Origin of the sequence: Ruegeria hyattellae, assembly GCF_041537925.1 — a bacterium.
Lineage (GTDB): Bacteria > Pseudomonadota > Alphaproteobacteria > Rhodobacterales > Rhodobacteraceae > Ruegeria_C.
On sequence record NZ_JBGOSH010000009.1, the window covers coordinates 57672 to 112505 of the forward strand.

The 54834-nt window shown below is 57.8% G+C and carries 60 protein-coding genes and 2 pseudogenes (2 of these 62 running past the window's edge); 25 read left to right on the plus strand and 37 right to left on the minus strand.

Going from position 1 to position 54834, the window contains the following annotated elements; all coding sequences use genetic code 11:
* The 8 genes from AB1E33_RS19400 to AB1E33_RS19435 all read right to left on the minus strand — a co-directional run.
* A protein-coding gene (locus AB1E33_RS19400) for a YjiK family protein (protein ID WP_372578916.1) crosses the window boundary here: on the minus strand, positions 1 to 128 show its 5' end (the start). It extends 640 nt beyond the left edge of the window; the window shows 128 of its 768 coding nt (coding positions 1-128); its start codon is at positions 126 to 128; its stop codon lies beyond the left edge, outside the window.
* A gap of 794 nt (positions 129 to 922) precedes the next feature.
* Positions 923 to 1423 carry a CIA30 family protein gene (locus AB1E33_RS19405; RefSeq protein WP_372578917.1) on the minus strand — a complete coding sequence of 167 codons (501 nt, stop codon included), beginning with the start codon at positions 1421 to 1423 and terminating at the stop codon, positions 923 to 925.
* Between the two features lie 65 nt (positions 1424 to 1488).
* Entirely contained in the window at positions 1489 to 1941 is a 453-nt protein-coding gene (locus tag AB1E33_RS19410; RefSeq protein WP_085823615.1) for a TspO/MBR family protein, read from the minus strand.
* Between the two features lie 13 nt (positions 1942 to 1954).
* On the minus strand, positions 1955 to 2458 hold the full coding sequence (locus AB1E33_RS19415) for an aggregation factor core (RefSeq protein WP_372578918.1): 504 nt from the start codon (positions 2456 to 2458) through the stop codon (positions 1955 to 1957).
* A 136-nt stretch (positions 2459 to 2594) separates the two neighbouring features.
* Positions 2595 to 2978, minus strand: coding sequence for a nuclear transport factor 2 family protein (locus AB1E33_RS19420; RefSeq protein WP_372578919.1), 384 nt, complete (start codon positions 2976 to 2978; stop codon positions 2595 to 2597).
* 144 nt (positions 2979 to 3122) lie between these two features.
* Complete coding sequence (locus tag AB1E33_RS19425) at positions 3123 to 3503, minus strand: VOC family protein (RefSeq protein WP_085823612.1); 381 nt, start codon at positions 3501 to 3503, stop codon at positions 3123 to 3125.
* The gene (locus tag AB1E33_RS19430; protein WP_085823611.1) at positions 3504 to 4517 is read right to left on the minus strand and encodes a zinc-binding alcohol dehydrogenase family protein; all 1014 of its coding nucleotides are present in this window, start codon (positions 4515 to 4517) and stop codon (positions 3504 to 3506) included.
* Positions 4518 to 4543: 26 nt separating this feature from the next.
* The gene (locus AB1E33_RS19435; protein WP_085823610.1) at positions 4544 to 4834 is read right to left on the minus strand and encodes a putative quinol monooxygenase; all 291 of its coding nucleotides are present in this window, start codon (positions 4832 to 4834) and stop codon (positions 4544 to 4546) included.
* Between the two features lie 104 nt (positions 4835 to 4938).
* Here AB1E33_RS19435 and AB1E33_RS19440 point away from each other — a divergent pair, with 104 nt between their 5' ends.
* Positions 4939 to 5826, plus strand: a complete 888-nt coding sequence (locus AB1E33_RS19440; protein WP_085823609.1) for a LysR family transcriptional regulator — start codon at positions 4939 to 4941, stop codon at positions 5824 to 5826.
* Between the two features lie 46 nt (positions 5827 to 5872).
* Here AB1E33_RS19440 and AB1E33_RS19445 read toward each other — a convergent pair whose 3' ends face one another.
* Complete coding sequence (locus AB1E33_RS19445) at positions 5873 to 6385, minus strand: DUF6653 family protein (RefSeq protein ID WP_372578920.1); 513 nt, start codon at positions 6383 to 6385, stop codon at positions 5873 to 5875.
* Between the two features lie 139 nt (positions 6386 to 6524).
* Positions 6525 to 7421 carry a LysR family transcriptional regulator gene (locus tag AB1E33_RS19450; RefSeq protein ID WP_372578921.1) on the minus strand — a complete coding sequence of 299 codons (897 nt, stop codon included), beginning with the start codon at positions 7419 to 7421 and terminating at the stop codon, positions 6525 to 6527.
* Between the two features lie 93 nt (positions 7422 to 7514).
* On the opposite strand from AB1E33_RS19450, the gene AB1E33_RS19455 reads away from it, so the two are divergent.
* Positions 7515 to 8252, plus strand: coding sequence for an SDR family oxidoreductase (locus AB1E33_RS19455; protein WP_372578922.1), 738 nt, complete (start codon positions 7515 to 7517; stop codon positions 8250 to 8252).
* 63 nt (positions 8253 to 8315) lie between these two features.
* Positions 8316 to 8489, plus strand: a pseudogene (locus AB1E33_RS19460) (tautomerase family protein); the annotation flags it as partial.
* Between the two features lie 61 nt (positions 8490 to 8550).
* Here AB1E33_RS19460 and AB1E33_RS19465 read toward each other — a convergent pair.
* Complete coding sequence (locus AB1E33_RS19465) at positions 8551 to 9456, minus strand: AraC family transcriptional regulator (RefSeq protein ID WP_372578923.1); 906 nt, start codon at positions 9454 to 9456, stop codon at positions 8551 to 8553.
* A gap of 95 nt (positions 9457 to 9551) precedes the next feature.
* Here AB1E33_RS19465 and AB1E33_RS19470 point away from each other — a divergent pair, with 95 nt between their 5' ends.
* Complete coding sequence (locus AB1E33_RS19470; RefSeq protein WP_372578924.1) at positions 9552 to 10301, plus strand: SDR family oxidoreductase; 750 nt, start codon at positions 9552 to 9554, stop codon at positions 10299 to 10301.
* A 70-nt stretch (positions 10302 to 10371) separates the two neighbouring features.
* Here the strand turns inward: AB1E33_RS19470 and AB1E33_RS19475 are convergent, their stop codons facing one another.
* Positions 10372 to 11214 carry a methylenetetrahydrofolate reductase gene (locus AB1E33_RS19475; RefSeq protein WP_372578925.1) on the minus strand — a complete coding sequence of 281 codons (843 nt, stop codon included), beginning with the start codon at positions 11212 to 11214 and terminating at the stop codon, positions 10372 to 10374.
* A 51-nt stretch (positions 11215 to 11265) separates the two neighbouring features.
* Positions 11266 to 11655: a DUF983 domain-containing protein gene (locus tag AB1E33_RS19480; RefSeq protein ID WP_372578926.1), complete on the minus strand. Its 390-nt coding sequence runs from the start codon at positions 11653 to 11655 to the stop codon at positions 11266 to 11268.
* 120 nt (positions 11656 to 11775) lie between these two features.
* Between AB1E33_RS19480 and AB1E33_RS19485 the strand changes: the two genes are divergently transcribed.
* The 3 genes and pseudogenes from AB1E33_RS19485 to AB1E33_RS19495 form a co-directional block, all read left to right on the plus strand.
* Positions 11776 to 13185: an aminotransferase-like domain-containing protein gene (locus AB1E33_RS19485; protein ID WP_372578927.1), complete on the plus strand. Its 1410-nt coding sequence runs from the start codon at positions 11776 to 11778 to the stop codon at positions 13183 to 13185.
* Between the two features lie 88 nt (positions 13186 to 13273).
* Complete coding sequence (gene map / locus AB1E33_RS19490) at positions 13274 to 14053, plus strand: type I methionyl aminopeptidase (RefSeq protein ID WP_372578928.1); 780 nt, start codon at positions 13274 to 13276, stop codon at positions 14051 to 14053.
* A gap of 75 nt (positions 14054 to 14128) precedes the next feature.
* A pseudogene (locus AB1E33_RS19495) lies at positions 14129 to 14467 on the plus strand (YybH family protein); the annotation flags it as partial.
* 215 nt (positions 14468 to 14682) lie between these two features.
* Here AB1E33_RS19495 and AB1E33_RS19500 read toward each other — a convergent pair.
* Together AB1E33_RS19500 and AB1E33_RS19505 are read right to left on the minus strand one after the other, a co-directional pair.
* On the minus strand, positions 14683 to 15210 hold the full coding sequence (locus tag AB1E33_RS19500; protein WP_372578929.1) for a helix-turn-helix domain-containing protein: 528 nt from the start codon (positions 15208 to 15210) through the stop codon (positions 14683 to 14685).
* Positions 15211 to 15677: 467 nt separating this feature from the next.
* Positions 15678 to 16298: a TetR/AcrR family transcriptional regulator gene (locus AB1E33_RS19505; protein WP_372578930.1), complete on the minus strand. Its 621-nt coding sequence runs from the start codon at positions 16296 to 16298 to the stop codon at positions 15678 to 15680.
* 106 nt (positions 16299 to 16404) lie between these two features.
* On the opposite strand from AB1E33_RS19505, the gene AB1E33_RS19510 reads away from it, so the two are divergent.
* The 3 genes from AB1E33_RS19510 (at position 16405) to AB1E33_RS19520 (ending at position 18253) form a co-directional block, all read left to right on the plus strand.
* Complete coding sequence (locus AB1E33_RS19510) at positions 16405 to 16866, plus strand: DMT family transporter (protein WP_372578931.1); 462 nt, start codon at positions 16405 to 16407, stop codon at positions 16864 to 16866.
* 63 nt (positions 16867 to 16929) lie between these two features.
* A complete protein-coding gene (locus AB1E33_RS19515) occupies positions 16930 to 17385 on the plus strand; it encodes a nuclear transport factor 2 family protein (RefSeq protein ID WP_372578932.1) in 456 nt (151 codons plus the stop codon).
* Positions 17378 to 18253 carry an ergot alkaloid biosynthesis protein gene (locus AB1E33_RS19520; RefSeq protein WP_372578933.1) on the plus strand — a complete coding sequence of 292 codons (876 nt, stop codon included), beginning with the start codon at positions 17378 to 17380 and terminating at the stop codon, positions 18251 to 18253. Before AB1E33_RS19515 ends, AB1E33_RS19520 begins: the two co-directional genes overlap by 8 nt.
* A 35-nt stretch (positions 18254 to 18288) precedes the next feature.
* Here AB1E33_RS19520 and AB1E33_RS19525 read toward each other — a convergent pair whose 3' ends face one another.
* From AB1E33_RS19525 to AB1E33_RS19535, 3 genes are read right to left on the minus strand one after another with little or no spacing between them, the layout of a single operon-like run.
* Complete coding sequence (locus AB1E33_RS19525) at positions 18289 to 18897, minus strand: dihydrofolate reductase family protein (RefSeq protein ID WP_372578934.1); 609 nt, start codon at positions 18895 to 18897, stop codon at positions 18289 to 18291.
* 12 nt (positions 18898 to 18909) lie between these two features.
* Entirely contained in the window at positions 18910 to 19401 is a 492-nt protein-coding gene (locus tag AB1E33_RS19530) for an SRPBCC family protein (protein WP_372578935.1), read from the minus strand.
* Positions 19394 to 19732 (minus strand): ArsR/SmtB family transcription factor, encoded by a 339-nt coding sequence (locus AB1E33_RS19535; protein WP_372578936.1) that lies wholly within the window; start codon positions 19730 to 19732, stop codon positions 19394 to 19396. Before AB1E33_RS19535 ends, AB1E33_RS19530 begins: the two co-directional genes overlap by 8 nt.
* A gap of 339 nt (positions 19733 to 20071) precedes the next feature.
* On the opposite strand from AB1E33_RS19535, the gene AB1E33_RS19540 reads away from it, so the two are divergent.
* Positions 20072 to 20845: a prephenate dehydrogenase/arogenate dehydrogenase family protein gene (locus AB1E33_RS19540; protein WP_372578937.1), complete on the plus strand. Its 774-nt coding sequence runs from the start codon at positions 20072 to 20074 to the stop codon at positions 20843 to 20845.
* Between the two features lie 434 nt (positions 20846 to 21279).
* On the opposite strand, the gene gyrB is transcribed toward AB1E33_RS19540, so the two are convergent.
* The 7 genes from gyrB to mutM form a co-directional block, all read right to left on the minus strand.
* A complete protein-coding gene (gene gyrB, locus AB1E33_RS19545) occupies positions 21280 to 23697 on the minus strand; it encodes a DNA topoisomerase (ATP-hydrolyzing) subunit B (RefSeq protein WP_372578938.1) in 2418 nt (805 codons plus the stop codon).
* An 82-nt stretch (positions 23698 to 23779) separates the two neighbouring features.
* Positions 23780 to 24877: a DNA replication/repair protein RecF gene (recF, locus tag AB1E33_RS19550; RefSeq protein ID WP_372578939.1), complete on the minus strand. Its 1098-nt coding sequence runs from the start codon at positions 24875 to 24877 to the stop codon at positions 23780 to 23782.
* A 64-nt stretch (positions 24878 to 24941) separates the two neighbouring features.
* Positions 24942 to 26063 (minus strand): DNA polymerase III subunit beta, encoded by a 1122-nt coding sequence (gene dnaN, locus AB1E33_RS19555; protein ID WP_372578940.1) that lies wholly within the window; start codon positions 26061 to 26063, stop codon positions 24942 to 24944.
* Positions 26064 to 26245: 182 nt separating this feature from the next.
* Positions 26246 to 27640 carry a chromosomal replication initiator protein DnaA gene (gene dnaA / locus AB1E33_RS19560; RefSeq protein ID WP_372578941.1) on the minus strand — a complete coding sequence of 465 codons (1395 nt, stop codon included), beginning with the start codon at positions 27638 to 27640 and terminating at the stop codon, positions 26246 to 26248.
* Positions 27641 to 28198: 558 nt separating this feature from the next.
* Positions 28199 to 28462, minus strand: a complete 264-nt coding sequence (rpsT, locus tag AB1E33_RS19565) for a 30S ribosomal protein S20 (RefSeq protein WP_372578942.1) — start codon at positions 28460 to 28462, stop codon at positions 28199 to 28201.
* 194 nt (positions 28463 to 28656) lie between these two features.
* Complete coding sequence (gene acuK / locus AB1E33_RS19570) at positions 28657 to 29433, minus strand: acryloyl-CoA hydratase (protein WP_372578943.1); 777 nt, start codon at positions 29431 to 29433, stop codon at positions 28657 to 28659.
* A gap of 65 nt (positions 29434 to 29498) precedes the next feature.
* Entirely contained in the window at positions 29499 to 30350 is an 852-nt protein-coding gene (gene mutM, locus AB1E33_RS19575) for a bifunctional DNA-formamidopyrimidine glycosylase/DNA-(apurinic or apyrimidinic site) lyase (protein WP_372578944.1), read from the minus strand.
* Between the two features lie 84 nt (positions 30351 to 30434).
* Here mutM and ubiE point away from each other — a divergent pair, with 84 nt between their 5' ends.
* The gene (gene ubiE, locus AB1E33_RS19580) at positions 30435 to 31187 is read left to right on the plus strand and encodes a bifunctional demethylmenaquinone methyltransferase/2-methoxy-6-polyprenyl-1,4-benzoquinol methylase UbiE (protein WP_372578945.1); all 753 of its coding nucleotides are present in this window, start codon (positions 30435 to 30437) and stop codon (positions 31185 to 31187) included.
* A gap of 3 nt (positions 31188 to 31190) precedes the next feature.
* Positions 31191 to 32717 carry a 2-polyprenylphenol 6-hydroxylase gene (ubiB, locus tag AB1E33_RS19585; RefSeq protein ID WP_372578946.1) on the plus strand — a complete coding sequence of 509 codons (1527 nt, stop codon included), beginning with the start codon at positions 31191 to 31193 and terminating at the stop codon, positions 32715 to 32717.
* Between the two features lie 95 nt (positions 32718 to 32812).
* Here the strand turns inward: ubiB and AB1E33_RS19590 are convergent, their stop codons facing one another.
* Positions 32813 to 33988 (minus strand): acetyl-CoA C-acyltransferase family protein, encoded by a 1176-nt coding sequence (locus AB1E33_RS19590; protein WP_372578947.1) that lies wholly within the window; start codon positions 33986 to 33988, stop codon positions 32813 to 32815.
* Positions 33989 to 34104: 116 nt separating this feature from the next.
* On the opposite strand from AB1E33_RS19590, the gene AB1E33_RS19595 reads away from it, so the two are divergent.
* From AB1E33_RS19595 to tdh, 3 genes are all read left to right on the plus strand, one after another.
* Complete coding sequence (locus tag AB1E33_RS19595) at positions 34105 to 34671, plus strand: helix-turn-helix domain-containing protein (protein ID WP_372578948.1); 567 nt, start codon at positions 34105 to 34107, stop codon at positions 34669 to 34671.
* Between the two features lie 103 nt (positions 34672 to 34774).
* On the plus strand, positions 34775 to 35959 hold the full coding sequence (locus AB1E33_RS19600; RefSeq protein ID WP_372578949.1) for a glycine C-acetyltransferase: 1185 nt from the start codon (positions 34775 to 34777) through the stop codon (positions 35957 to 35959).
* Between the two features lie 14 nt (positions 35960 to 35973).
* Complete coding sequence (gene tdh / locus AB1E33_RS19605; RefSeq protein ID WP_372579054.1) at positions 35974 to 37008, plus strand: L-threonine 3-dehydrogenase; 1035 nt, start codon at positions 35974 to 35976, stop codon at positions 37006 to 37008.
* A gap of 67 nt (positions 37009 to 37075) precedes the next feature.
* Here tdh and AB1E33_RS19610 read toward each other — a convergent pair whose 3' ends face one another.
* From AB1E33_RS19610 to AB1E33_RS19620, 3 genes are all read right to left on the minus strand, one after another.
* Positions 37076 to 37804 (minus strand): metallophosphoesterase family protein, encoded by a 729-nt coding sequence (locus tag AB1E33_RS19610; RefSeq protein WP_372578950.1) that lies wholly within the window; start codon positions 37802 to 37804, stop codon positions 37076 to 37078.
* A 129-nt stretch (positions 37805 to 37933) separates the two neighbouring features.
* Positions 37934 to 39529: a phosphoglycerate dehydrogenase gene (gene serA, locus AB1E33_RS19615; RefSeq protein WP_372578951.1), complete on the minus strand. Its 1596-nt coding sequence runs from the start codon at positions 39527 to 39529 to the stop codon at positions 37934 to 37936.
* 69 nt (positions 39530 to 39598) lie between these two features.
* Entirely contained in the window at positions 39599 to 40753 is a 1155-nt protein-coding gene (locus AB1E33_RS19620; protein WP_372578952.1) for a phosphoserine transaminase, read from the minus strand.
* A 159-nt stretch (positions 40754 to 40912) separates the two neighbouring features.
* Here AB1E33_RS19620 and serB point away from each other — a divergent pair, with 159 nt between their 5' ends.
* The gene (gene serB, locus AB1E33_RS19625) at positions 40913 to 41788 is read left to right on the plus strand and encodes a phosphoserine phosphatase SerB (protein ID WP_372578953.1); all 876 of its coding nucleotides are present in this window, start codon (positions 40913 to 40915) and stop codon (positions 41786 to 41788) included.
* On the opposite strand, the gene AB1E33_RS19630 is transcribed toward serB, so the two are convergent.
* Both AB1E33_RS19630 and AB1E33_RS19635 read right to left on the minus strand, forming a co-directional pair.
* On the minus strand, positions 41789 to 44119 hold the full coding sequence (locus AB1E33_RS19630; protein WP_372578954.1) for a caspase family protein: 2331 nt from the start codon (positions 44117 to 44119) through the stop codon (positions 41789 to 41791).
* 15 nt (positions 44120 to 44134) lie between these two features.
* The gene (locus AB1E33_RS19635; RefSeq protein ID WP_372578955.1) at positions 44135 to 44449 is read right to left on the minus strand and encodes a hypothetical protein; all 315 of its coding nucleotides are present in this window, start codon (positions 44447 to 44449) and stop codon (positions 44135 to 44137) included.
* A 169-nt stretch (positions 44450 to 44618) separates the two neighbouring features.
* Between AB1E33_RS19635 and AB1E33_RS19640 the strand changes: the two genes are divergently transcribed.
* From AB1E33_RS19640 to AB1E33_RS19650, 3 genes are read left to right on the plus strand one after another with little or no spacing between them, the layout of a single operon-like run.
* On the plus strand, positions 44619 to 44942 hold the full coding sequence (locus tag AB1E33_RS19640; RefSeq protein WP_372578956.1) for an ArsR/SmtB family transcription factor: 324 nt from the start codon (positions 44619 to 44621) through the stop codon (positions 44940 to 44942).
* The gene (locus AB1E33_RS19645; RefSeq protein ID WP_372578957.1) at positions 44939 to 45367 is read left to right on the plus strand and encodes an SRPBCC family protein; all 429 of its coding nucleotides are present in this window, start codon (positions 44939 to 44941) and stop codon (positions 45365 to 45367) included. The genes AB1E33_RS19640 and AB1E33_RS19645 overlap by 4 nt, the downstream gene beginning before the upstream one ends.
* A 22-nt stretch (positions 45368 to 45389) precedes the next feature.
* Positions 45390 to 45704: a YciI family protein gene (locus tag AB1E33_RS19650; protein ID WP_372578958.1), complete on the plus strand. Its 315-nt coding sequence runs from the start codon at positions 45390 to 45392 to the stop codon at positions 45702 to 45704.
* Between the two features lie 24 nt (positions 45705 to 45728).
* Here the strand turns inward: AB1E33_RS19650 and AB1E33_RS19655 are convergent, their stop codons facing one another.
* Entirely contained in the window at positions 45729 to 46724 is a 996-nt protein-coding gene (locus AB1E33_RS19655) for an asparaginase (protein WP_372578959.1), read from the minus strand.
* Between the two features lie 175 nt (positions 46725 to 46899).
* Between AB1E33_RS19655 and AB1E33_RS19660 the strand changes: the two genes are divergently transcribed.
* From AB1E33_RS19660 to AB1E33_RS19680, 5 genes are all read left to right on the plus strand, one after another.
* The gene (locus tag AB1E33_RS19660) at positions 46900 to 47433 is read left to right on the plus strand and encodes an invasion associated locus B family protein (RefSeq protein ID WP_372578960.1); all 534 of its coding nucleotides are present in this window, start codon (positions 46900 to 46902) and stop codon (positions 47431 to 47433) included.
* A 49-nt stretch (positions 47434 to 47482) separates the two neighbouring features.
* A complete protein-coding gene (locus AB1E33_RS19665) occupies positions 47483 to 47866 on the plus strand; it encodes a lysozyme inhibitor LprI family protein (RefSeq protein ID WP_372578961.1) in 384 nt (127 codons plus the stop codon).
* Between the two features lie 73 nt (positions 47867 to 47939).
* Entirely contained in the window at positions 47940 to 49127 is a 1188-nt protein-coding gene (gene rlmN / locus AB1E33_RS19670) for a dual-specificity RNA methyltransferase RlmN (protein WP_372578962.1), read from the plus strand.
* 193 nt (positions 49128 to 49320) lie between these two features.
* Positions 49321 to 49710 carry a hypothetical protein gene (locus AB1E33_RS19675; RefSeq protein ID WP_372578963.1) on the plus strand — a complete coding sequence of 130 codons (390 nt, stop codon included), beginning with the start codon at positions 49321 to 49323 and terminating at the stop codon, positions 49708 to 49710.
* A gap of 126 nt (positions 49711 to 49836) precedes the next feature.
* Positions 49837 to 50046 carry a hypothetical protein gene (locus tag AB1E33_RS19680; RefSeq protein WP_372578964.1) on the plus strand — a complete coding sequence of 70 codons (210 nt, stop codon included), beginning with the start codon at positions 49837 to 49839 and terminating at the stop codon, positions 50044 to 50046.
* A gap of 1 nt (position 50047) precedes the next feature.
* Here the strand turns inward: AB1E33_RS19680 and AB1E33_RS19685 are convergent, their stop codons facing one another.
* The 5 genes from AB1E33_RS19685 to hutI all read right to left on the minus strand — a co-directional run.
* Entirely contained in the window at positions 50048 to 50335 is a 288-nt protein-coding gene (locus AB1E33_RS19685; protein ID WP_372578965.1) for a hypothetical protein, read from the minus strand.
* Between the two features lie 96 nt (positions 50336 to 50431).
* Positions 50432 to 52111, minus strand: coding sequence for a urocanate hydratase (gene hutU, locus AB1E33_RS19690; protein WP_372578966.1), 1680 nt, complete (start codon positions 52109 to 52111; stop codon positions 50432 to 50434).
* On the minus strand, positions 52108 to 52890 hold the full coding sequence (gene hutG / locus AB1E33_RS19695) for an N-formylglutamate deformylase (RefSeq protein ID WP_372578967.1): 783 nt from the start codon (positions 52888 to 52890) through the stop codon (positions 52108 to 52110). The genes hutU and hutG overlap by 4 nt, the downstream gene beginning before the upstream one ends.
* Positions 52887 to 54410, minus strand: a complete 1524-nt coding sequence (hutH, locus tag AB1E33_RS19700) for a histidine ammonia-lyase (protein ID WP_372578968.1) — start codon at positions 54408 to 54410, stop codon at positions 52887 to 52889. The genes hutG and hutH overlap by 4 nt, the downstream gene beginning before the upstream one ends.
* Positions 54407 to 54834, minus strand: the 3' portion of a protein-coding gene (hutI, locus tag AB1E33_RS19705; RefSeq protein WP_372579055.1) for an imidazolonepropionase. 739 nt of this gene lie beyond the right edge of the window; only the last 428 of its 1167 coding nucleotides appear in the window; its start codon lies off the right edge, out of view; its stop codon occupies positions 54407 to 54409. The genes hutH and hutI overlap by 4 nt, the downstream gene beginning before the upstream one ends.

Genomic DNA, 54834 nt, shown 5'->3' on the forward strand with positions numbered 1-54834 from the left:
CAAAAGGTCGGATCGTAGTCAAGACTTGCGGGTTGATTGAGTTCATAACGCCCTGTTTCGCGAAGCTGCAAAGCCGTGGCCGGGGTCGACACAGCAAAAATCAATAAGGCGGTGGTCCTCACAAACACTCAGGATGCTCCCAAAACTGAGTTAGAAAGGTGGGGCAGTGACGTGACGGGTCAATACAAAGAACGATTGATCTCCTAACAACAGAGGCCATCACATTGCCTGGTCAGAGAGACGGAGAACGCCAAGAATCGGCGCAATGTTGCGTGAGTTGAAACTTCCAGCGATGCAAACCAAGGTGAAGAATTGGCGCAGCTTCTTGAATCGCAGCGAAACCCGAGGTTCCGCGTCGCGCAACAACTATCAAAGAGTCTGTCGCGTCACCACTCCCGGCGCTGAGTGTTCCTCGGCTTTGGTGTTACCAATTGCAGAGTTCGATCTGATTTACACAAACTCACAGAAAGTTTGGTGTTGTGCCCGAAACGCTCAAGCTTCAGCGATCATCGTGCCCCAGCTAGAAAAGCCACTCTCTGTCTCACAGATAATCGTCTCTGCCCCGGTTACCGCATCGTTCCCAAAGTAGCACTCCGCAAACGCACCAGTGCCAACAAATGATAGGGTCAGGGCAACAAGGCCCAAAGCTGCAATCCTCTTCATGATACTCACTCCCTTTGATAAGCGTCATGTGGGAGTTGTTTTTTGCCGAAAGTACTTTGCTTTGATTAAGTATTTTTAACTTAAGACTGCCAGACGAGTTGTCTCTTCAGAAAGCAGCCTACTCTGAATGTTCGCTCAGAAAAGACAGGTTCAGCATCTAAAAAGAAGAAACTGCACATCCGCATTCAGGAACTGACGGAAGAAGAAATACCGGCGTTGCAGACCTATATGAAGAACACAGCCCTCTCTTGGTAGACTTTCAGTAGAAACCAATCTCGCTGACATCTACACGGGCCTCGTGATCGCGCCCGTAGGCTACAACTCCAACTGAGGTGATTTCGTCAGCAACGGGAATAGCGCGCAACATGGCACCTGAAGCCTTGAAGCCTGACAAAGGTAAAGAGACTTCGGTCCATTTGTCAGAAGTTGCGAACTCGGCCTGATAGTATTGCCACGGAAGCACCGTGCCACGCGTCCTGAGGTGAACAAAGTACTGTTCGCCGTTGCCCCGCACCAATAGCTTGATGCCCGATACACTTGCATCTGGCCTGTCCGGCAACTTGCGTCGGAACTGGATGAAGCCGCCGTTGTTTTCTGTGCTGACGGTTCCGGTCAACCGCGCGAATGCATCATTACCTTCCGAACTAAACTGCACCTGCCCTGAGGAAACTCCTCCCATGACGGTGTCGGCAACGTAGTCCCAACGCGTCTCCGGAGACTCGGAGAAGTCTTCTGCAAGATTTTCACTAGCCAGTGCCATTGTAGATCCGATGATAAAAAGACTTGAAACAAGCCCAGCGAAGTTTCCACGCATATCGTTCTTTCTCAGTTCAGTATCGCGATAGAAAAGTTCAAGGCCGTGGCAAATGCGACCCACGCAAAGTACGGCAGGAAAGCTAGTGCGGAAACCCGATCTGAATTCCTGACCCGAGCGATGAACATGACGATTACAGCCAACAACGCGACAATGATCACAAGAGCAAACCACGGCAGTTGCAGTACGAAAAAGGTTGGGGACCACAAAAAGTTCAGACCCATCTGCGCCCACCACAGCTTCATGGCAGTCGAGCTTCGGTCTGCTTCGAACTGGCGCCAACCCGCAATGGCGATCAACACATAAAGAACCGTCCAGACCGGACCAAATATCCAATTTGGTGGATTGAAAGCCGGTTTAGAAAGCTGAGCATACCAATCGCCAGGTGCGGTCAGTGTCCCGATCAGGATGCCGCCTCCCAACATGAGCGCAAGAAATGCTACGCGGATCAACAAATTCGACATTGCGGGACTGCTTTCAGCAACCCGTGGTCGTCACGTTGACAAGCGCTTCGGATGAGAAGGTTGCAATACTGGTCTTATCCGCATCGGAATATGACACCGTGGCGCCTTCGATCTCCGACCCTGTTACGGTGATTTCGCGTTGCCCGATGGTGTCGTCTACATCGATGGTAAAGGCGAGTTTGTCCCCGGCTGGAAGGGAGGCGATCTCAAGTTCAATTGAATCTTGCCCGTCCACGACCGCTGGAATTTGCCGCAGAGCATCCGCACCCTCTACGAATTCGAGAGGTTGGAATACCTCTACGCCCGCACCTTTTTCGGTAACGTCGAAAACCAATCGTCCGGCAGATTGCGACAAGTCGATTTTGAGGGTCGAGGCATCTACTTCGCACGCTCCGACATTTGTCAGAACAAAACGGTCCTTGGGTGCGCCTTCTATGAAGCGAATTTGTACACCAGCTTGAAGCGAAGTAGCTGCAAGCAATCCAAGGGTCGCGGCAAGAATACTCTTCGAGAGCATATTTATCTCCTTTCTAAAAGGTTCTTGATAGATACGCTTCGGCGGGATTCTTGGATCAGACTTACGCCCTTTGACTATCGTGGCTCAGCCGAAAGGAGTCTTCAAAGTTCCATGCACCGTAGTCAGAACGGTTAAGTTAAAACATGCCATTGTCATTCGCGCTGTTTGCTGGAATTTCCTGAAGAACATCCCAGTGCTCGACAACCTTACCATCAGCATCCAGGCGAAAAATATCGATCCCTGCGTACTCGAGACCATCGGGCCAGATTTGGTGGCAATGCAGAATAACGTGATCGTCTTCAGCAAAGGCACGTTTGATGTCCACACGCTTTCCCGGGTATTCGGCGGCCATGCGCTCGAAGTACTCGACAAAGGCTTGCTTGCCATCGCCAACATGCGGGTTGTGCTGCGTATAGGATTCACCAACAAAGGTCGCTATGGCCTCGGCAGGTCGACACTCGTTGAACATCATTTCGTAGAAAGCGATGACGTTTTTCTTGTTTGTTTCGAGGTCCGGCATGCTGATCTCCAAGTCGACGTTTGCACCTCCCTAAAATGTTGACCCGCGTAGTTCTAGGAAGCAACCCGGCAAGGATCTCAATCCCTAATCGACAAGAAGTTGCGAGCTTGATTTTGCGTTCCATCTATTTCGTTGGTTAGCAACTCACTCGCCTTCCTCGAAGTCAATATGAATATGATTTCCATCAGGATCGGCCACATGGATTTGGACCATTCGAGCCCCTGGGACGTCAGTTTTGCGGTACTGGATTTGACTCGAGATCAGTTTTTCTTCGAATGCGCTCAGCCCCGTGGCTGAGAGCGCAAAATGCTCGAGCTTAAGCCTCACTTCGGAGCCGACATTTGGCGTGCCTTCGTGACCCACAAGGTGAACCACGGCGTGATCACCCGCATACAACCAAGCCCCGGGAAACGGAAAATCAGGGCGGGCCCCAGGTTTCAAACCCAAGACCTCTTCATACCAAGTAGCCATTTCAGACAACTTAGTTGTTACGATGTTCACATGATCTAGCCGCTCAATTCTCATCTAAAAACCCTCAAGCACAAGCTTACCTTTGGCCTTGCCGCTTTCGAGGATAGCATGCGCTTTCATTAAGTTTGCAGCATTGATTGTACCAAGTGTATCGGTTGCTGTGGATCTGATCTTTCCATCGTCTATCAACCCGGCAACCTGATTCAGGATTTCGCTTTGACGGTTCATATCTCCAGTCCCAAAAAGCGACCGAGTGTACATGAACTCCCAATGCAATGAGATCGATTTGGGTTTGAATGGCGCGATGTCAAAGGTCTCAGGATCATCGATCAACCCAAACCGACCTTGAGGTGTCATCACCTCTCCGGCTTGAGACGCATAAAGCTGGGAATGGCTCGTTGAATAGATGAAATCCACGCTTTCGATACCGAGAGCCCCGAGTTGTGCGCCAAAAGGTTCCGCATGGTTTATGACATGGTGTGCGCCAAGCTCTTGAACCCAGTCTTGTGTCTCGGGTCGGGACGCCGTCGCTATCACTGTCAATTCAGTGAGAGCCCGGGCCAATTGAATGGTGATTGACCCGACACCGCCTGCGCCACCTATAACCAGCAACGTATTTGTCCCGCCGGGAACGGCATCATGGACTCGCAAGCGGTCGAACAGCATCTCAAAGGCAGTAAGCGTCGTTAGCGGCATCGCCGCAGCTGCTTTTGCAGGTATGGATTTTGGCGCGGCTCCGACAATACGTTCATCAACCAGATGAAACTCAGCATTGGTTCCCGGTCTGTTTATCGCCCCGGCATACCAAACTGTATCTCCCGGACTGAAAGTCTCAACCGTTTCGCCAACTGCTTCGACGATCCCTACTGCGTCCCACCCCAGAATATCTGGTGCTGCACCTGCAGGAGCTCGTTTTTGACGAATTTTCGTATCGACTGGGTTCACTGACACGGCCTGCACCTTGATCAACAAGTCGTGCCCCTTCGGCGTCGGTCTGTCGGTATCGAAGTCGATTAAGGCATCCGCCCGATCAATCGACCCTGTCTCACGGTATCCCACGGCTTTCATAACGTGCTCCTTTGTCCGGTTCTGTATCAACCGATGACTGTCATCTCATTCAACGTGAACTCTGCAACGGCGCCCTCTGTTGCTTCCAGGTAAGCCGCAAGGTGCTGAGCACCCATGTGGCTTTGCCAAAGCTCTCGGCTTTCCCAATTTTCGTAGAACACAAAATGAGCCGGGTTGTCGTTGTCCTGGTGCAGGTCATAGTTAATGCAACCCTCTTCGGCACGGGTTATGTCGATGAGCTTGATGAGCTCGGCCTTTACGAGGTCAATCTTGTCGGGGTTGGCTTTGATGTTGGCGACGATTGTCAGCTTGGCCATTGAAATAGGTCCCTTGTGTATTTCAGCGATGTGCTGGATTTACGCCGCAATCTTTTCGGGATAAACGGGGTAGGATCGGACATATAATCCGGAATTTCCGTTTAATGCTTCTTGACAACCTTCGCCTCTTCCTGACCATCGCCGAGAAAGGCAGCCTTGTAGCAGCAGCCCGAGAGACAGGGATGTCGAGCACAACTGTCTCCGAACGGCTCGCTGCGCTGGAAACACACTACGGTGTGGTATTGTTCAACCGAACGACACGCTCAATCAGCCTGACCGAAGAGGGTCGGGTTCTGGTCGATGGCGCCAAGAGCGTTCTCAGTGAAGTCACAGACCTCGACACCCGCATTCGCCACGGTGCCGAAACCCTTTCTGGCCTGATCCGCGTCAGTGCGCCAATCGATTTAGGTCGTGGAGTCGTTTCTGATGTAATCGCCGAATTCACCGAAGAGAACCCGGCTGTGTCCATAGAACTGTCGCTATCCGATGGCTATGTCGACCTCGTAGGTCAGGGTTTTGACCTGGCTGTTCGGTTTGGGGACATCACCGACAGCGCGCTCCGAATACGTAACCTCGGGAGCTACCAGCGGTTCGTCTGCGCAGCACCCATCTATCTGGCGTCGTACGGAGCACCGGAACGGCCCGAAGATCTCGCAAATCATAACTGCCTGGTAATGCGTTTTGGTGGTTCGCTCGATAACGTTTGGGAGTTCGGCGCAGGCGCTGAGCGTCAGCTTATCCCAGTCAAGGGAAACCGAATTGTAAATGATGGCTCGCTTATCCGCAGTTGGGCTCTGGCAGGCCATGGCATTGTGCTGAAATCGGAACTGGATGTTGGCGAAGATGTCAGAACCGGAAAGCTGGTAGCCCTGTTAGGTGACTTCCTCCCACCGCCCAAGCCGCTACAAATGATGTTCCCACCCAGCCGAGCCCAACCTCGACGCGTGGCAGCGTTCGCACAGCATCTACGCCGCAAGATGGGTGCGATATAACCCAGACCGGAACAGGCAGCTACAGATTATTCCGGGGGTCAATTCTTCAGCGCGCAGTTTCAAGATCACTCAACGACCCACCGCCCCGTTGGAAATCGCGCCAGACCCAGACCATTCGATCCACAAACCACATTTTGCCGCCTGAGATCATAACAATGCCAAGACACGTGAACCCGATATCAAACTTCCACAGCCCATAAGCGAAGGGTACGAGACCCAACCCGCTTCCTACAGCCAGTGCTTTGGCAATTCTCTTGTGATGCACTGAAACCGTGTCGCGGTGCCGCAGCCACACGCGTTCACCTAGCACGCCTTGCGCCGACCAGCTGTCAAAGTTTTTGGGTTGTGGAAACACGCGCGGGTTCAACCAGATCCAGACGAGAACGAAAGCCATGGCTCCCCATGCCCAGCCGCCCACCCAGGGGCGGCTCCAGATTGCCACAGCCAAGAGCGGCAGTGGCGTCAACACACGAGTCCAGACCGACCATGGATTGGCATGACGCAGCCAAACCTCGTCTTTCATCCCCATAAGACGCTCGGAAAACCGAACTATATCCATACGTTCAACTCCGAAGATCAGCACGCGTGTCGGCGTGTTTGCATATTCAAAACGTCTCTCGAACTGTTTTCGCTACCGCCGACGAGTTGTGTCGGTTCCATTCTAGACAATGCGACCCGAGACACCGATACAGACGTTATCAAGGCGCGGCCTTCTCGAATATTTCTATTACCCAATCGAGAAAGACTCGTACACGAGGTGAAAGCTGTCTGCTTTGGGGATAATATGCGGCCAGCGCTATTGGCGGTGGTGGCGCATTTGGCAAGACTTCGACCAGTCGCCCAGCATCAAGGTCTGTGAGAAACCGGTACTTAGGCGCCTGGGCGATGCCAAACCCTTCTCTGACCAAATGGTGTACAGTGTCGGCGTCATTTGCGGTGACCAATGCCGGCAACATTACTTCCTCAAACTGTTCTCCTACCTTAAACTCCAGTGGCATGGCGGTGCCGGTGCGCGAGGATAGAAAGCCAACCATTCGGTGATCTTTCAGATCGTTCACCGACATGGGAGTGCCAAACTTGGCCAGATACTCCGGGCTTGCACAGGTGATCTCCGGAAGGTCTGCCAGGTGTCTTGTGATCATTCCGCTATCATCAGGAATTCCGGCACGGATGACGCAATCAACGCCCTCGCGCACCAGATCCACCAGGCGCTCTGTCTGACCGAGTTGAAGGGTGATCTTGGGGTATTTCGCAAGGAAATCAGCCAGGTGAGGTAGCAGGAATACCCTTGTCAGAGTGCCAGGGGCATCAATGCGCAGCAAACCTGAGGGCTCGTGCCCGCGCAGTGCACCTTCAGCCTCCTCTAGATCAGCCAAAATGGACGCGCATCTTTGGTAATAGGCCTGCCCATCTGGCGTTGGAGCCACGTGGCGTGTCGTGCGATCCAGTAGCCGACTACCAAGGTCACGCTCTAGTCTCTGAATGGCTTCGCTTGCAGTGGACCGGGGAATGTTCAGGTCAGCAGCTGCCTGTGTGAAGCTACCGCGTTCCAGCACCCGAACAAACAGTCGCATGGTTTCAAGTCTATCGATCATTGTTCGCTTTTACCGAATTGTCATTCCAAAACAAGCTAGATTATCTGGCCCATCTCCCCGTCTATCTTCGCTTCAAACAGAAAGGAGATTGACATGTTACACGAACAACGAACGGCTATTGTAACCGGCGCCAGCAAAGGGATTGGTGCAGCTATCGCACTCCGCCTGGCTCAGGATGGCCATGCAATCATTGCCAATTACGCGAGTGATGAGGTTGGAGCGAACGAGATTGTAGACGCTATCAAAAAAGCTGGCGGCCAAGCAATCGCAGTTCAGGGTGACATCTCCGACGCATCTTGCATGCCACGATTGTTCGATGCGGCTGATCAGGAATTTGGCTCCGTCGATGTTCTGGTCAACAACGCGGGTATTATGCGCCTGAGTGCAGTTGCATCTACATCTGATGCTGACTTTGAGGCTCACTGCGCCATCAACATTGGCGGTGTCTTTCGCGGCATGCGCGAGGCTGCCAACCGCATGAATGAAGGCGGTGCGATCATTAGCCTGTCCTCCAGTGTAGTTGGACTCTATCAGCCGACATACGGGGTCTATGCGGCGACAAAAGCTGCGGTGGAAGCGATGACCCATGTGCTGGCCAAAGAACTGGGCTCACGTGACATCACCGTGAATGCCGTAGCGCCTGGGCCGGTTGGGACCGACCTTTTTATCACAGGAAAGCCCGAAGGGGTGATTGAGAGTATCAAAGAAATGAACCCATTTGGTCGACTCGGAACGCCCGAAGACATTGCAGCCGCGGTTTCGCTTCTGGTCGGACCTGATGGCCGCTGGATCAGTGGTCAAACACTGCGTGCCAATGGCGGAATCGTCTAAATCTTCTCACGAAAGGAAATCGCAATGCCATTTGCCTACTACTAACTTCCGCAGGCCTCGCTAACAACAGATCAAAAAGAGGACCTGATCCATAAAACGACAGAACTGATGGTCGGCTTCTTTGGAGAGGTGGTGCGCCCGACCACGATGGTCCTGATCGAAGAGGTTGAAGACGGTGGATACGGCCGTGCAGACGAGGTGTTTGTGATGCCGGAAGAGTATCGCGCTAAGGAGTAAGCCAATTCAATCGCAGGGTAGTGTCCCAAAACGCTGTCCTCCACTATGGAACCACGAAAGACTATTGTGTTGCGATTGTCTTCGAATAACGCGCTGGAGGGCATCCTACATAGCGGGAAAATGCGGTGCTGAATGCACTGGAGGACCCATATCCGGTCTGAGCAGAGATTTCGGCAATGCTGAGATCGCCCGCGCGAAGCATGTGCTTTGCCAATGTCATTCGCCAGTTCTGCAAATAGCTCATTGGGGGCATTCCCATGACGCCTTCGAACCGTGTGAAGAATGCAGATCGGGATAGCCCGGCTTCGGTTGCAAGAGCTTGAACAGTCCAGCTGTGAGCCGGAGCCGCGTGCATGGCTCGCAAACTGGGTCCAACCCGCACGTCTGCCAATCCATGCAAAAGGCCAGCAGCCGGGGCCGGGTCCGCGCTAGAGCGGAAGGCCTCGATCAGTAGGACTTGCAACAGATTCTCGACGATCACATCTCGCGCCGGCCTGTTTGCGCGTGCTTCATCGCGAACAAGCCCCGTCAGTGCAGCCAGCCGACCCTCACCGCGAACAAAGATCAGGTCTGGTAGCAATGAGACCAAGAGATCGGCATCCGGGCTGGCAAAGGTGCAGTGTCCTACGAGTTGTTGAACCTCTGGATCCGCATCAGCCGCCCCGAGCCGGAAAATACCGTCTTCGCCCTCCACTGGGTGGTTGACCAAATCAGCAGGTGGTGGAGGATCCATGCTTGAAAAGGTGAAGGACTTAACCGCAGGGATAAGCACAAAGTCACCCGCATTCAAAACCAGTGGTTCTTTCCCTTCGACCTCCAGGCACGCACGTCCGGTAAGAAGTGAGCAGTAGAAGGCCTCGTTTACATCCTCACGATGCACCCGAAATGGTCCCGATGCATGCACCAGTTTGGAATAGGACGCTTTGGGTTGTAGCAGGGTGATGATTTCAGAGAAAGGATCTGCCATTTCGGACCATTGATAAAAAGAAGCGGACTACTGATTATATATAATACTGCCGACGTCGTCTATTTTCAAGGCATCAACAAGTAGGAGACAACGTCATGAAGACCGTATTGATCACAGGATGTTCTTCGGGATTTGGGCTGGAGACTGCGCGCTTCTTTCTCGAACAGGGCTGGTCGGTAATCGCGACAATGCGCAGGCCAGATGAGACCCTTTTGCCGTCCTCGGATCGTTTGACGATCCTGCCATTGGATATCGCGGACAGCGAGAGCATCACAAAGGCAGTGGAAGCTGCTGGCCCCATCGACGCCTTGGTGAACAATGCAGGCGTGGGCTGGCTTTCCCCTTTTGAGGGCACATCAGAAGATAACCTGCGACGGATTTTTGAGACCAACACGTTCGGCACCATGGAAATGGTCCGTGCCGTGCTGCCACAATTGCGCGCTACGGGATCAGGGGTGATCGTGAATGTCTCTTCCAGCGTCACACTCAAACCGCTGCCACTGGCTTCGGTCTACACGGCCAGCAAAGCTGCGGTGAACGCCTTCACCGAATGCCTTTCCTTTGAACTGGCCCCTGTGGGTATTCGGACCCATATCGTTCTACCAGGTCAGGCCCCGACAACGAATTTTGGCAAGAACGCAATGGCAATGATGTCAGAATCCAATGACGCGCCTGAAGACTACAAGCCGTTCGTCGAGCAGACTATGGCCGCCTTCATGAACGCTGAAGGGAAAGAATTCACCTTCTCAGAGGATGTCGTGCAGGCAATCTGGAGAGCCGTCACCGACAGCACATGCCCACTTCGGATCCCTGCCGGAAAGGACTCTGTCGCACTGGCGGCGTGATACCCTCAACAATAAGAAGAAACCCTCTCGAAAAACTAGCATGGCCGACCTCAATGGTCGGCCTTTTGCCTCAGGCCAGCATTTTGCTCGAAGCGCCCCGAACTTGCCGCGCCTTAATCGCAGTAAGCCACTCAACGGCAGCCTTCGTGCCACCAAAGGGATAAAGGTGAACCGCAACATCAGCTAAATTGCGTCGTTGCAGCCCTTGTTCGATCAAGCAGACCAGACGGGAGAAATCGACAATCCCGTCCACGGTGTCACTCACGTTGATCAACCCGCCAGCCGAAACCCCAAATGAGCGTGCAAACCTGAGCAGGAGATCCCTTTTAGTCGGCCCTGGTATCCCAATTTGGATGGTCTGGCTAACACCAACGTTTCGAAGCTGGCTTATCCAGTTGAGAATTCTGATTGGATCATAGGCAAGTTGAGTTGTTATGCTCACGCTGCATCCGTAGGACTCCAAAAGTCTTACCTTCTGCTCCAGTAGGGCCACGTCCGAACGATAACCTATGGCAGCGTTCCCCTCAGGAAAACCCGGCAAGGTGACCCTCTTGATCGCATACTTTTCAATCCACTCCGTTCGAAGGAGATCCATCATGTTGTTGAATGGACCCGACGCATCAGATGGGTCACCGCCAACGACCATGACTTGTCCTTGTGCACCGGCAAACCGGAGTTTTTCGGTCAGGTCAAACAAGTGCTTCTTTGATTGAAGGCGACGAGCAGCAAATATTGGCACCGGCAATAGTCCGACATCGTCGATCCGGCGCACCGTTCGCAACCGGTCGTAATCATCCTCATCGTTCAGCCAGGCCACATTGACAGGGGTTCTCGCAGGAATAAGTGACGCGGCTGATGTGAGATCCGCAATTGTTTTTCCTGTCGCCTCAAGTGAATAGAAATCCAAATCCATCAAGGAAACCATCCTTTGAAAGGGCTGAGAACTCATTGGGAGGGCGGCTGGCTAGAACCCGTGCATGCGTTTGGCCCATTGGTATCCGACAATCAGGCCCTTCATGACCGGCAGCAGTGCCAAGGCACCTACAACTGCAATCACAGACATGCTGAGTGCCAAGACCCAGGGTTCTGGCCTCCATGTCACCCATGCGATGTGCAACGCGAACCCCATAAGGTGGCCTACGATCAGGATCGTAAGATAAGCCGGACCATCATCAGCCCGCTGATGGCTCAGATCCAAACCGCAATTCGAGCACTCATCGTTCACTTTGATGTAGCTATGCAGCAGTTTTCCTTCTCCGCACTTGGGGCACTTGAGGCGCATCCCATTTATGATCGCGGGTTTGATGGGGCGCTCTTCGCTGTCGTCGTGGGCGTCAATTGCAAGGTCGGACATCTTTGATCTCCTTCGGTTGCGCCTCAGATAGTTTATCTTCAAACAAAATGCAATCAATAGCCAATCAATATTCCGGCAAGTGCGACAATATGTTGAAATACGCCTGTAATATGGGTAAAGGTGACAGACACAATCTTCTATATTGAATGGAATGATGCCTTGAAGCCATGGACACCGAACCTGCAAGACGACGGGAAACCACTCTATGTCCAGATCGCGGAAGCGATCAGACATGATGTAGAGACAGGTGTGCTTGATGCAGGTGACAGGCTTCCGCCTCAACGCAGCGTCGCCAAGCTTGTTGGATTAGACTTCACAACTGTGTCTCGCGGGTATTCTGAGGCCGCAAAGCGAGGGTATATCGACACCTTTGTCGGGCGGGGCTCGTTTATCCGAAAGCATGAAGAAACATCAGAAAAAGCAGACCCACGTCGCGCGCTGGAAGAAGACCCGAACATGAACATGCCCCCGGAGCCAGATGATCCGGTTCTGGTGGCCCGCATGGAGCAAGGCCTTACCCACGTCGCTGCGAACCTTGTTCCATTGCTTCGCTACCAATCCATTATTGGCAGCCGGCAGGATCGAGAAACAGCGGCGCGTTGGATGAACATCAATGGTATCGATGTTACAGCGGACCAATTGGCAATAACGCCCGGCGCACATGCCAGTCTTCTGTCGATCCTGTTTTTGCTCTCCAAGCCAGGAGACACCGTGCTCTGTGAGTGTGTGACCTATCCAGGTATTCGTGCCATCGCGGCCCAACTTGGTATTCGGCTTGTCGGCGTGAGCTCAGATAACTGCGGTATTCTCCCTTATGAACTGGATGCTGCCATCCAAGAGCACGCACCTTCTGCGCTTTATCTGAACCCGACGCTGCAAAACCCTCTGACGCTTACAATTCCAAAGGATCGGCGTGAGCAGATCGCGTCCGTTTTGGTTAGGTACGGTTTGCCTTTGATTGAAGATGACGCTTGCCGTTTTGTGTCGTCAGATGCGCCACCGCCTATCTCACAGCAGATTCCCGAATTGGGGTGGTACATCGCGGGTCTTTCCAAATGTTTGGGCGCTGGTTTGAGGCTTGCGCTTACGGTGGTTCCGTCTGGGCTGTCGAAAACCCACTTCACGCGGGCTTTGCAGGCATCGAATGTCATGGCGTCACCAATCACAACAGCTTTGATGGCGCGATGGGCCGAGGATGGTACAGCCGCGGCGGTGCAGAAGTTCGTCCGTAAGGAGGCGAACCGCAGACAGAATCTTGCGGCCAAGATCATGCAGGACCAAGACTTCGTGGGTAACAACGAAGCATTCAATATCTGGCTCAAGCTGCCCGAAGGGGCCAGCCGAGCTGACGTGATGAGTCACATGGCCAATCGCCAAATCGGAGTTATGCCCAGTAACGCCTTTACCGTAACCGGTACACCCGACGAAGCGGTCAGGGTGTGCCTGGGAGGCCCAGTCTCATACAGCCAGCTGACTGAAGATCTCGAAGCACTAAACTATGCGATCACCCATCAAAATTGGGTTCCCTAAACAGTCTTTTGACTCCGAAACAAAAACGAGACGCAATGTGGTTACCATCAGAGCCGAAAGCCTGGTGGTGAGCTGAAAGGTGAAAGAAATGGTCAAGACACCAGAAGAGATTGAGCTGATGCGGGTGTCCGGTAAGCTTCTGGCCTCCGTTTTTGAGATGCTGGATCAGCAGGACTTTCTGGGTATGTCCACCTTGCAGGTCAATGATCTGGTCGAGGACTTCATCACCAATGATCTTGAGGCCCGTCCAGCAAGCAAAGGTCAGTACGGGTTCGAGTATGTTCTGAATTCCTCGATCAACGAGGTCGTATGTCACGGAGTGCCGTCAGATGATGATGTCATTCAGGACGGTGACATTGTGAACTTTGACATCACGCTGGAAAAGAACGGGTTCATTGCGGATTCAAGCAAAACATATCTGGTTGGAAATACTGCCCCCGCAACCAAGCGGCTTGTGCTGATTGCCCAACAGGCCATGTGGCAAGGTATCAAGGCAGTAAAGCCTGGAGCCTATGTCGGCGATATTGGGTTCGCCATCGAGAAATACGCCAAGAAGAACCGGTGCTCAGTTGTGCGTGAGTACTGCGGGCATGGCATCGGGCGAAAGATGCACGAGGAGCCCCAGGTCACGAACTTCGGAAAACCAGGAACAGGCGTGAGGCTTCGGGAAGGAATGGTCTTCACGATTGAGCCTATGATCAACAGGGGCACTGGCAAGACTGTGACTAAGGATGATGGATGGACGGTCATCACAAAAGACAGGAAGCTCTCAGCTCAGTTCGAACACACAGTTGCTGTGACCAAGTCGGGCGTCGAGGTACTGACGCTGCGTGGGAACGAGAGCGCAGCCGCGAGAGTCATCGAGTAGATGTGTTAGCATGCAATCATGAGCGATCACGACGTCCTTAATCTGATCAAGCAAGCTGATTAGGCCGTAAGTGCTGAAGACTTTGAAGCTCTGATGGAGTTTTACGCTGATGATGCCGTTCTGGTCGTTCAGCCTGGTCAAATCGCAAGAGGTAAGGCTCAAATTAGGAAAGCGTTTGAAGCAATCGCGAAGCACTTCAAAAACGCACTGACCGTCTCGCAGGGCGAAGCGCAGGTGATCGAGGGTGGCGACACGGCACTGGTCGTCATGGAAACGCACCTTCACATTGGTGACGAGGCCGAGCCAATCACTCGCCGTGCAACTTATGTTTTCAGGAGAGATCCGGCTTACGGATGGCTTTGCACAGTCGACAACTCCTATGGAACCGAACTGCTCGACGCACCTTCACATTGATGACGAGATCAAGCCAGTCACTCGCCGTGCAACCTGTGTTTTCAGGAGAGATAGGTAGAAATCAACAAGACTAAAAAGCTGCACCTTTGAAGCAGCTAGAAGTATGCTCATTTGCCGGAAGTTGCATCTCGAAACGCCCACTTGAGTGGACACATTAAGGCCCAACGCAGGCTGGGCATCTTGCTTCGAGAGTCTGAAAGTCACGGGACTCAAATTTAAGAGCTTGGCTCAGGCAGCAATGGCTCCTCATTCAAGCCTCTCTTTGTAATCTCAGGATCCCTTTCGATCATTTCGAAGTATGCAACTGTTGAACCATCTGGTCTACGCGATCCATTCTCGTAGTTTTGAAGGGTTCGCATCTCAACACCATAGAGCACGGAGAACTGCTCCTGAGTGAAGCCTAGACGTCTCCTGAGCTGTTTTACCGAATACTCTTTCTTTGGCGTCACCAGATGGGCTCGTATGCCATAACCAGTAAGCTCCCTCATAAGTTCATTGGGGTTCTCTACCTTCGGAACAATAATCGCGACAGGCTTCCCTGCGAGGGCAGAATCAACTGATCTCTTGGCCTTGGTCAGCGAGAGGCCGTTTCGACGCAAGGTCATCACTGCGAGATACGTGTTAGCGCCGCGGTCCACTTCACTTAGGATCAGGTGCTCTTTTGAACCGCATTGGTTTTGGGGTTCGCCCTGGGTTTGCCCCAGTCGTCCTTTTAGCTCCTTCAATGACAATTGCTTCGACATCGCGAAACACCTCTAGCTCCAATACGCCCCTGGCGATCTTACGTAACTCAATGCCGCCGATACTGTTGAGATCTAAGCCATCCTCTCCATGAGTGTGCGTTCTTCGAGCGATGACTACATCTCCATCAATCTCATTTTCCCCCAGCATAACCAAGGCTCCGACATTAAGTCGTACTGAGACCAGCAAAATATCACCTTCGCTCTCGGAGCCTACCTCAACAGCCAGGACACTTATTTAATTTAAATACGTCAATGAGTGATATGTTTCAAGCTGCCCACAGAGAGAAGTTCAACGTCCCACTCTTAGTAACGTGCTAAAAAACAAGCAATAATGGCATTCCTGCCCATAGCGGGAAGCACACAAAGTATGCTCAATTTCGTGTAATGCCTGCTATGAGGAATAAACGGCATCAATGAAGACGCCCGAGACGACTTATTGCTGATAGATATTGTTTTCGGTTAGGAGGTTACGAACCGGTAGAGTTGAGCGCCAACTGCGTAAATCTTCTGATGTCGGCTGACCTGACTGGTCTGTGTTGAACGATAACGTGCCAGTAGAGTGGCGCGATGAACAGGTCGAGCATCATCTGCCGATCCGTGTCTTGGGAAAGCTCACCACGCTCAATAGCTCTGTCCAACATGATCATTGCCTGGGCCCGGCGATCCCGCGTCACACTCTCCAGCAATTCGGCAAGCTCATCAGAACGAGCGTGCTCAGCATGCAGGTCCGGTAGAATCCGTCTCACAAGCGGATGACGCAGAGTTGCAGCCATTCTCCTCATAAGCCTGGCAACGTCCTTCTCAAACGATCCTGTGTCCGGAATAGGGGTGATATTTGTCGCCGTTGATTTCACCGCTTCGGTCACCAGCTCAAACTTGGATTTACTCCGTCGATAGAGCGCCGCCTTTCCGACACCAGCCCGCGCCGAAATGCGCTCCATGCGTAGCGCAGAATACCCTGTTTCCGCCCATTCTTCGAACAAGGCACGTTGGATTGCATCCGTCACCGTGTCTTGCAAAACGGCAGCCCCGGCAGGCTTCCGACGTGGCTGAATGAAATTTTTTTCGTCGGAACCCTTGCGTTCCATCGTGATTCTCCCTTATGTAGGACGAAACAGTATCGTTCCGACGTAGTTTGAAGCAAACTTATCGATACTGCAACCTGTTTTTGGCGACTTGTGAAAGGACGCGAAGATGGACCTGAAAATCGCACTTCTGTGGTTTGCGCCTCTGCTTTGCGGCGCTTTGATACCCATCCATGCCGGAATGAACGCCGAGCTCAGCCGCGCGGCTGGTCACCCACTCTGGGCGACCCTGTTGTCCTTTGGAATTTCATTTGTTTGCCTGGTGGGCGGGATCGCTTGGCTCCGTCCAACATTGCCAAGCTTATCATCGCTATATGTGGCTCCTCCCTGGGCGTGGGTAGGAGGTGTGATCGGTGTCATTTACGTGATGGCGACCATGGTTCTGATCCCACGCTTTGGGGCCGCCGCCTTTATTGCTGCTGTTGTCGCCGGTCAAATGACAATGGCACTCATCCTGGACCAGAACGGGCTACTTGGGAACGCTCCTCGACCAGCAGACTTCTATCGCATCGCTGGTGCTGTGTTGTCGATTGCAGGTGTCCTCATCATGCAGATTGGAAAAACAACATAAACCAAGCCACCACTCACACAAAAATCTTCCCGAATAGGGATCAACACGAAGTTAGGAGAGATCATGTCTGATACGAACACGATACCAAGCTTTGGCGCGATGCTACGCCGCGCCCTCGGCGATGTAATCATCGCAGATGCGGGTGAGAACTTCCTGGACATGTGTGATGAAGGCATTGTGTTCGAGTTCCCGTTTTCGCCAGAAGGCTCCGTGCGAGAACTGCGCGGGCGGGATGCAATGGCGGCCTATCTTCCCAAGGCTGGTGGCCTCATCAGCTTTGAATCCATGAGCCCCGCGATCACCCATGTTGCCAAAGACGGCGAGACCTTTGTTTTGGAATTCTCCTGTAAAGGCAAAGGCGAAGCTGGACGCTATGACCAGAACTACATCTCGGTTATCGAGGTCAAAAACGGACGTATCACCAACTACCGTGACTACTGGAATCCTCTGGTTCTGCTGAATGCGGTCGGAGGCGTCGAAGTTCTGAAATCTAAGCTGGGAGACTTTATCGATGACTAATACCATTCTTGTCACTGGCGGCACCGGGAAAACCGGCAGCCGCGTTGTCGAGCAGCTGAAAGCGAATGGTGTCGTTCCGCGCGTCGGCACACGTAGCCCAAAGCGTGCGAACGATGTGCGCTTCGACTGGAAAGACCCATCGACTTTCGCGGATGCCTTCGATGGCGTCAGGGCTGTTTATCTCGTAGCACCCACAGACACCGTAGATTCACTGGGAGCAATGCAGCCCGGCCTTGAGGCAGCACTTGCCACTGGTGTCTCGCGCTTTGTGCTACTGAGTGCTTCCTCGCTTGAGGAGAGCGGCCCCATGATGGGCGCGGTTCACGCCTGGCTTCGTACCAATGCTCTGGAATGGGGAGTGTTGCGGCCAACCTGGTTCATGCAGAACTTTTCGGAACAGCAGCATCATGATCCTATCCGTGATGAAGGGGCCATCTACACAGCGACTGATGACGGCCGTATAGGCTTTATCGATGCGAACGATATTGCTGCTTGCGCCGCAGCTCTGCTGGTGGCTCCGTCAGTCGAGAATAAGAACTACATCCTCACCGGCCCCGAAGCGATTTCCTATGATGTGGTTGCCGAGACGCTGAGCAATCAATTGGGACGGCAAATCACCCACCATCGCCTGACAGTTGACGGTCTCGCTGCGCGGCATCGTGATCATGGATTGCCTGACGAGTATGCGACCACGTTGGCTGCGATGGATGGTGCAATTGCGTCCGGATCTGAGGATCGCGTCACCGATCATGTTCTGCATCTGAGCGGACGGGCTCCCACGTCCTTCGCAGATTTCGTTCGGCAAAACCTTGGGGCCTGGTCAACCCGGTCAATAGAGATGCCTCGTGGGACAACAACAGTCAGTTGAGCTGAGTGCACGGCGCGGTGACGGCGAGCTCACGATCACGATTGCGGTGCGGGTACAAAGCCGTCACTTTCGGGCTGGTAGAACTGCATCGTTGCACCATTTCCACAGTGCTCAAATCTGGTAAGCTTTAGTCGGCATGGCGGGCTGCCGTTCTCGAAAAGGCGCTTTCCGCCGCCGACAACTACCGGAAAAATCCACAAGCGGAACTCGTCGATAAGGTTATGGGCTAGAAGAGTTTGTATCAGCCGGGCGCTGCCATGAACCTGCAAAAGAGGCCCATCCCGTGCCTTCAAAGACGAGATATCGCCGACGACGTCATCGTTGATCGGGTGCGAGTTTTCCCAGCGCAAACCGTCAGGCTGCGATGTCGCTACGTATTTTCTGGCCCCATTCATTCGGTCTGACAGAGCGGATTTTGGTGCGTTCGGCCAATGACCCGCGAAGATGTCGTAGGTCTTGCGGCCAAAAACCATGTCATACGGTTCGGACATGGCGTGACGTTCAACCTGATCCATCACGCCCTCCCAAAACGGCGCGGCCCAGCCACCGTGTTCAAATCCTTCGGACGGATCTTCTTCTGGCATACTTGGGGATTGCATCACGCCATCGAGCGTCACGAATGTCAGAATGGCTAGCTGTCGCATTTGTCCTACCTGTCAGCCGCCTTCTCTTGCGGAAAGATACTCGACAAGCTTGTCAAAGGCCTGATTCCAGCCGCCGGCACCTGCTGTGCCCGCCTCAACACCGATGTGGACCATGGTCATTAACGTTTTCCCGTTCGCTTCAGAGAGTTCAACAATGATCTCGGTTATGTCGGGAAAGTCATCAGGCATACCCATCGCCTGCGGTGTGATAAGGTTGCCATCCTCATCACACATACTCTCCGTATAGACGAGACGATGCGGTCGGTTGACTTCTTTGTACACGCCAGTGAACCACATTTTCATGGGTCGCTCAGCCGACTTCATTTCCATGCAAACCTTACGCGTGCCGCCAACAACCACGTCCATTTCGGCTACTGGAACCGACATGCCACGGGGTCCGTACCATGCACTAAACAGGGCCGGGTCAGTCCACATGTCCCAGATGGTGCCAATCGGGGCTTCAAATTCTCGCTCGATCTTTACCCATTTCTTCTCGTCATTCATCTGGTGTTTCCTTCATTCCATTCAGAATTCTGTCCATGGCGTCGAACCGAGCCTCCCAGAAGAAACGGTATTGGTCGGTCCAGCTTGCAACGGCCTCCAACGGTTTTGTGTCTAAAGCACAAGGGCGGAACTGAGCATCCTTGCCACGTGAGACCAAGCCAGCAGCCTCCAGCACCCGGATATGTTTGGAAATCGCGGGTAAGGTCGCATCGAAGGGTTCTGCAAGCTCGTTCACGGTCGCTGTGCCTTTGGCCAATCGGGCCAGAATTGCGCGCCTCGTCGGGTGCGCCAGTGCTGAAAAAGCTGCATCAAGTTGTTTATCACCTGCCATGGCGCAATATTATACCAGTTAGTTAATTAATCAACTGGTATAATAGAGTTCTGCAAGTACGTGTTCGCATTCGCCGCTTTTGTGCGGCTTAGGCGAGCCGAAGTTCAATACACCGTCGGCAGACACCATCAGTTTTGGAGCGTTCCCAGGCAAATGGTTGACTTCAACCTGAATGGTGAACTAATTCGATATATATGATGAAAGCGTTCGACATTTCCAAAGGTTATTACCCTCAGCTTGCATAGCTGCGGACGCTTCACTGTGAATTTTCCGCTGCCCTGACAGCGGTCTTAACACGAAATGATCTCCTGCCGGGCGGCAGTTTTTTGAGGTCATGAGATGAAAAACTCTAGAGTTGAAAAAACCGAGACGTCTGTCGGTATCATCGGTTTCGGCGCATTTGGGCAGCTGATCGCCAGACACTTGAACCAGAAATTTGAGTTGCTTGCATATGATCCGTCACCACACCTGGGAGAAGACGCGTCGAAGCTCGGCGTGTCATTTGCTTCTCTTGGTCAAGTTGCAATGTGCGACGTTATTGTAATCGCTTCACCTGTTTCAAGCTTTGAGAGTGTAGTGAAATCCATTGCTGCAATCTGCCGGCCAGGTGCGATCATAGTTGATGTTGGCTCGGTAAAAGTTCAACCCTCTGAAATTATGGACAGGCTACTCCCAGATTACGTTAGTATCGTCGCAACCCATCCACTATTCGGCCCGCAAAGCGCTCGCAATGGTGTCAGAGGTCTAAAGATCGCGGTTTGTCCAATACGCGGGCATCACCATACCCATGTTGCGGCTTTTCTACGAAAACACCTAGGCCTTCACGTCATAATGACGACACCTGACCAGCACGACAGGGATGCGGCAACTGTTCAAGGCATTACCCATTTGATTGCTAAAGTGTTGCTGCGCATGGGGCCTTTACCGTCTCGCATGACGACCAGAAGTTTTGATCTGATCTCAGAAGCGATCTCGATGGTACAACATGATGCGCCAGAGGTTTTTGAGGCTATTGAGAACGCAAACCCCTACACAAAAGAAGTCAGGCAACGGTTCTTTGGTTTGGCATTCGAACTGAGTTCTATTTTGGAAGATAGCGAGAAGCACGATTGAGCAGCTACCTGTGCCTAGAGGCCCAGACGAAGAAAAAGTAAGCGAGCTACTACGAAGGATGACTGGTGCAGCCACATGGCAAGGGCACCATATGATAACAGCCTTGAATGCCGCCGAGGGGTGGTCTGACGATTACTTTCAGCAGTTTGGGACCGAACGTCCGCTTTCTCCTTAATAAACTGTTCGCTTTGCACTCGCGGCCAAGGTCAGCTCTCCGCCCGATCTTCTAGTTGAGGATGTCCGCAGTGGGCTGGAAGCGGCCATCCGAAAACCTTCCCCGGCAATACGGCGATGGCGCGAAACAAGCAAAGAATGAGACCCGAAGATATGGAGCCTCGAACCAAGAAAGTTGAAGGTTAATGCGCCCAAAGTTTTGGGCCAAAAATGCAATTCTTTGGGCGAAATGCAAAGCTATGGGCGCACCTACAAAACCTCTAAAAATCCAAGTTCTCGACGCTGAGCGCGTTTTTCTGAATGAACTCGCGGCGGGGTTCGACGACGTCTCCCATGAGTTTGGTGAAGAGATCGTCAGCTTCGACCATGTCATCCACCCGCACCTGCAGGAGTGTGCGCGCATCCGGGTCCAGGGTGGTTTCCCAGAGCTGGTCGGGGTTCATTTCCCCCAGACCCTTGTACCGTTGCAATGACAAGCCTTTTTCACCCTCTTCCAGGATCGCGCGTAAGAGATCCAGGGGCCCGTGGATCGCCTGCATCCGGTCGCGGCGGACAAGTGTTGCGGGGGTGCTATATATCTCCTGCAGGCTCTGAGTGAAGCTACCTGTCTTGCGCGCTTCGCCCGAGCGCAGCATTGGGCCGTCCAATGTGCGCACCTCTTCCACGCCGCGCAGGATGCGGGCCAGTCGGATGCCGTGATCCTGGGTGATCCGGCCCTGCCAGCCGCGCTCGTATTCCAGCGCGATGAGGTCGAGTCGGGTGGCGACCTTATCGGCCACACCCTGCAGATCCGCATCCACAGCGCCCGGCACAAAAGCCCCGGCAACGGCGGCCTGTTCCAGAATATGGCGCGGGTAATGGGTCGGGAATGCATCCAAAACGCGTTTCAGCTGCCGCGCTTCGTCGACAACACGGGTCAGATCCTGGCCAATGATCTCTTCGCCATTGCCAAGCCGCAGTATCGCACCCTCAACCCCTTGATTTATAAGATAATCATCCAGCGCGGCTTGATCTTTCAGATAGACCTCGGATTTACCGCGCGCCACCTTGTAAAGCGGCGGCTGTGCGATATAGAGATACCCGCCTTCGATCAATTCCGGCATCTGCCGGTAGAAAAAGGTCAAAAGCAGCGTGCGGATATGCGCGCCATCCACATCCGCATCGGTCATGATGACGATCTTGTGGTAGCGCAGTTTCTCGATGTTGAATTCGTCGCGACCGATGCCAGTGCCCAGCGCCATGACCAGATTGCCGATCTCCTGACTGGAGAGCATCCGATCAAAACGCGCCCGCTCCACGTTCAGGATCTTGCCGCGCAGGGGCAGTACGGCTTGTGTCAGCCGGTCGCGCCCGGTCTGGGCCGAACCACCGGCTGAATCGCCCTCGACCAGAAACACCTCGGTCTTGGAGGGGTCCTTTTCGGAGCAGTCCTTGAGCTTGCCAGCGAGATAGTTCACATCCATCGCCGTCTTGCGCCGGGTCAACTCGCGGGCCTTGCGTGCGGCCTCGCGGGCCAGGGCGGCCTCGATGATCTTGCCGACGATCTGCTTGGCCTCGTTGGGGTTCTCTTCAAACCATTCGGCCAGTTTCTCGTTCACCATGCTTTCGACGGCGGGGCGCACTTCGGACGAAACCAGCTTGTCCTTCGTCTGGGATGAGAATTTCGGGTCCGGCACCTTGACCGACAACACACAGGTCAGCCCCTCGCGAGCATCGTCACCGGTAAAGTTGATCTTCTCGCGTTTCGCGATGCCACTAGACTGGGCGTAGTTGTTGATCGTCCGTGTCAGCGCGCCGCGAAAGCCTGCCACATGGGTGCCGCCATCGCGCTGTGGAATGTTGTTGGTGAAGGGCAGGACGGACTCGTGATAGCTGTCATTCCACCACATCGCGACCTCGACCCCGATCTCGTCGCGCTCGCCCTTGATGTAGATCGGCTGATCCATCACCGGGCTTTTCGAACGGTCGAGATATTTGACGAATTCTTTGACGCCACCTTCGTAGAACAGCTCGGTTTCCAGCCGCTCGGCAGGGCGTTCATCGATCAGAATGATGCGCACGCCCGAGTTCAGGAAGGCCAGTTCGCGCAGGCGTTTTTCCAGTGTCTCAAATGAGTATTCCAGGTCCGAGAACGTGTTAGTCGAGGCCAGAAACCGCACCTCGGTGCCGGTCTGTTCACCGCATTCCCCAACCACGCTCAGGTGCTCACTTGTCTCACCGCCTTCGAAGCGGGCGACATGTTCCTTACCTTCGCGCCAGATGCGCAGTTCCAGCCAATCGCTCAGTGCGTTCACAACCGATACACCAACCCCGTGCAACCCGCCCGACACCTTGTAGGAATTGCTGTCGAATTTCCCGCCGGCATGCAGTTGGGTCATGATGACTTCGGCGGCGGAAACGCCTTCTTCCTCGTGGATGCCCACCGGAATCCCGCGCCCGTTATCGCTGACCGAGACGCTGCTATCTGCGTGAATTTTCACCGTCACATGGTCGGCGTGACCAGCCAGTGCTTCGTCAATTCCATTGTCGACGACCTCATACACCATATGGTGCAGACCCGAGCCATCATCGGTATCCCCGATATACATGCCGGGCCGTTTGCGAACCGCCTCCAACCCCTTGAGAACCTTTATAGAATCCGCGCCATATTCCTGCGGGGTTTGCTCGTTCTCGGACATTCGCGGCTTCCTATTATATTCCTGCGATTTTATACGAAACGCAGGCGGGAATGTCACGTGAATCCCCCCTTTTTTTAGGGTTTCAGGCGGTCGAAACCCGCGAGATTCCCTCCTCTTCGGTCACCGCCAGCCCTTGCGCCCGATCACCCAGTTCGGCAAACAGTTCCGGCCCCGTCCCAGACATCCAGGCCTGCGCGCCCAACGCGCAGATCTCGTCATAAAGTGCAGCCCGGCGGACTGCATCCAGATGCGCTGCAACCTCGTCGAGCAGCAGGATCGGCGGTGTGCCGATAAGGCTAGATAGCGCCCGCGCATTAGCCAGGATCAGTGAGATCAGCAGCGCCTTTTGTTCCCCCGTCGAACAGTCTTTCGCCGGGACACCCTTGGCCGCGTAGACACCATAAAGGTCGCTGCGATGCGGCCCGGCCAGCGCGCGACCCGCCGCGATGTCGCGAAAGCGGGATTCCTGCAGCGCATCGCGCAGATCCGCCTCGGTTGCGGGCATCTCGCCCTCGGACTGGATCAGTTCCAACTCGGCGACCGGAAAGGCGGTTTCGGTCTCAGTCTGCGCCCGCCGCAAAAACGCCAGTGCCGAAAGACGGCTCTGATGGATCCGGTGTCCGGCCGCCGCCATCTGCTGCTCCAGCGCCCCGTACCAATGGGCATCGCGCATCTCGTCCTTCAGCAGGCGGTTGCGTTCGCGCATGGCCTTGTCATAGATCAGCGCCGCCTCGGCATGCTTGGGATCAAAGCTGAGAGCGATGCGGTCCAGAAATCGCCGCCGTCCGTCGGCCCCTTCGATCCAGAGCCGATCCATCGACGGGATCAGCCAGACTACTCGGGCGATCTGTCCCAGAGCGATCTGACTGACGCTCTTGCCATCCAGACGCACCTGCCGCGCCGCACCACCCTCGGACCAGGTCTCGATCTCGTACTGCTTGTCCTGCGCGCTGAGAAGTCCGGTCAGTTTCCAGCCCAGCGCTTCGGGACGACGTGTCATGTCCGCAGCACTTGCCCGGCGCAACCCGCGCCCGGGTGAAAACAGCGACACTGCCTCGATGATGTTGGTCTTGCCTGCGCCGTTGGGGCCGTGCAGCACCACGGGCCGCCCATCCAGCGTCATCTGCGCCAGCTTGTGGGATCGGAAATGAGACAGTTTCAGCGCGGTCAGGGCCAGCATGACACACGCGTCCTTCTTCTGTTCAAAAAAGTACCTCCGCCGGAGGTATCGCGCGCAAACGCGATCAGACGCGCATCGGCATGACTACATAGACCGCGCTCTGATCATTGCCTTCGCGCATTAGGGTCGGATCACCGGCCGAATTGAACATGAAGACCGCGTTTTCCCGATCCACCTGGCTGGCTATCTCCAGCAGGTATTTGGCGTTGAACCCGATTTCCAGCCGCTCATCGCCATAGGCCACCGCCAGCTCTTCCTCGGCGGCACCGCTGTCGGGGGCGTTGACCGACAGCACAAGCTTGTCTTCGTCCAATTGCAGTTTGACCGCGCGCGACCGTTCCGAGGATACGGTAGCCACTCGGTCCACGGCCTGCGCAAATTCCGAGGCGTCCACCTCCAGCCGTCGGTTATTGCCCTGAGGAATGACGCGGGTGTAGTCGGGGAAAGTGCCGTCGATCACTTTCGAGGTCAACGTGATGTCGGGCGTGGCGAACCGCACCTTGGTTTCGCTGACCGACACTGCGATGTCCATCTCGTCGTCGTCCAGCAGCTTGCGCAGTTCGCCCACGGTTTTGCGCGGCACGATCACGCCGGGCATGTCTTCGGCCCCGGCGGGTAGTTCCGAGTCGATCCGGGCAAGACGGTGACCATCCGTGGCAACACAGCGCAACGTCTTGCCCCCCTCGGGGCCGTCGGCCACATGCATGTAGACGCCGTTCAGGTAATAGCGGGTTTCCTCTGTGGAAATGGCGAATTTCGATTTGTCGAACAGCCGCCGCAACACGGCGGCATTGGCGGTGAAATTCGACTGGTATTCTGAGGACGCCATGACCGGGAAATCTTCCTTCGGCAGGGTCGCCAGCGAAAAGTTCGAGCGGCCCGCCTCGACTGTCAGACGGCCCGTCGCGTTGTCGGCGGTCAGAGTCACCAGCGCGCCGTCGGGAAGTTTGCGCACGATCTCATGCAGCGTAGTTGCGGCGACCGTGGTGGCGCCCGCGCGTTCAACCTGTGCAGGTGCGCTGTCGACCACTTCGATGTCCAGATCGGTTGCCCGAAACTGAATGCTGTCGCCTTCGGCCTCGATCAGCACATTGGCCAGAATGGGGATGGTGTTGCGCCGTTCCACAACAGACTGAGCCTGAGCCACGGCCTTGAGCAACGTGCCGCGTTCGATGCTGATCTTCATTTCCCTTGTTCCTCTGCATGGGCCGGGACACGCACCCTAGCGGGTTGCCGCACCGACACAAGATTTTTTACAGATTTGTCAGCCGGAAAGACACGGGCGTCAAGGCCCGCGCCCCACTCGGAACGCAGTTCCCGGCCGAACGTGAGGAGGAACACACAAATGGCCGGGAAATCGGGCTGAGATCAGGCTTCCAGCGCGCGGCGCAACATCTCGACATCTTCGGCGATCTGGCCGTCGGTTAGCTTCAGCTCTTCGATGCGGCGCACACCGTGCATGACGGTGGTGTGGTCGCGGCCGCCAAAGCGTCGCCCGATCTCGGGCAGGGACCGGCTGGTCAGCTGTTTGCACAGATACATGGCAATCTGCCGGGGTCGCGCATAAGAGCGCAGTCGTTTGGGTCCAATGATATCGCTAAGCCGGATGTTGTAGTAGTCCGAGACCTTGCGCTGGATTTCTTCGACCGTGATCTTGCGTTCCGAGGCGCGCAGGACATCGGCCAGACAATCCTGAGTCAGCTCCATGTCGATCTCGCGCCCAACCAGCGAGGCAAACGCGAATAGCCGGGTCAGGGCGCCTTCCAGCACACGCACATTGGTGGAAATGCGATGGGCCAGAAACTCCAGCACCCCGTCGCGGATCTTCAGATCGGGATAGGTGGCACTGTGCTGCTGCACCTTGTTCTGCAGGATACCCAGACGGAGTTCGTAATCAGTAGGATGCAGATCGACGACCAGGCCGCATTGCAGGCGCGATTTCACCCGGTCTTCCAGATCCTTGATCTCACCCGGTGCGCGATCGGCCGAGATGATGATCTGCTTGTTCTGGTCGACAAGCGCGTTGAAGGTGTGAAAGAACTCTTCCTGAGTGCTGTCCTTGCCGGCGATGAACTGGACATCATCGACCATCAGCACATCGACCGAGCGGAAGAGGTGCTTGAAATCCATCATGCGGCGTTCGCGTAGGGCCTGCACGAATCGGTACATGAACTGTTCTGCGGACAAGTAGAGGACATTAAGCTCGGGCTGGCGTTCGCGCAGTTCCCAGGCGATGGCGTGCATCAGATGGGTCTTGCCCAGCCCGACACCCCCATACAGCACAAGCGGGTTGAAGGTGACCGGGCCACCTTCGGACACGCGACGGGCCGCGGCATGGGCAAGTTCGTTCGGTTTGCCGACGACAAAGCGTTCAAAGGTGAATCGTTTGTCCAGAGGGGCGGTCTGCAACGCATCCAGCGGTGCATTGGCAGATGCGGAACTCACGGGTGCAACATTGGGCATTTCCGTCTCTTCCTGCTGGTCCGCGTCGTCTGGGGACGCGGCGGGGCGTGCGGGTGAGTTTGCCGCAACGCGAAATGCCAGGCGGCGCACGTCTTCCCCGGACGTGTTCAGCTCATACAGGATGAGATCCGCAAAGTTCTGGCTTACATAGTTTCCCACGAAATTTGTCGGTACTGAAAAGACGGCAACGCCATCTTCCAGTTCCTGAAATTTCATCGGCTCGATCCAGGTCGTATAGTTGTTCTTGCCGACTGTCTTGAGCAGCCGTTCGCGAAGTTGTCCCCATTTCTCTTGTGTCATCAAGCGCCTCACGCATCCCTCGTTTTGCCAGGCCGCATCGGGGCGGCCATTATTTGTGCCCATTTATTGACCGGGTTCGGGCCGGCCACGGTTCACACGCATGAGGATCGCGCCATCGGAAATGAATCCGATGCGAGTTGCCCGTCCCTCAGGCAACAATACCGACCAAGCACACGGGACCCGCAGTGACGACGGAACCGTGCCCTTCTCATCCGGCACACAACTTTGTCTAGACAGGGCTACGCCGCGTGGCAGTACGCAGCTTGCAGCAGACCAATTCTTCGGGTGTCTCCCGAACCGTGGCTTGCGTTTACGCTCTTTTCTGATGCCTGTCAGATCCGACCGAAAACGTCCTGTCCCCCCAGCGAGTGAATCGCTGGAACAGTGGTAGCAACACGATGGGCGACGCGGCAACGAAACTCTGATGTTGACTCAGCCTTTACTGACAACGAATCTCGAGCACCTGCGGGACAGCGGCAATGTTGCAACAGCCACAAAAAAAGGCACCGCGAGGGTACCTTTTTTCAATCTTCGAATTTTTGCGGATTCGCTGGCGGTTCAGGCCATCGCCTTCACGCGCGCGGACAGGCGCGACATCTTGCGGGAGGCGGTGTTTTTGTGGAAGACGCCTTTCGACACGCCGCGCATCAGTTCCGGCTGTGCCGCGCGCAGGGCTGCGGTTGCCGCCGACTGATCGCCGGATGCGATGGCTTCTTCAACTTTGCGGAGGTGGGTGCGGATGCGCGAGCGCCGCGCCTTGTTAACTGCGAAACGCTTTTCGTTCTGACGGGCGCGCTTCTTTGCTTGGGGCGAATTGGCCATGTAGTCTGTTACCTTGTTCCGGTTCCGTTATCTCGATTGCGCAATGACGGAACCTGCAGGGACCTAGTGTCACCCTTGTGATTCGAGCCTGAGCGGGCCGCACGCGCATGTATAGCGGCGCTCATTACCCAAGTTCGAGGGGCTTGCCAAGCCCAATCTTGGCCAATCCAGCCTGGCCGCGCATCCGACGCCCATTAACGGTCGCGAAACTGCGCCTCGCGTTTTTCCAAGAAGGCGGCCATGCCTTCTTTCTGGTCTTCGGTGGCGAACATCGAATGGAAGACACGGCGTTCGAACAGCATGCCCTCGTTCAGGGTCAACTCGTAAGACCGGTTCACCGATTCCTTGGCGGCCAGAACGCTCAGCTGCGATTTTTCGGCCACCTTCTGCGCGGCAGCCATCGCTTCTTCTATCAGTTTTTTTGCAGGAACGACACGGCTGACCAGCCCGGCGCGCTCTGCCTCTTCGGCATCCATGAAGCGCCCGGTCAGGTTCATGTCCATGGATTTCGACTTGCCCACAAAACGGGTCAGACGTTGCGATCCACCCATGCCCGCGATGACGCCTAGATTTATCTCGGGCTGGCCGAACTTGGCGTTGTCAGCTGCGATGATGAAATCGCACATCATCGCCAGTTCACACCCACCGCCCAGTGCATAGCCCGAAACGGCTGCGATGATCGGCTTGCGTATGGCGGCGATGCGGTCATTGGTCGAGGCAAACAGATTCTCTTCAAACACCTCAACAAAGCTCTTTTCGGACATTTCCTTGATATCGGCACCAGCCGCAAAGGCCTTGTCCGAACCGGTCAGGACCGTGCACCTGACCTTGTCGTTCTCTTCAGCCGCTTCTAGCGCCGTGCACAGCTCGCCCAACAACTCGGTGTTGAGCGCGTTCAGCGCGTCGGGTCGGTTCAGCTTGATGAGGGCGACGTGGTCTTCAATGTCGACGGTGATCGTCTGAAAAGCCATTGAGTGGTGCTTTCGGTTGTTCCGGTCAGAAGCGATTCCTTACCATGCACAGCCTATGGTTCAAGCTATCTTTGGCAAGACGGACAATAGAAGGACGACCGTCCCGACTGCACGATGCGCGCGATTACGCCGGGACAATCGGGGGTTCGGCAGGGCTGCCCCTCGCGGTCATAAACATCGAAGCGATGTTGGAAATATCCAAGCTCTCCATCGGCTTGCCGGAAATCGCGCAGGCTAGACCCGCCCGCCTCGATCGCTTCGAACAGGACCGAACGGATGATGGGGACCATCGCGGCGACACGTGCTGCAGAAATTCTGCCAGCCTTGCGGCGCGGCGAGATACCGGCGCGATAGAGCGTCTCGCAGACATAGATATTGCCCAGACCGGCAACGATTCCCTGATCCAGCAGCGCCGATTTCACCGGCGTGTTGCGCGCTTTGAGCGCCGCGATAAGATGCGGTTCGTCAAATCTGTTACCCAGCGGTTCCGGCCCCAGCACCGCAAGCAGTTTGTGCTGGTCGGCCCTGTCGGTCGGTATCAGGTCCATCGCACCAAACCGGCGCGGGTCGTTGAAGGTCACCCGCGCGCCGTTGCCCATATGAAAAACCACGTGGTCATGTTTTTCAGGCATTGGATGGTCATGCAGGAACTGGCCCAGCGGATCGCCGGAGACAGTCATTCGCCCAGACATGCCCAGATGAACAATCAGCGTCTCCCCACTGCTCAGATCCAGCAGCAAGTATTTTGACCGCCGCCGCAGCCGTTCCACGCGCACTTCACTCAGCCGTTCGACCATGCGATCGGGGAACGGCCAGCGCAGATCGGGGCGGTTGACCTCGGTCCGTTTCAGGACCACACCCTCCATCGCGGGCAAAAGGCCGCGCCTTACGGTCTCGACCTCGGGCAATTCGGGCATTATGGCACTCCTGTCCAATGGGCCGCATTGTGCCCGCCTCTCAGCGCCCTATAACAAGGGCGAAATTCAAAAACGGCAAGCCGCATGTCAGACAGAAGCGACACAACCACCCATTTCGGTTTTGAAACCGTCCCCGAGTCTGAGAAGGCAGGGCGGGTGCAGGGCGTCTTCAACTCGGTTGCCTCGAAATACGACATCATGAACGACGTGATGAGCGTCGGCATCCACCGGGTCTGGAAAGACGCAATGATGGACTGGCTCGCGCCGCGCCCCGGTCAGCGGCTGCTGGACGTGGCGGGCGGCACCGGTGACATCTCGTTCCGGTTCCTCAAGCGCGCGGGCCACGGTCACGCCACGGTGTTGGACCTGACCGAACCGATGCTGATCGAAGGCCGCAAGCGCGCCGAGGCCGAGCAGAGGGCCGACAGTCTGGACTGGGTGGTCGGCGACGCGATGGCGCTGCCCTTCGAGGCCAACACATTCGACGTTTACACAATCTCTTTTGGCATCCGGAACGTGACCCGCCCGCAAGAGGCCCTGAACGAGGCGTTTCGCGTTCTGAAACCCGGTGGCCGCCTGATGGTGCTGGAATTCAGCCAGATCCCCAACGATGGGCTGCAAAAGCTCTATGACCTATACAGCTTCAACGTCATCCCGCGCATGGGGCAGATGATCGCCGGGGATCGCGACAGCTATCAGTATCTGGTGGAATCGATCCGCAACTTCCCCGATCAGGACACCTTCCTGTCGATGCTCCGCAAGGCGGGGTTCGAGAACGCCAAATACCGCAACCTGAGCATGGGGATCGCCGCCCTGCATTCCGGCTGGAAAATCTGACGCATGCGCGGTCCCCACAACATCATCCGTCTGATCCGCACAGGCGCCACGTTGGAGCGCACGGGCGCCATGAACGTAGTGCTCGATGCCTTCGAGGCCCCAGCCGCTTTGCGTTTCGTGGCCCATGCGCTTGGCAAGCCGTTCCTGTGGCTCGGCTATAAGGGCGACCCCGGCATGCCGCCCGCCACCCGTGCCCTGACCGCGCTTGGCCCGGCCTATATCAAGTTCGGCCAGATCCTCTCGACCCGCCCGGATGTGGTGGGTGACGAGTTGGCGGTGCAGCTACGGGTGTTGCAGGACAAACTGCCTCCGTTCTCCCGGCAGGAGGCGATGGAGGAGGTCGAGCGCGAACTCGGTCTGCCCGTGCCCGAACTGTTCGAGGAATTCAGTGAGCCGATCGCCGCCGCCTCGATCGCTCAGGTCCACAAGGCCCGCGTCGCAAATGGCGGCAACGAGGTTGCGGTCAAGGTGCTGCGCCCGGGCATTGAGCGGGCATTTCAGAAAGACATCGACGCCTTCTACCTCGCCGCCCGCATCGTCGATCTCTTTGCGCCCGGCGCGCGCCGGTTGCGTCCGATGGAGGTGATCGAACACTTTCATGGCGTTGTCCGCGGAGAGCTGGACCTCCGGCTGGAAAGCTCCGCCGCATCGGAATTCGCCGCCAACACGCAAAAGGATGAAGGCTTTCAACTGCCCACGATCATGTGGTCGCTGTCCGCGCGCCGGGTGATGACGCTGGGCTGGGCCGATGGCGTGCCGCTGGGCGACAATGACGCGCTGGACGCCGCAGGTCATGACCGCCGTATCCTCAGCGAACGGGTGCTGACGCTGTTCCTGCAACACGCGCTGCGCGATGGCTATTTCCACGCCGACATGCACCAGGGCAACCTCAAGGTCGCACCCAATGGCAATATCATCGCCTATGATTTCGGCATCATGGGCCATATCGACCAATACACGCGCCGAGTCTATGCCGAGATCCTTTTCGGCTTCATCCGCCGCGACTACAAACGCGTGGCCGAAGTGCATTTCGAGGCAGGTTACGTGCCTGCCGACCGCGATGTCGACGAATTCGCCCGCGCTCTGCGCGCGGTGGGCGAACCGATCTTCGGCATGGATGCCAGCCATATCTCGATGGGCCGGCTGCTCACCTACCTTTTCGAGGTGACCGAACGCTTCGGGATGGAAACCCGGACCGAACTGATCCTGCTGCAACGCACTATGGTGGTGGTCGAGGGCGTTGCCCGATCCCTGAACCCGCATATGAACATCTGGGAGTCCGCGCGCCCGGTGGTGGAAAGCTACATCACCGAATCCATCGGCCCGCGCGCGGTGCTGTCGGATTTCTCCGACACCGCCAGGGTGTTGGCACGGTTCGGCCCACGCCTGCCCGCACTGGTGGAAAAGATGCTGATCGCCCAGTCGACCGAAGAACCGCCAAAGCCACCGAAATCCCTGCCGCTCTGGACCGCGCTTGCCGGGACGGGCTTCGGTGCCGGGATCGTGTTGCTGATCGGCGCCCTGTTCTGAGCCGATCCTCAAGCTTCATCTGGCCAAAATTTTCCCCTTGGGGGACACGCGCAATGCGCGATGGGGGGCAGGCAGCCCCCCTGCAACGATCCGGATCAGAGCCGTTCGATGGCAATGGCGATACCCTGACCGCCACCAATGCACATGGTGATCAGACCCTTTGACCCGCCGATGCGCTCCAGTTCATAGAGCGCTTTCATGGTGATGATCGCACCGGTCGCACCCACCGGATGGCCCAGCGCGATGGCGCCGCCGTTCGGGTTGACCTTGGCAGTATCCAGACCAAGCTCCTTGTTCACAGCCAGCGCTTGCGACGCAAATGCCTCGTTGCTTTCGATGACGTCGAAATCATCCACCGACAAACCGGTCCGCTTCATCAGGTTCTGTACCGCCGGTACCGGGCCGATGCCCATCACCTCAGGCCGAACACCGGCATGGGCATAGCCCAGGATACGTGCCTTGGGTTTCAGACCGGCACGCTCTGCCGCATCAGCCCGCGCAAGCACCATCGCGGCCGCGCCGTCATTAATGCCCGACGCGTTGCCAGCGGTCACCCGGCCGTCTTTCTTGAACACCGCGCGCAGCCCGGCCAGCGCCTCGGCGGTGGTGGGCTTGGGGTGTTCGTCGACCTTGAAGTCGACCATGTCGCGACGGACCTTGACCTGCACCGGAGCAATCTGGCTGTTGAACAGACCCGCCTCGAGCGCCGCCGCTGCCCGGCTCTGGCTGGTCAGAGCAAACCCGTCCATATCCTCGCGGGTGATCTGATGCTCATCGGCAACATTCTCGGCGGTCACACCCATGTGGCCGGTGCCGAACGGGCAGTTCAGCGCCCCCAGCATCATGTCCAGCGAGGCCACATCGCCCATCTTCTGCCCCCAGCGGGTCGAGGGGGTGATATAGGGGCTGCGCGACATGCTCTCGGCACCACCTGCAACGGCAAACTCCGCATCACCCAGCATCAGGGATTGCGTCGCCGATACGATCGCCTGTGCCCCGGACCCGCACAGTCGGTTCACGTTCATCGCAGGTGTGCCGTTCGGAATACCTGCCTGCATCGCGGCAACGCGGCTTAGATACATGTCGCGCGGTTCGGTATTGATCACATGGCCAAAGACCACATTGCCGATCTGCCCGCCCTTAACGCCGGACCGCTCCAGAGCGGCCTCGGTCACGACGGTGGCCAGATCAATCGGTGCGGTCGAGGCTAGCGCCCCGCCAAATGTGCCAATAGCGGTGCGTGCACCATCCAGAATTACGACATCGGTCATGTATCACTCCTCACGATATTTCGGGGAGTATGCACTTAGCCCAGCTCAAGGTCCTATGGGACGTGGGGTCACATGGGCAATTGACAAACACCGCCCTGACGCGCAAAAAATCCGTCATGACGGACAAACCTGACGATATCCTGAACCGCCTGCCAGCGCGGTTGAAAGAGGCCCGTCGCGCGCAGGGCCTGTCGCTGGAAGCGGTGGCAAATCTCAGCGGGGTGTCCCGCTCGATGGTCAGCCAGATCGAGCGCGGCGAAAGCAGCCCGACCATAGCAACACTGTGGAACCTGACCCGCGCGCTGCAGGTTGATTTCGCCGGCTTGCTCGAAGACGGGGATACCGCCGACCGGATCGAAGTCCTGCGCAAAGGCGAAGTGCCCAGCATCGACAACATGGGACAGGGATGCCGCATCCGCATCCTGTCTCCGCCCGAAGAGGCGGGCGGGCATGAGGTCTACGATATTCGCTTTGACACGGGCGGTTTGCTGGCCAGCCAACCGCATATGCGCGGCGCGCAAGAACAGCTGACCGTGCTGGAAGGAAGCGTGCGCGTCACCTCGGGCACGGCGGTCAATAATCTGGAGGCCGGCGACACGGCACGCTACGCCGCAGATGTTCCGCATGCGATTGCGGCGCGGGACGGCGCGGCGCGGGTTTTCCTGATCGTCAAGAATGCTTGATCGGCCGATTTCCACCTTTACGGATATTTTTCCAGTATCGTGAAATCCCCTATTTGGGAATCCCATCCGTTATGATAGATGTGCGACTCAAACGGAGGTCGCCATGTCGCACGCATTCCTGTCCCATATCTCTGATACGCTCACCCAGATCGAGGCCGAGGGGCTTTACAAGCGCGAACGTATAATCACCTCGCCGCAAGGCGGCGAAATCATCGTGGGAGGGCGGCAGGTCATCAATCTGTGCGCCAACAACTATCTGGGGCTGGCCGATCACCCCGATCTGATTGCCGCAGCCCGTGACGCGATGGAGCCCAAGGGTTTTGGCATGGCCTCGGTCCGTTTCATCTGTGGCACGCAGGACATCCACCGCCAGCTGGAACAGCGGCTGGCGACGTTCCTGAACAAGGATGACGCGATCCTGTTCGCGGCCTGTTTCGATGCCAATGGCGGGCTGTTTGAGCCCTTGTTAGGGCCTGAAGACGCGATCATTTCGGACAGCCTGAATCATGCCTCGATCATCGACGGTGTACGGCTGTGCAAGGCCAAGCGCTATCGCTACCTGAACAACGACATGAATGATCTTGAGGCTTGGCTGAAACAAGCGCGCGAGGACGGGGCGCGCCATATCATGATTGCGACCGATGGCGTATTCTCGATGGACGGCTACTTGGCCAACCTGCCCGCGATCCGGGACCTGGCCGACCGCTATGATGCCATCGTGATGGTCGATGACTGCCACGCCGCCGGCTTCATGGGGCCGAATGGCGCGGGCACGCCGGATCATTTTGGTGTCGACGTGGACATCCTGACAGGGACGCTGGGCAAGGCACTCGGAGGGGCAATCGGCGGTTATATCGCCGGGCCGCAGCCAGTGATCGACCTTCTGCGGCAGCGGGCGCGGCCCTATCTGTTCTCGAACTCGCTGCCGCCGTCAATCGTCACCGCCGGGCTTGAGGCAATCCGTCTGGTAGAAGAGGGCGCCGACCTACGCGCGCGGCTTTTCGACAATGCCAACCATTGGCGTGCCGGGCTGGAGAAGCTGGGCTTTGACCTGCTGCCGGGTGAACATCCGATCATCCCAGTAATGCTTGGCGAAGCCCAATTGGCGCAGGACATGGCGGCACAGTTGTTTGAGGAGGGCGTTTATGTCTCGGGCTTCTTCTTTCCGGTGGTGCCGCGCGGGCAAGCTCGGATCAGAACCCAGATGAATGCGGCTCTAACAAAGGGCGAATTGGATCGAGCGCTGACAGCATTTGGCAAGGTCGGCAAGGTTTTGGGGGTGATCTGATGCGACCCAACACGATGAAGGCGCTGGAGAAGTCCAAGCCCGAGGAAGGCTTGTGGATGGTGCAGGCGCCAGTCCCCGAAATAGGTCCAGACGAGGTGCTGATCCGGGTGACCAAGACCGGCATTTGCGGCACCGATATCCATATCTGGAACTGGGATGACTGGGCTGCCTCGACCGTGCCAGTGCCGATGATCACCGGCCACGAGTTTGCAGGTGAAATCGTCGAGATCGGCAAAGATGTGACCGGGTTGGAGATTGGCCAGCGCTGTTCCGGCGAGGGGCACCTGATCGGCACCGAAAGCCGTCAGAGCCGGGCGGGCAAGTTCCACCTGGATCCCGGCACGCGCGGCATCGGTGTGAACGAACAGGGAGCTTTTGCGCAATATCTCAAGCTGCCCGCCTTTAATGTCGTGCCTTTGCCGGATGACGTTCCAGATGAAATCGGCGCCATTCTCGACCCACTGGGCAACGCGGTGCATACCGCGCTCAGTTTTGATCTGCTGGGCGAGGACGTGCTGATCACAGGCGCCGGCCCCATCGGGATCATGGCCGCCGCCGTCGCGCGTCATGCCGGGGCGCGCAATGTGGTGATCACCGACATCAACCCGGACCGACTGCGCCTCGCCGAAAATGTGGTGCCCAGCGTGCGGACAGTCAATGTCTCACACGAAGAACTAGGCGATGTGATCGCCGAGCTGGGCCTAAAGGAAGGCTTCGATGTCGGGCTCGAGATGTCGGGTTCTCAGGTCGCGCTGGATCAGATGGTGGAAGCGCTGGTGATGGGTGGCAAGATCGCCCTGCTGGGCATCCCGCCGGGGAAATCGCCGGTGGATTGGAGCCGGATCGTCTTCAAGGCGATCACCATCAAGGGTGTTTATGGGCGCGAAATGTTCGAGACCTGGTACAAGATGATTGCCATGCTGCAGAACGGGTTGGATGTGAGCCGGGTGATCACGCACCGGTTTGGTGTTGATGAATTTGTGCAAGGTTTTGCCGCGATGAAATCGGGGCAATCCGGAAAGGTCGTGCTGGATTGGAGCGGAGGTTAGGGGTCAGCCCCTTTGGCCTGCGAACAATTCGCCCCCGGGATATTTCTTGCCAGATGAATAGGCGGGATCAGGGCAGAAGCGGGACGCGTCCGCGCTTGGTCAATATGTAGCAATTCGAGCCTTCGAATACTGCCGCAGTCAGCGGCCGGCCATAGCCCGCGCCGCTGTCCAGATTGATCCGGTTTCCGTAGTGGCTGACCACGTCAACCGGTGTGTGACCATGTACGATCAGCTTTGGATGCGGCTCTAAACAAGTGTGAAAGCTCTGCCTGATCCAGACCAGATCATTTTCGTTCTGCTGTGCCAGTGGCACGCCGGGGCGGATACCGGCATGGACAAAGGCGAGGTCGGGTGTCTCGAACATCGGCTGCAACCCGCGCAGGAAATCGACATGGGCCTGCGGTATGATCTCTTTCGCTGTTGCGTGCAGATCCTCAAGTCGGGTCGGCTCTTCAAAGGTCACGCCATAGCTTTGCAGCGTTTCAATGCCACCCAACCGATCGTGCAGCCAGTGATAGCCGACCAACAGATGCGGATCGTGACGCGGCACTTCTTCCATGAACCACGCAAACATGCGGTCGTGATTGCCCAGCAGCGTGATCCAGTTTCGCCGAACCTGCTGCCCCTCGATCAGCAGGTCGATCACCGCCCGACTGTCGGGGCCACGATCAACATAGTCGCCGAGAAAGACGATGCGGGCATCCGGACCGCCATCGGACTCGATCAGCGACAGGGCACGATGCAACTCATCCAATTGCCCGTGAATATCGCCTATCGCGTAAATCGGGTCCGTCATCCGTGCCTCCGTGGCTGTTGCCGGGTTTGTGCCGCGCCGCGGCGCGCAGGGGAAGTGTTTTGTCGTGCCGCCGCAGCAAAAAAAAGGCCGCCCCTACTGGGACGGCCGATCTGAGTGCGTATGGCGGTCTCAGGCCACGTCGAATTCCAGCGGCTTGATCTGCTTGAACAGACCTGTCTCGGCCAGCATCGCGCGAACCTCGGCGGGAACCGGTTCGTCGACATAGAGCAGCGCGATTGCCTCCTTGCCAGCGCCTGTGCGCCCCAAGGTAAAGTTCGCGATGTTCACGCCGTTGCTACCCATGGTCTGGCCCAGCGCGCCGATGATGCCGGGGACATCCTCGTTGGTGGTATAGAGCATGTGCCGCCCGATCTCGGCGTCGATATTGATGCCCTTGATCTGGATGAAGCGTGGCTTGCCGTCACTGAACACGGTGCCACCGATCGAGCGCTCGCGCTTGTCGGTCACCACGGTCACCTTGATATAGCCCGCGAACGCGCCGGATTTGTCTTGATTGGTGGTGCTGATCTGAATACCGCGTTCCTTGGCCACCACGGGGGCCGAGACCATGTTCACCTCGGGATTGAACTTTTTCATGATCCCCGCGACCGCGGCACAGTTCAGGGCGGCCAGGTTCATTTCGGCGGCGACACCATCATAGAGGATGTTGATCGCCTTGACCGGCTCGTCGGTCATCTGACCCACGAAGCTGCCCAGATGACCGGCAAGACTGATCCACGGGCCCATGACCTTGGCCTCTTCCGCCGTCACGCTGGGCATGTTCAGCGCGTTTTCAACCGCACCCGTCAGCAGATAGTTCGACATCTGCTCGGCCACCTGTAGCGCCACGTTTTCCTGCGCTTCGGTGGTGGCCGCGCCCAGATGCGGGGTGCAGACCACGTTGGGCAGGTTAAACAGGGTATTTTCCTTGGCCGGTTCGACTGCAAATACGTCAAAACCCGCGCCTGCGACATGGCCCGACTGCAGCATCTCGGCCAGCGCCTCTTCGTCGACCAGACCACCGCGGGCACAGTTGATGATGCGCACGCCTTTCTTGGTTTTGGCGAGGTTCTCACGACTCAGGATGTTGCGGGTCTGGTCGGTCAGCGGCACGTGCAGAGTGATGAAATCGGCGCGTGCCAGCAGGTCTTCCAGCTCGACCTTTTCGACGCCCATCTTGTCGGCCTTTTCCTGCCCCAGGAAGGGGTCAAAGGCGATGACCTTCATCTTCAACCCGCGCGCGCGGTCGCAGACGATGCCGCCGATGTTGCCCGCACCGATCACGCCAAGGGTCTTGTTGGTCAGTTCCACGCCCATGAACTTGGATTTTTCCCACTTGCCCGCATGGGTCGAGGCGCTGGCCTCGGGGATCTGGCGTGCCACGGCGAACATCATCGCAATCGCGTGTTCGGCGGTGGTGATCATGTTGCCGAATGGCGTGTTCATCACGATCACACCCTTTTTCGACGCGGCATCCTTGTCGATGTTGTCGGTGCCGATTCCGGCGCGGGCGATAACCCTGAGGTTGTCGGCATTGGCGAGGATCTTTTCGGTGACCTTGGTTGCCGAGCGGATGGCGAGGCCATCATATTGGCCGATCACCTCGGCCAGCTTGTCTTTGTCCTTGCCCAGATCGGGCTCGAAATCCACTTCGATGCCGCGATCGCGGAAGATCTGGACGGCAGTTTCGCTTAGCTTGTCGGAAACAAGTACTTTAGGGGCCATTTTCATTGGTCCTTTGACTGCAAGGGAGAGCGGGGCCGTTGGGCTCCGAATTGTGTTGGCAAACGCGCGTCAGGCCGCTTCGGTCTGTGCGGCGAGTTCTGCGTGATAGGCCCATTCGAGCCAGGGCAGCATCATCTCGATATCCGAGGTCTCGACCGTACCGCCGCACCAGATGCGCAGGCCCGCAGGCGCGTCGCGATAGGCGCCGATATCCAGCGCGATGTTTTCGGCTTCCAACCGTTTGGCAACGGCTTTGGCGAAAGTTGCGCCATCAGCGATCCGGTCATCAGTGAATTTCAGGCAAACGCTGGTATTCGACTGCGTCGCCGCATCCTCGGCCAGATTATCTATCCAGTCATTCCGATCGCAGAACGCATGCACTGCACCTGCATTGGCGTCAGCGCGCGCAATCAAGCCCTGCAGGCCTCCGACCGAGCGCGCCCAGTCCAGTGCAAAAAGGTAGTCCTCAACCGCCAGCATCGAGGGCGTATTGATGGTGGCACCGGTAAAGATCCCGTCGATCAGCTTGCCGCCTTTGGTCAGCCGGAAGATCTTGGGCAACGGCCACGTGGGGGTATAGCTTTCCAGCCGTTCCACCGCGCGAGGGCTTAGGATCAGCATGCCATGCGCCGCTTCGCCACCCAGCACTTTCTGCCAAGAGAACGTGGTCACATCCAGTTTGTCCCAGGGCAGGTCCATTGCGAAGGCGGCCGAGGTCGCGTCGCAGATGCTCAGCCCCTGTCGGTCATCGGCAATCCAGTCGCCGTTGGGTACGCGCACGCCGCTGGTGGTACCGTTCCATGTGAAAACAACGTCATTGGCGAAATCAATCGAAGCGAGGTCGACAATCTGGCCGTAGTCCGCAGTCTTCACCTCGGCATCAATCTTCAGCTGCTTGACCACGTCCGTAACCCAGCCCGCGCCGAAACTTTCCCAAGCCAGCATCTCGACCTTGCGTTCGCCCAGTAGCGACCAAAGCGCCATTTCAACAGCCCCGGTATCGGAGGCCGGAACGATGCCGATCTTGTAATCGGCGGGGATGCCCAGAACCTTGCGCGTCCCTTCGATGGCGGCTTTCAGCTTGTCCTTGCCAATAGCGGCACGGTGCGAGCGCCCTAAAGCGGCGTCGGCGAGTTTCGTCAGATCGAATGTGGGGGGTTTGGCGCAGGGGCCAGAAGAAAAACGCGAGTTTGCCGGCCGCGCTGCCGGTTGTGCAATAGCCATAATGCTACCCTTCCAGATAAGCGCCCCTCGTTGGGGAGGGGTGTCCCACGGACGGACTTACGGGGCGATCCGGGGTTTCACAAGAGTGAATTTGGCGTTAGAGCGCCGGTTCATGTGACAAACGCGACCTCGTCGCCGCCTATCGGAAACTTCACGACCATGTATATCGCCACCTTGCTGACTGCCCCCGAAACGCCCGCACTCGATCCGGCGCTGATCGAGTCACTCCGCAATGCCTGGGGTGGGGGGGACGTGACCTGGCTCAGCCACGATGAGGCGGCGGAGTTTTTTTTGAACGTCCTGCCCGACAATCAATGGCAAGTTTGGGACGATCTGCAGAAGATGTCGGTTGACCTGGTTCTTCAGCCCGCCGAGGGGCGGTGCAAGAAGATGCTGCTGGCCGATATGGACAGCACCATGATCCAGCAGGAATGTATCGACGAGCTGGCCGATGAGGCCGGGTTCGGCGCCCGCGTCAGCGCGATCACCGCGCGCGCTATGAATGGTGAGCTGGACTTCGAAGGCGCTCTGATCGAACGGGTCGGTCTGCTGCGAGGGTTGGTGGAGCCGGTGATCGACAAGGTTCTGGACGAGCGGATCACGTTGATGCCGGGCGGGCGGGAACTGGTCTCTACCATGCGGGCCAACGGTGGCTATTGCGCGCTGGTCTCAGGCGGGTTCACCGCCTTCACACGCTCGGTTGCGGCGCAGCTTGGGTTTGATGAGAACCGCGCCAATACGCTGCTGGCAGAGGATGGCGCGCTGACCGGAGAGGTCGCGCGCCCGATTCTGGGCCGCGAAGCCAAGGTCGAAGCGCTGGAACAGATCACCGCTCGGCTGGGCATCGCCGAGGCGGATGTGCTGGCGGTGGGTGACGGTGCCAACGATCTGGGCATGCTGCAGCGCGCCGGAACTGGCGTCGCAATGCACGCCAAGCCATCCGTTGCCGCGCAATGTGATGTGCGGATCAATCATGGCGATCTTACGGCCCTGCTTTATTTGCAGGGCTATGCGCGCAACGATTTCGCGGCCTGATCAGAACAGATCGAACCGCACCGGGTTCTGCGCCCAATAGACCTTCGCCGCCAGCAACAGCCGCTCGGTCGGGTCCTGCGTGGCGGCAAATGGCACCGGCACGCCGTTTGCGGCGCTCACCCGTTCCAACGCGGCCTGCGTGGCAGGCCCGGCCTGACCATCGACACCCACCGGCTCGCCCACTTCGTTCAGCAGCAATTGCAGCGCCCGGTCGATATCGCTGCGCGACAGCGTGTCCAGATTTTCCCGAGCCAATGCAGCGGGTTCCTCATTGGCCAGCAGCGAGGCTTTGGCCGCACGTATCCCGGCTTCGGCCGCATTGACGCCCTGAGCACGGCCATTGAGGATAATGATCGCGCCGTTTGCGCCGCCCCAGGCATCACCACGCGCCAGCGCGATATCATACCAACCAAGCGCATCCTTGCCGGTCTTGCCCGGCACCTGATCGTTTAGGATCATCCGCGCGATGTTTGCAGGCGCGGTGGGATGGCCGCCATCGGAGGCGCGTGTAAACCATTCCAGCGCTTTCGGTAGATCGGCGGGGTTGCCGTCCAGCCCGCTCAGCGCGACAAAGCCCAGATTGTCATAGCCATAGATGTCTTCGCGCTGTTCCGAGGCGGTCAGATAGCGCATGCCGCGTTCCGGCAGGTAGTGGTCCGTGCCCTTGGCCAGAAAGTAGTAACCTAGCTCGTTCATCGAGAAGGTGTGGCCCAGTTCAACCGCGCGCTCCATCAACTCGAACCCGCGTTGGCGTTCCTCGGCGGTCTCGCCATTGCGCATCAGGCGTCGACCCAGCCGGTGCATGGCATAGGGGTCCTGTTCCGTGATCCCCTCTTCCATCAGCGCCAAAGCGCGATCCGGCTCATAGGGTATCTTGGTCACATCCCGGTCGATCCGCTTGGAATCGAGCAGCACCGCCAAACCATATTTGGCCCGGATATGACCGGCCTCGGCTGCAGCTTGGAAATTCTCGTAAGCCTTTTCCAGCTGCTTGGTGCTTTGCTGCAGCCGTCCAAGCTGATAGCGGAAGCGGGCATTGTCGGGATCGGCCCGCACCGAGGCTTCGCAGGCGGCAAGCCCGCCCGTCAGATCAAGCTCGTTGGGCAGCCGGTAAACACCCACGCCGTTCAGATCCAGCGCAGCCCCTGCAGCCAGATCACAGGGATCGAAGGTCAGATTCAGCGCCACATCGACGCGCCTTGCGGACCCGGCGCCAGTGGTGATCTCAACGCTGAAGCGGTCCGAGACAGTGGGATCGGTCAGATCCTCGGCCCTTATGTCGGTGATATCGGGCGCGTAGCCCACGACTGGGCCAGAGGTGTCACCATTCAGCACAAGCGCGCCCTTCGACGCAGACTCGATCAATGCGGCAGAGGCAATGTCAGCACCGATTAGCGCCGCGATCGCATCGTCGAGCGGGACGAGCCTGTCGAACCGCGCATCCATGTTCAGCGACTCAGGTGGGGCATTGCCGGGTACGGCGCTGGGCACCTCGGCCTGGGCCTGCGTCAGATAGAAGGGTCGCACCAGGGTCGAGCTTTCCCACGGCACCTGCACACCGCCGGTCTCGTTGTGGACCTGCTCGCGGATCATCGGGAATAGCTGCAGGATGTTCTCGCTCGGCGACGCACGAGCCGCTTTCAGCACGGCAGCGGTATAGGGGCTGTTGCCTCCGACCGCCCCATCCAATGCCAATGCACCCGGCGAGGTTGAATAGGCGATCAGAGAGTTCAGCGGGGTACGGAACACCTCGAACCCTGCTCGGGTCTCGAACAGGTTGGCGTCCAGGTCGGCGGCCAGCCGTATGCTCTGGAACGGGTTGTCGCGACAGGAATCCAGAATGGCCACATGGGCCGATCCGCGCGCGGCCAGCGTGTCTATCACCCGGTCCAGCGTCATCGTCTCAAGCGGCAGGTCATAGACGCTTTCGAATTTTGCATCGACGGGCAGCAGGTAGTTCCGTCGACCGATCTGAATGCCATGTCCGGCATAATAGAACACAACATCCGCCCCTTGCGGGATGTTGAGCACCGCGTTGCGCAGAAGCTGCTCAAAGCCGCGCTTGTCCAGATCGTAGCCGTCAAAGACCTTGAACCGGAACTCGCGCAGCAGCGCCGCCATGTCGCGCGCATCTTTGGCCGCATTGCCCAGATCGTCGACATTGTCATAGCTCTGGTTGCCCACAACGATGCCGATACGCGGCCCGCCGCCCACCAGCCGCAGCGCGCGCGTACCTTGCGCGTGCGCGGATGGAGTCAGACTCAGACCCAATGTTCCGCTGACGCCCAGAGAGGCAATCAGACGCAGAAAGTCCCGCTTGTTGACAGGCATGGATACACTCCTTGATCAGCCGCCCCAGCCGCCGCCACCACCGCCACCGCCACCACCGCCACCGCCACCGCCGCCACCACCACCGCCATCACGATCATCACCAGGCAACGGCTTGATTTTCGGCTCTTCAGGCTCGGGTTCGGCTGCGACCGTGGTAGTGGATGCAGCGCGTGTTGCCTGCGGTGTCGAGGTCGACGGCGCGGGTGTCGTTGCAACGGCCGGTTGGGGAGTTGTCGTCGTTGTCGTGGTGGTCTGCTCCGGCCGGGGTGGCGTGCAGCCGGCCACAAGAACCGTAACTCCAAAAGCGATAGGGATCAGGATCCTGACCATCACAAATTCTCCTTAAAATTTATTCAAACGTGATCTGTACGAGAACATTAACGGTTGGCACTTTGCCCTGTCTATGAACTTTGCCACATTCGCAATTCGCCGAAGGCCCGAGGGCTCTCACTCCAATCATTAACATTTACGTTAATTAGCGCATGTGTTAACAACCCTTATGCGTTCCGTGTTGAAAGCCTTTTCCGCCCTGTCCGATCAGACTCGCATGTCGATCGTCGAACAGCTCATGGCCGAAGGCGAGCTGGCCGCCGGGGAATTGATCGAAGGGCGCGGCATGTCGGGTGCTGCCATTTCGCGGCATCTGAAAGTGCTGCGCGAGGCCGGGCTTGTCCGGCAGCGGGTTCAGGGCACCCATCGGCTCTATACTGTCGATGGTCGGGGTCTGCAGGCCATCGCCGATTGGACGATCTCGAAACGGGCGTTCTGGGAAACCAGCCTGGACCGGCTGGACACCGCCATCACCCTAGAGGGCCAACCATGAGCGAGTTGCGGCTAGAACGTCATTATCCGATCAGTGCCGAGATGCTTTTCGCCTGGGTCAGTGATCCGGACAAGCTGTTGAAATGGTGGGGTCCCGAGGGGCTGCACGTGCCCGAGCATGATCTGGATTTCACCCGCAAGGGACCGTGGTATTCGGTCATGGTGAATGACGAGGGGCAGCGCTTCAAGGTGTCGGGGCACGTCACCCATGTCGATCCGCCGAAATCAGTGGGGTTCACTTGGGGCTGGCATGATGACGCCGATGCGCGCGGTGCCGAAAGCCATGTGACCCTGACCGTCGAGAACACCAAGACCGGCGCGCGGTTGATCCTTGATCATCGCGAGTTGAGCGATGCGGATATCGCCGCCAACCACGAAAAGGGCTGGACTTCGTCCCTACGCAAGCTGGACACACAGATTCAATAAGCACCAACCGGAGGATTTCATTATGCCGCAGTTCATCTTTGCCTATCACGGCGGAACCCGCCCCGAAGACCCAGCCGAGGTCGAAAAGACCATGGCCGCTTGGGGTGCTTGGTTCGAGACTATGGGCCCGTCACTGGAAATCCCCGGCGCGCCAGTAGGCATGTCGAAAACCGTCAGCGCCACCGGAGTGGCAGATGACGGGGGTGCGAATCCGATCTCGGGCTACACCGTGGTCAAGGCTGATTCGATTGAGGCGGCCACCGAAATGGCCAAGGGCTGTCCGATGGTCGTGGACGGGTCAGGCTCGGTCGAGGTGGCGGAAGTCATCGAGATGTAAGCCCGCCACCGGGCGCGTGACGGATCAGAGGAACCCTTCGGCCGGGTTGATGCGACCGCATTCGATGCCGCGTCGGCTGTGCAGAAGTGGGGTCATGAACTTGCGTGTCGCCGGGTGGTCGGGGTCCAGAACGCCCAAGCTGACCAGGATCGCCGCGATGGCGCATTCGCTGGCCCGGGTCGTGCCATCCATGATCTTGAGTGCAACGCCCATGCGCTTTTCGGGCAGGATCGCGACGAACACCGCCTCGGCCCCGGTCTTGATCGCGGCCTTTCCTCCGGCGGCGCGCATCAACTCGGTGCAGGCGCGGCGCTCGCCGGCAACCAATTCTGGGTGCTGCATCATCGCATTGGTCAGTTCGACCGCTGCCATGCTTTGGCGATCCGCACGGTCCAGGGCCGAGGCGAACCAGGCCATAGCCCGCGCAAGACCCGTCAGCGACGTGACGAAATTGGGGGCCGAGCAGCCGTCGATCCCATGCCCGGGACTGGCCTCGCCGGTGACCTCTTCGAAGGCGCTCAGGCAGGCCTGCTGCACCGGGTGATCCATCGCGACATAGTCCGGCCCCGCGCCCATGTGCTGCGTCAGGGTCAGAAATCCCGCATGTTTGCCTGAACAGTTGTTGTGCACCTGACAGGGCGTCTCATACGCGCGGATCAGAGCCTTGCGGGCGTCACGATCCTCGGGCACCTGCGGGCCACAGCGGAAATCATCGTCGTCCAGACCGAGGTGATCCAGCCAGGCATTGACCCGGTCGGTATGGATCGCTGCGCCCTTGTGTGAGGCACAGGCCAGCGCCAGATGTTCCGGGCCCAGCCCGTACTTCGCCGCCGCGCCCGACGTCAGCACTGGCAGCGCCTGCACCATCTTGCACGAGGAACGCGGAAAAATAACTGCATTCGGATCGCCCCAGCTGCGAACGATCTGCCCGCTGTCATCGCAAATCACCGCATGGCCCAGATGCACGCTTTCCAGAAACGTGCTGCGCCAGACCTCGGCCATCGGTATTGGCTGCGTCATGAAAACCCTCTCAAAATTCTGCGCGATTTCCTGCCAATCGCTCTTTCTTCCATGGTAGAACATGCGATAATGTGACTATGTCGGCAAGCGGTCGGCTGAGCGGTAAAGATGCACAATCAAGGTGCGCGGGTACGTTCGTGATTTGAGGTTAGAGGCAGTCTGGGAGTCTGGACAGATGGGATTGAAACTGGCGCGTATCGTGGCAGGCATGTGTCTGGCCGGGCTGGCAAGCACCGTAGTAGCGCAAACGTCGGAAAGCTCGAACCGGGTAGCGGTAAATACATCGTGGAGTGTGTTTGTCGAACAGGACCCGACCGAATGCTGGATCGTGTCAGCTCCGGAAGAGACGGTGAACACTCGCGGTGGCCGCGTCGTGGCCGTCCGTCGCAGCGATATCCTGCTGTTTGTCTTCTTCCGCCCCAAAGCAGGCGTAAAGGGTCAGATCACTTTTACCGGCGGTTATCCATTTGCACCGGGCTCGACGGTGAACCTGAGCGTTGGTGGGTCCGAATTTGAACTTTTCACCGAAGGCGAATGGGCCTGGCCCGCGACTGCCTCGGACGACGCCAAGATCGTGACCGCCATGAAGCGCGGCGCGCAGGCGGTGCTGACCGCCCGTTCGGCACGTGGAACCCAGACCAAGGACACCTTCTCGCTGTTGGGCTTCACCGCCGGTATCGAGGATGCCGAAAAGCGCTGCACCGAGTGATTATCCGGTGCTCTGATGCGCTGATCGGTTCGCAGATGGTAGCAGGTTCATGAATAAATCCATTCTTTTTCTTACGGTTCTGTGCCTGGCACCCCGCGTTGCAGCGGACCCGGCAATGGAATGCAACGAACCGTCACAGGTGGAGATCGCCGAATGCGTCTCGGCCATGCTCGACGGTGTCGATCTGGCGGTCGAAGCGTCACTTGGGCTTGCCCGCAACGCGATGGGCGAACTTGACCAGGTGACGGGGCGTGAGGCCGGTGTTCCCGCGCTTGACCGCTCTCAGGCTGCGTGGGTGACCTATCGCGATACCCAATGCGAGGCGGTGGGCGCAAGTTATGGCGGCGGTTCGGGCACCGGGATCGCCATCACTTCGTGCCGGATCGAACTGGGCCGGGCCCGTGCGTCAGAGTTGCTGGAGTTGGCGCGTTAGGCGGGATTCCTTTTGATCTTGCCGCGCGTTCCTATATAGAGGCGCATCTTACGCACAAACCCCGAGTCTCGCCATGACCGCCAAAGCGCCGATCACCCAGGATGTGATGACCATTCCCCGCAAGTTGCCGGAGGGAAAGATCAACCTTGTTGGCCTGACCCGCGACCAACTGCGCGAAACGTTGATCGAATATGGTACGCCGGAAAAGCAGGCCAAGATGCGGACCGGGCAGATCTGGCAATGGATCTATCAATGGGGCGTACGCGATTTCGACGCCATGACCAACCTCGCCAAGGCCTATCGGGCGCAGCTGGCCGAAAGCTTTGTTATCGAAACGCCCGAGGTCGTCACCCGGCAGGTGTCAGAGGATGGTACCCGCAAATACCTCGTCCGCATCGCAGGCGGCCATGAGGTCGAGGTGGTCTATATCCCCGAAGAGGATCGCGGCACGCTGTGCATCTCAAGTCAGGTGGGTTGCACACTGACCTGTTCCTTCTGTCATACCGGCACACAGAAACTGGTGCGCAACTTGACGGCGGCGGAAGTCGTTGGTCAGATCATGATGGCACGCGACGATCTGGACGAATGGCCAACACCCGGCGCGCCCAAGGATGAAACCCGGCTGCTCAGCAACATCGTGCTGATGGGCATGGGCGAGCCGCTCTATAATTTCGATAATGTTCGCGACGCAATGAAGATTGCGATGGACCCCGAAGGCATCTCGCTTAGCCGGCGCCGCATCACGCTCTCGACCAGCGGCGTCGTGCCGGAGATTGCCCGCACCGCCGAAGAGATCGGCTGCCTGCTGGCGATTTCGTTCCACGCCACCACGGATGAGACCCGAGACGTATTGGTCCCTATCAATAAGCGCTGGAATATCGAGCAATTGCTGCAGGCGCTGGCCAGCTATCCCAAAGTGTCCAATTCCGAACGCATCACCTTTGAATACGTGATGCTGGACGGGGTGAATGACAGTGACGCGGATGCCCATCGCCTGATCGAGCATATCAAGCGCCACAACATCCCCGCCAAGATCAACCTGATTCCGTTCAACGAATGGCCCGGCGCGCCGTACAAACGCAGCTCGAACAACCGCATCCGGGCGTTTGCCAACATCATCTATCAGGCCGGCTATGCTTCACCCATCCGCAAGACGCGGGGCGAGGATATCATGGCGGCCTGCGGTCAGTTGAAATCGGCTACCGAACGGGCCCGCAAATCGCGTAAGCAGATTGAGGCCGAGGCCGGCCTGCGCCGTTGAGACCTGGCAACTAAAGCACTTCATAAAAAAACTTTGGGTACGCAGCATCATCTCGCGCGTTGAAATTTCTGATTTCAGGCAGCGTGAAGGCGTTCATGCATTTCGCGAAGCGCTTATTTGGTGAACACCGCGCCGGAATGCGTTATCCCTGAGCATGAATTGACCCCAATTTGCGTTTCAAGGAACCGTGCCCATGACCCGACGTCTTCTTCTTGCCGCCGCCATCTTGATCAGCAACGCGGTGGGGCTTTTGCTGGCCACATTGATTCTGGACGGGTTCTCGGTCGGGCCACTGTCGCTGCTGATCGTTGTGTTGATCTTTACCGTCATTCAGGTCGTCGCCGACCCGCTGGTCACCAAAATCAGCGAAAAGAACTTACCCGCGCTCAAAGGCGGTGTCGCACTGGTGGTGATTTTCTTCGGCCTCATCATAACCAGCCTGATTGTCAGCGGCTTTCAGATCGGTGGTATCGCGAATCTGCTGGCGGCCACGCTGCTGGTCTGGCTCGGATCGCTGATCGCCACCATCCTGATCCCGCTTTTTGTGTTCAAGGAACTGCAGGCGCCAACGAAGACCAAATAGGTAAATTAGGGCAATTTCGGTAACGAACTGTCCCGGTTGCCCGCAAAACACCCTATTTCCGGTAAAATCCAGCCAAGATCAGCGGACAGTGTCATCCTCGTTCAAAAGGTTAACGAGGGTAGACTGATGACCTATGGCGAAGTGACGGGGGCGGCGATTGATGCCTCGATGCTGGACATGATCCAGCGTGAACGGGATCTGGCGCTAAGTGCGCGCGAATGGGAGTTCCGCCTGGCGGGGATGGGATATGCGATCAAGGCGATGCGCGGCAAGCAGGTGCTGACCAAACTGCCGCAAGGTACAGTCGTGGGCATTCTGCCCGAGAATCTGCACTAAACTACACTGCCACCACTGCAGCGCCGCTCAACACACTGATATTGCGCCCGCCCACCGCGGGATCGGTGTTGGCCCGCATATGCGTGACCATGTCGCGCACGCGGTTCCAGGTGCCTTCGTCGGGATAGATCACGACAACCATGCCTTCGTTCTCGGAGGTTCGGACAAGATAGCCGCCCACAGCCCCCATCGCCTTGAGCTGAGACAGGTTGTCGCGCGCGCTTGCTTCCAGCGCCGCCTCGTCCTGCCCATCTTCATAACGCCATGTCGAGACGGTAACATACGCCATTTGGTCCCTCCCTTGGATCTGTTCAGGCCCGAGTGTAGCACGAATCGATCCGGCTTTGGCCGGGTCACGGGCAACTGAGACCACAAGGGCGACCGCTCAGATGATACCGGGCAGCTTTAGACCGTGTTCGCGAGCACAGGACTTGGCAATGTCATAGCCGGCATCCGCATGCCGCCATACGCCCGATGCAGGGTCATTCCACAATACCCGCTCCAATCGCTTCGCCGCCTCGGGCGTTCCATCGGCGCAGATGACGACACCTGCGTGCTGGCTGAACCCCATGCCGACCCCGCCACCATGATGCAACGATACCCAGGTCGCGCCCGAGGCGGTGTTGATCAGCGCGTTCAGCAACGGCCAGTCGCTGACCGCGTCCGAACCGTCTAGCATCGCCTCGGTCTCGCGGTTGGGTGAGGCAACCGAGCCTGAATCCAGATGATCGCGCCCGATTACGACCGGCGCTTTCAATTCACCGCTGGCCACCATTTCGTTGAATGCCAGCCCGGCCCGGTGCCGGTCGCCCAGCCCGATCCAGCAGATTCGGGCCGGTAGGCCCTGAAACGCGATACGCTCCTGCGCCATGTCGAGCCAGTTGTGCAGATGGGTGTTCTCGGGGAACAGTTCCTTCATTTTGGCATCGGTCTTGTATATATCCTCGGGATCGCCCGACAGGGCGCACCAGCGGAATGGGCCGATACCCTTGCAGAAGAGCGGGCGGATATAGGCAGGTACAAAACCTGGAAAGGCAAAGGCGTTCTCCAGCCCCTCATCCTGCGCCACCTGCCGGATGTTGTTGCCATAATCCAGCGTCGGCACGCCCGCATTCCAGAAATCAACCATCGCCTGCACATGCACACGCATACTGGCACAGGCTGCCTTTTCCACCGCTTTAGGGTCTGATTCACGCTTGTCGCGCCATTGCGCCAGCGACCAGCCCTGCGGCAGGTAGCCGTTGATCGGATCATGGGCGCTGGTCTGGTCGGTGACGATGTCGGGGCGGAGGCCACCGGCCTGCATACGGGCGTATATCTCGGGGAAGATATCGGCCGCATTGCCCAGCAGCCCGACGGATTTCGCCTCGCCCGCCTTGGTCCAACGGTCGATCATCTCAAGCGCTTCGTCGAGCGTATCGGCCCTCTCGTCGACATATTTGGTGCGCAGGCGGAAATCGATCCGGTCCGGGTCGCATTCCACCGCGAGACAGCAGGCCCCGGCAAAGACTGCGGCCAGCGGTTGTGCCCCGCCCATGCCGCCCAAGCCGCCGGTCAAGATCCACTTGCCGGTCAGGTCGCCGCTGTAATGCTGCCGCCCGGCCTCGGCAAAGGTCTCATAGGTGCCCTGCACGATGCCTTGCGTGCCGATATAAATCCACGAGCCAGCGGTCATCTGGCCGTACATCATCAAGCCCTTCTTATCGAGCTCGTTGAAATGGTCCCAGGTGGCCCAATGCGGCACTAAATTCGAGTTTGCGATCAACACGCGCGGGGCGTCGGCATGGGTCCGGATCACCGCCACCGGTTTGCCCGACTGCACGATCAGGGTCTCATCCGCCTCAAGCTGTTTGAGGTTGGCGCAGATTAGATCGAAATCTCTCCATGTTCGTGCCGCGCGCCCGATACCGCCATAGACCACCAGTTCATGAGGGCTTTCGGCGACATCCGGGTGCAGGTTGTTCATCAGCATCCTCAGCGGCGCTTCGGTCTGCCAGCTTTTGGCGTTCAACTCAGGCCCGGTGGGCGGGTAGATGTCGCGGATGTTGTGGCGCGGATCGGTCATGCGGGGCTCCAGTTCTTGAGCGTTGTGAGTATTTCGGCCAGCGGGCGGCGTATCTTGTCCGCTTTGTCTTGTGCCCAGGTCCAGGGCGCGGCCTCGACCATGTAAGTGGATTGCGCCAGTTCCATCTGGATCGCGTGCAAGCCCTCATTGGGCCGTCCGTATTGGCGTGTGGTCCAGCCACCCTTGAAGCGGCCGTTGTCCACATGGCTGTAACCTGCTGCTTCGGAGCAGATCTGCTGCACACGCTGTTCCAGCTTTGGAGCGCAGGTGACTCCGTTGTTCGTACCGATATTGAAATCGGGCAACCTGCCGTCGAACAGGAACGGAATATGCGAGCGGATCGAGTGGCAATCATAGAGAATGGCAAAGCCATGTGTCGCGCGCAGACGCTCCAGTTCTGTTGTCAGAGCGGCGTGATAGGGCGCGTGGAACGTCTCGCTGCGGCGGGCGATTTCATCCGTGTCAGGCTCCATGCCCGCCCGGTAAATTGGCGTTCCGTTGAAATCGATAAGCGGGCACAAGGTGGTGGTGTTTTGCCCGGGATAGAGACTGATACCCGCTGGATCACGATTGACGTCGATCACATAGCGATGGACCGGCGTCCGTACAGTGGTGAGACCCTCGACCAGCCCGTCATATAGGCGGTCGATATGCCAATCTGTATCTGCCATTGCCCGCCCGGTGGCATTCAGGCGGGACAGAACCTCGTCCGGAATCTGGGTTCCGGTATGGGGCAGGCCCAGAACCAGCGGGCTGCGACCGCGGTTCACCTCGATCATGACGGCATCTCCATTTGCGCCACCTGCGCCAGTTCGCCAGCGCGGACCATGGCCGCCGCCGCCTCGATATCGGGGGCAAGGTAGCGGTCCTGTTCCAGCGCCGGAACAGTCTGCCGCAGATACGCGATCACCGCTTGCAGCCGGCGTGAGGTCACCAGCGGTGCGCGCGCCTCGATCCCCTGCGCGGCGCAGAGCAGTTCGACCCCGAGGATCACTGATAGGTTCTGGCACATCCGCCCCAGCCGCAGCGCGCCATGGGCGGCCATCGACACGTGGTCTTCCTGATTGGCCGATGTCGGCGTCGAATCCGTCACGCAGGGATTGGCCAGATGCTTGTTCTCGCTCATCAGGGCCGCCGTCGTCACCTCGGCAATCATGAAGCCCGAGTTCAGGCCGGGATCGGGGGTCAGGAAGGGCGGCAGATCGAAGCTGAGCGTCGGGTCCACCATCAGTGCCACGCGGCGCTGGGCGATGGCGCCGATCTCTGCCAGGGCCAGCGCCATCTGATCGGCGGCAAAGCCCACGTATTCGGCATGGAAATTGCCGCCCGACACGATCCGCCCGGCATCCACCAGCACCAGCGGATTATCTGTGACCGCGTTGGCCTCGACCTCCAACGTGCGTGCCGCCATGCGCAGCACGTCCAGCGCCGCGCCGACAACCTGCGGCTGGCAACGGATGCAATAGGGATCCTGTACGCGGTGGTCACCTTCGCGATGGCTCTCGCGAATTTCGGACCCCTCCATCAGGGTGCGCATGCCCCGAGCCACGTCGATTTGGCCGACATGGCCGCGCAACGCATGGATTTCGGGAACCAGCGGTGCAGTCGAGCCCATGATGGCATCGGTGGTCAGCGACGCGATCACCATCGAAGCGTGCGCCATCCGCAACCCATCGAACAGGCCCGCCAAGGCGCAAGCGGTTGAAAACTGGGTGCCATTGATCAGGCCCAGACCGGCTTTGGGGCCAAGCGCCACCGGTGTCAGACCGGCGCGCGATAGCGCCTCGGCGGCGGGCATGCGCTGGCCGCCATGGAATGCCTCGCCAGCGCCGATCATCGCTGCCGCCATATGTGCCAGTGGGGCCAGATCACCCGAAGCGCCGACCGAGCCCTGTGAAGGCACAACCGGGATCACATCACGCGCCAGCATCGCCTCGATCTGTTCGATCACAGTCCAGGACACGCCAGACGCACCCCGGCCCAGCGACAGGAGTTTCAGCACCATCATCAGGCGTGTCTTATCTAGGGCCAGTGGCTCACCCACGCCGCAGCAATGCGACAGGATCAGGTTGCGCTGCAGATGAGCGGTGTCCTCGGGTGCGATACGGGTCGAGGCCAGCTTGCCGAAGCCGGTATTTATACCATAGACCGCATCTGATCCGGCGGCGGCCTGCGCTACCATGTCGGCAGCGGCGTCGATGGCCGGTTTGGCGGCCCGGTCCAGCTGTGCCGGGGTTCCATCCCGATAAAGGGTTTCTAACGTGGCGAGCGTGGCCGTACCGGGCGTCAGAACAATCATTGTCGACCTGCGAGGATAAGGACGTGAAGCGGGTTGAAGCCGATGCGATAAGACAGCTCGGCCGGTGATTCGACATCCCAAACCGCCAGATCAGCACGCAGACCCGGCGCAATCCGACCGCGATCCGGGAGGCCCAGCGCCTGCGCGGCGTTGCATGTGACACCGGCCAGCGCCTCTTCGGGCGTCATGCGAAACAGGGTGCAGCCCATGTTCATGGTCAGCAGTAGTGAAGTCAGCGGTGACGATCCCGGATTGCAATCGCTGGCCAGCGCCATCGGAACGCTATGAGCGCGAAACGCCTCGATCGGAGGTTGCTGCGTCTCGCGCAATGTATAGAACGCGCCCGGTAGGATCACCGCGACAGTACCCGAAGCCGCCATTGCAAGCGCATCTGCTTCGGTTGCAAATTCCAGATGGTCCGCCG

Excerpts from the sequence above, each read along its gene's own strand:
- AB1E33_RS19405 (WP_372578917.1), bottom strand. The coding sequence starts at position 1,423 with ATGGCACTGGCTAGTGAAAATCTTGCAGAAGACTTCTCCGAGTCTCCG.
- AB1E33_RS19410 (WP_085823615.1), bottom strand. The coding sequence starts at position 1,941 with ATGTCGAATTTGTTGATCCGCGTAGCATTTCTTGCGCTCATGTTGGGA.
- AB1E33_RS19415 (WP_372578918.1), bottom strand. The coding sequence starts at position 2,458 with ATGCTCTCGAAGAGTATTCTTGCCGCGACCCTTGGATTGCTTGCAGCT.
- AB1E33_RS19420 (WP_372578919.1), bottom strand. The coding sequence starts at position 2,978 with ATGCCGGACCTCGAAACAAACAAGAAAAACGTCATCGCTTTCTACGAA.
- AB1E33_RS19425 (WP_085823612.1), bottom strand. The coding sequence starts at position 3,503 with ATGAGAATTGAGCGGCTAGATCATGTGAACATCGTAACAACTAAGTTG.
- AB1E33_RS19430 (WP_085823611.1), bottom strand. The coding sequence starts at position 4,517 with ATGAAAGCCGTGGGATACCGTGAGACAGGGTCGATTGATCGGGCGGAT.
- AB1E33_RS19435 (WP_085823610.1), bottom strand. The coding sequence starts at position 4,834 with ATGGCCAAGCTGACAATCGTCGCCAACATCAAAGCCAACCCCGACAAG.
- AB1E33_RS19440 (WP_085823609.1), top strand. The coding sequence starts at position 4,939 with ATGCTTCTTGACAACCTTCGCCTCTTCCTGACCATCGCCGAGAAAGGC.
- AB1E33_RS19445 (WP_372578920.1), bottom strand. The coding sequence starts at position 6,385 with ATGGATATAGTTCGGTTTTCCGAGCGTCTTATGGGGATGAAAGACGAG.
- AB1E33_RS19450 (WP_372578921.1), bottom strand. The coding sequence starts at position 7,421 with ATGATCGATAGACTTGAAACCATGCGACTGTTTGTTCGGGTGCTGGAA.
- AB1E33_RS19455 (WP_372578922.1), top strand. The coding sequence starts at position 7,515 with ATGTTACACGAACAACGAACGGCTATTGTAACCGGCGCCAGCAAAGGG.
- AB1E33_RS19465 (WP_372578923.1), bottom strand. The coding sequence starts at position 9,456 with ATGGCAGATCCTTTCTCTGAAATCATCACCCTGCTACAACCCAAAGCG.
- AB1E33_RS19470 (WP_372578924.1), top strand. The coding sequence starts at position 9,552 with ATGAAGACCGTATTGATCACAGGATGTTCTTCGGGATTTGGGCTGGAG.
- AB1E33_RS19475 (WP_372578925.1), bottom strand. The coding sequence starts at position 11,214 with ATGGATTTGGATTTCTATTCACTTGAGGCGACAGGAAAAACAATTGCG.
- AB1E33_RS19480 (WP_372578926.1), bottom strand. The coding sequence starts at position 11,655 with ATGTCCGACCTTGCAATTGACGCCCACGACGACAGCGAAGAGCGCCCC.
- map (WP_372578928.1), top strand. The coding sequence starts at position 13,274 with ATGGTCAAGACACCAGAAGAGATTGAGCTGATGCGGGTGTCCGGTAAG.
- AB1E33_RS19500 (WP_372578929.1), bottom strand. The coding sequence starts at position 15,210 with ATGTCGAAGCAATTGTCATTGAAGGAGCTAAAAGGACGACTGGGGCAA.
- AB1E33_RS19505 (WP_372578930.1), bottom strand. The coding sequence starts at position 16,298 with ATGGAACGCAAGGGTTCCGACGAAAAAAATTTCATTCAGCCACGTCGG.
- AB1E33_RS19510 (WP_372578931.1), top strand. The coding sequence starts at position 16,405 with ATGGACCTGAAAATCGCACTTCTGTGGTTTGCGCCTCTGCTTTGCGGC.
- AB1E33_RS19515 (WP_372578932.1), top strand. The coding sequence starts at position 16,930 with ATGTCTGATACGAACACGATACCAAGCTTTGGCGCGATGCTACGCCGC.
- AB1E33_RS19520 (WP_372578933.1), top strand. The coding sequence starts at position 17,378 with ATGACTAATACCATTCTTGTCACTGGCGGCACCGGGAAAACCGGCAGC.
- AB1E33_RS19525 (WP_372578934.1), bottom strand. The coding sequence starts at position 18,897 with ATGCGACAGCTAGCCATTCTGACATTCGTGACGCTCGATGGCGTGATG.
- AB1E33_RS19530 (WP_372578935.1), bottom strand. The coding sequence starts at position 19,401 with ATGAATGACGAGAAGAAATGGGTAAAGATCGAGCGAGAATTTGAAGCC.
- AB1E33_RS19535 (WP_372578936.1), bottom strand. The coding sequence starts at position 19,732 with ATGGCAGGTGATAAACAACTTGATGCAGCTTTTTCAGCACTGGCGCAC.
- AB1E33_RS19540 (WP_372578937.1), top strand. The coding sequence starts at position 20,072 with ATGAAAAACTCTAGAGTTGAAAAAACCGAGACGTCTGTCGGTATCATC.
- gyrB (WP_372578938.1), bottom strand. The coding sequence starts at position 23,697 with ATGTCCGAGAACGAGCAAACCCCGCAGGAATATGGCGCGGATTCTATA.
- recF (WP_372578939.1), bottom strand. The coding sequence starts at position 24,877 with ATGCTGGCCCTGACCGCGCTGAAACTGTCTCATTTCCGATCCCACAAG.
- dnaN (WP_372578940.1), bottom strand. The coding sequence starts at position 26,063 with ATGAAGATCAGCATCGAACGCGGCACGTTGCTCAAGGCCGTGGCTCAG.
- dnaA (WP_372578941.1), bottom strand. The coding sequence starts at position 27,640 with ATGACACAAGAGAAATGGGGACAACTTCGCGAACGGCTGCTCAAGACA.
- rpsT (WP_372578942.1), bottom strand. The coding sequence starts at position 28,462 with ATGGCCAATTCGCCCCAAGCAAAGAAGCGCGCCCGTCAGAACGAAAAG.
- acuK (WP_372578943.1), bottom strand. The coding sequence starts at position 29,433 with ATGGCTTTTCAGACGATCACCGTCGACATTGAAGACCACGTCGCCCTC.
- mutM (WP_372578944.1), bottom strand. The coding sequence starts at position 30,350 with ATGCCCGAATTGCCCGAGGTCGAGACCGTAAGGCGCGGCCTTTTGCCC.
- ubiE (WP_372578945.1), top strand. The coding sequence starts at position 30,435 with ATGTCAGACAGAAGCGACACAACCACCCATTTCGGTTTTGAAACCGTC.
- ubiB (WP_372578946.1), top strand. The coding sequence starts at position 31,191 with ATGCGCGGTCCCCACAACATCATCCGTCTGATCCGCACAGGCGCCACG.
- AB1E33_RS19590 (WP_372578947.1), bottom strand. The coding sequence starts at position 33,988 with ATGACCGATGTCGTAATTCTGGATGGTGCACGCACCGCTATTGGCACA.
- AB1E33_RS19595 (WP_372578948.1), top strand. The coding sequence starts at position 34,105 with ATGACGGACAAACCTGACGATATCCTGAACCGCCTGCCAGCGCGGTTG.
- AB1E33_RS19600 (WP_372578949.1), top strand. The coding sequence starts at position 34,775 with ATGTCGCACGCATTCCTGTCCCATATCTCTGATACGCTCACCCAGATC.
- tdh (WP_372579054.1), top strand. The coding sequence starts at position 35,974 with ATGAAGGCGCTGGAGAAGTCCAAGCCCGAGGAAGGCTTGTGGATGGTG.
- AB1E33_RS19610 (WP_372578950.1), bottom strand. The coding sequence starts at position 37,804 with ATGACGGACCCGATTTACGCGATAGGCGATATTCACGGGCAATTGGAT.
- serA (WP_372578951.1), bottom strand. The coding sequence starts at position 39,529 with ATGGCCCCTAAAGTACTTGTTTCCGACAAGCTAAGCGAAACTGCCGTC.
- AB1E33_RS19620 (WP_372578952.1), bottom strand. The coding sequence starts at position 40,753 with ATGGCTATTGCACAACCGGCAGCGCGGCCGGCAAACTCGCGTTTTTCT.
- serB (WP_372578953.1), top strand. The coding sequence starts at position 40,913 with ATGTATATCGCCACCTTGCTGACTGCCCCCGAAACGCCCGCACTCGAT.
- AB1E33_RS19630 (WP_372578954.1), bottom strand. The coding sequence starts at position 44,119 with ATGCCTGTCAACAAGCGGGACTTTCTGCGTCTGATTGCCTCTCTGGGC.
- AB1E33_RS19635 (WP_372578955.1), bottom strand. The coding sequence starts at position 44,449 with ATGGTCAGGATCCTGATCCCTATCGCTTTTGGAGTTACGGTTCTTGTG.
- AB1E33_RS19640 (WP_372578956.1), top strand. The coding sequence starts at position 44,619 with ATGCGTTCCGTGTTGAAAGCCTTTTCCGCCCTGTCCGATCAGACTCGC.
- AB1E33_RS19645 (WP_372578957.1), top strand. The coding sequence starts at position 44,939 with ATGAGCGAGTTGCGGCTAGAACGTCATTATCCGATCAGTGCCGAGATG.
- AB1E33_RS19650 (WP_372578958.1), top strand. The coding sequence starts at position 45,390 with ATGCCGCAGTTCATCTTTGCCTATCACGGCGGAACCCGCCCCGAAGAC.
- AB1E33_RS19655 (WP_372578959.1), bottom strand. The coding sequence starts at position 46,724 with ATGACGCAGCCAATACCGATGGCCGAGGTCTGGCGCAGCACGTTTCTG.
- AB1E33_RS19660 (WP_372578960.1), top strand. The coding sequence starts at position 46,900 with ATGGGATTGAAACTGGCGCGTATCGTGGCAGGCATGTGTCTGGCCGGG.
- AB1E33_RS19665 (WP_372578961.1), top strand. The coding sequence starts at position 47,483 with ATGAATAAATCCATTCTTTTTCTTACGGTTCTGTGCCTGGCACCCCGC.
- rlmN (WP_372578962.1), top strand. The coding sequence starts at position 47,940 with ATGACCGCCAAAGCGCCGATCACCCAGGATGTGATGACCATTCCCCGC.
- AB1E33_RS19675 (WP_372578963.1), top strand. The coding sequence starts at position 49,321 with ATGACCCGACGTCTTCTTCTTGCCGCCGCCATCTTGATCAGCAACGCG.
- AB1E33_RS19680 (WP_372578964.1), top strand. The coding sequence starts at position 49,837 with ATGACCTATGGCGAAGTGACGGGGGCGGCGATTGATGCCTCGATGCTG.
- AB1E33_RS19685 (WP_372578965.1), bottom strand. The coding sequence starts at position 50,335 with ATGGCGTATGTTACCGTCTCGACATGGCGTTATGAAGATGGGCAGGAC.
- hutU (WP_372578966.1), bottom strand. The coding sequence starts at position 52,111 with ATGACCGATCCGCGCCACAACATCCGCGACATCTACCCGCCCACCGGG.
- hutG (WP_372578967.1), bottom strand. The coding sequence starts at position 52,890 with ATGATCGAGGTGAACCGCGGTCGCAGCCCGCTGGTTCTGGGCCTGCCC.
- hutH (WP_372578968.1), bottom strand. The coding sequence starts at position 54,410 with ATGATTGTTCTGACGCCCGGTACGGCCACGCTCGCCACGTTAGAAACC.